Annotated in this window: 47 protein-coding genes and 1 CRISPR repeat array (2 of these 48 running past the window's edge); of the genes, 22 read left to right on the forward strand and 25 right to left on the reverse strand. The window is 59.5% G+C overall.

The window, feature by feature from the left end; genetic code table 11:
- The 6 genes from ACXAH0_RS00260 to flaF form a co-directional block, all read left to right on the forward strand.
- Positions 1 to 872, forward strand: the 3' portion of a protein-coding gene (locus ACXAH0_RS00260; RefSeq protein ID WP_475172838.1) for a flagellin N-terminal helical domain-containing protein. 286 nt of this gene lie to the left of the window's left edge; only the last 872 of its 1,158 coding nucleotides appear in the window; its start codon lies off the left edge, out of view; its stop codon occupies positions 870 to 872.
- 201 nt (positions 873 to 1,073) lie between these two features.
- Positions 1,074 to 2,231 carry a flagellin N-terminal helical domain-containing protein gene (locus tag ACXAH0_RS00265; protein ID WP_475172836.1) on the forward strand — a complete coding sequence of 386 codons (1,158 nt, stop codon included), beginning with the start codon at positions 1,074 to 1,076 and terminating at the stop codon, positions 2,229 to 2,231.
- A 285-nt stretch (positions 2,232 to 2,516) separates the two neighbouring features.
- Positions 2,517 to 3,992 (forward strand): flagellin N-terminal helical domain-containing protein, encoded by a 1,476-nt coding sequence (locus tag ACXAH0_RS00270; protein ID WP_475188210.1) that lies wholly within the window; start codon positions 2,517 to 2,519, stop codon positions 3,990 to 3,992.
- Between the two features lie 290 nt (positions 3,993 to 4,282).
- Positions 4,283 to 5,776 (forward strand): flagellin N-terminal helical domain-containing protein, encoded by a 1,494-nt coding sequence (locus tag ACXAH0_RS00275; protein WP_475172833.1) that lies wholly within the window; start codon positions 4,283 to 4,285, stop codon positions 5,774 to 5,776.
- Between the two features lie 91 nt (positions 5,777 to 5,867).
- Complete coding sequence (gene flbT / locus ACXAH0_RS00280) at positions 5,868 to 6,362, forward strand: flagellar biosynthesis repressor FlbT (protein WP_475172831.1); 495 nt, start codon at positions 5,868 to 5,870, stop codon at positions 6,360 to 6,362.
- Entirely contained in the window at positions 6,244 to 6,627 is a 384-nt protein-coding gene (gene flaF, locus ACXAH0_RS00285) for a flagellar biosynthesis regulator FlaF (RefSeq protein ID WP_475172829.1), read from the forward strand. The genes flbT and flaF overlap by 119 nt, the downstream gene beginning before the upstream one ends.
- Before the next feature lie 215 nt (positions 6,628 to 6,842).
- On the opposite strand, the gene ACXAH0_RS00290 is transcribed toward flaF, so the two are convergent.
- The 3 genes from ACXAH0_RS00290 to ACXAH0_RS00300 all read right to left on the reverse strand — a co-directional run bounded on the left by ACXAH0_RS00290 (position 6,843) and on the right by ACXAH0_RS00300 (position 11,700).
- Positions 6,843 to 8,378 carry a flagellar protein gene (locus ACXAH0_RS00290; protein ID WP_475188215.1) on the reverse strand — a complete coding sequence of 512 codons (1,536 nt, stop codon included), beginning with the start codon at positions 8,376 to 8,378 and terminating at the stop codon, positions 6,843 to 6,845.
- A gap of 8 nt (positions 8,379 to 8,386) precedes the next feature.
- Positions 8,387 to 10,240, reverse strand: a complete 1,854-nt coding sequence (flgK, locus tag ACXAH0_RS00295; RefSeq protein ID WP_475188218.1) for a flagellar hook-associated protein FlgK — start codon at positions 10,238 to 10,240, stop codon at positions 8,387 to 8,389.
- Between the two features lie 74 nt (positions 10,241 to 10,314).
- The gene (locus ACXAH0_RS00300) at positions 10,315 to 11,700 is read right to left on the reverse strand and encodes a flagellar hook protein FlgE (protein WP_475188222.1); all 1,386 of its coding nucleotides are present in this window, start codon (positions 11,698 to 11,700) and stop codon (positions 10,315 to 10,317) included.
- 309 nt (positions 11,701 to 12,009) lie between these two features.
- Here ACXAH0_RS00300 and ACXAH0_RS00305 point away from each other — a divergent pair, with 309 nt between their 5' ends.
- The 3 genes from ACXAH0_RS00305 to ACXAH0_RS00315 are packed head-to-tail and all read left to right on the forward strand — an operon-like array spanning position 12,010 to position 13,987.
- The gene (locus tag ACXAH0_RS00305; protein ID WP_475172821.1) at positions 12,010 to 12,855 is read left to right on the forward strand and encodes an AAA family ATPase; all 846 of its coding nucleotides are present in this window, start codon (positions 12,010 to 12,012) and stop codon (positions 12,853 to 12,855) included.
- Positions 12,856 to 12,870: 15 nt separating this feature from the next.
- Positions 12,871 to 13,425, forward strand: coding sequence for a hypothetical protein (locus tag ACXAH0_RS00310; RefSeq protein WP_475172820.1), 555 nt, complete (start codon positions 12,871 to 12,873; stop codon positions 13,423 to 13,425).
- Positions 13,426 to 13,477: 52 nt separating this feature from the next.
- Complete coding sequence (locus tag ACXAH0_RS00315; protein WP_475172817.1) at positions 13,478 to 13,987, forward strand: SixA phosphatase family protein; 510 nt, start codon at positions 13,478 to 13,480, stop codon at positions 13,985 to 13,987.
- Positions 13,988 to 14,033: 46 nt separating this feature from the next.
- A CRISPR array of direct repeats spans positions 14,034 to 14,465; the repeat unit is 36 nt; unit sequence GTTGCGGTTGGCCTGCGTATTCTGAACTGCTACCGT.
- 72 nt (positions 14,466 to 14,537) lie between these two features.
- On the opposite strand, the gene cas2 is transcribed toward ACXAH0_RS00315, so the two are convergent.
- Together cas2 and cas9 are read right to left on the reverse strand one after the other, a co-directional pair.
- Positions 14,538 to 14,837: a CRISPR-associated endonuclease Cas2 gene (gene cas2 / locus ACXAH0_RS00320; protein ID WP_475188225.1), complete on the reverse strand. Its 300-nt coding sequence runs from the start codon at positions 14,835 to 14,837 to the stop codon at positions 14,538 to 14,540.
- 107 nt (positions 14,838 to 14,944) lie between these two features.
- A complete protein-coding gene (cas9, locus tag ACXAH0_RS00325; protein ID WP_475188227.1) occupies positions 14,945 to 18,295 on the reverse strand; it encodes a type II CRISPR RNA-guided endonuclease Cas9 in 3,351 nt (1,116 codons plus the stop codon).
- A 210-nt stretch (positions 18,296 to 18,505) separates the two neighbouring features.
- On the opposite strand from cas9, the gene ACXAH0_RS00330 reads away from it, so the two are divergent.
- From ACXAH0_RS00330 to ACXAH0_RS00340, 3 genes are all read left to right on the forward strand, one after another.
- Positions 18,506 to 20,023, forward strand: coding sequence for a YcjX family GTP-binding protein (locus ACXAH0_RS00330; protein ID WP_475188229.1), 1,518 nt, complete (start codon positions 18,506 to 18,508; stop codon positions 20,021 to 20,023).
- A complete protein-coding gene (locus tag ACXAH0_RS00335) occupies positions 20,020 to 21,081 on the forward strand; it encodes a YcjF family protein (RefSeq protein ID WP_475172807.1) in 1,062 nt (353 codons plus the stop codon). Before ACXAH0_RS00330 ends, ACXAH0_RS00335 begins: the two co-directional genes overlap by 4 nt.
- A gap of 83 nt (positions 21,082 to 21,164) precedes the next feature.
- Positions 21,165 to 22,343 (forward strand): vWA domain-containing protein, encoded by a 1,179-nt coding sequence (locus ACXAH0_RS00340; protein ID WP_475188232.1) that lies wholly within the window; start codon positions 21,165 to 21,167, stop codon positions 22,341 to 22,343.
- A 59-nt stretch (positions 22,344 to 22,402) separates the two neighbouring features.
- Here ACXAH0_RS00340 and ACXAH0_RS00345 read toward each other — a convergent pair whose 3' ends face one another.
- Positions 22,403 to 22,684, reverse strand: coding sequence for a hypothetical protein (locus tag ACXAH0_RS00345; RefSeq protein ID WP_475188234.1), 282 nt, complete (start codon positions 22,682 to 22,684; stop codon positions 22,403 to 22,405).
- 230 nt (positions 22,685 to 22,914) lie between these two features.
- Here ACXAH0_RS00345 and ACXAH0_RS00350 point away from each other — a divergent pair, with 230 nt between their 5' ends.
- Complete coding sequence (locus ACXAH0_RS00350; protein WP_475172799.1) at positions 22,915 to 24,027, forward strand: class I SAM-dependent methyltransferase; 1,113 nt, start codon at positions 22,915 to 22,917, stop codon at positions 24,025 to 24,027.
- 23 nt (positions 24,028 to 24,050) lie between these two features.
- Here the strand turns inward: ACXAH0_RS00350 and ACXAH0_RS00355 are convergent, their stop codons facing one another.
- Positions 24,051 to 24,476 (reverse strand): universal stress protein, encoded by a 426-nt coding sequence (locus ACXAH0_RS00355; RefSeq protein ID WP_475172797.1) that lies wholly within the window; start codon positions 24,474 to 24,476, stop codon positions 24,051 to 24,053.
- A gap of 119 nt (positions 24,477 to 24,595) precedes the next feature.
- A complete protein-coding gene (locus ACXAH0_RS00360) occupies positions 24,596 to 25,390 on the reverse strand; it encodes an AraC family transcriptional regulator (protein ID WP_475172796.1) in 795 nt (264 codons plus the stop codon).
- A 160-nt stretch (positions 25,391 to 25,550) separates the two neighbouring features.
- Between ACXAH0_RS00360 and ACXAH0_RS00365 the strand changes: the two genes are divergently transcribed.
- Positions 25,551 to 26,777: an MFS transporter gene (locus ACXAH0_RS00365; RefSeq protein WP_475188236.1), complete on the forward strand. Its 1,227-nt coding sequence runs from the start codon at positions 25,551 to 25,553 to the stop codon at positions 26,775 to 26,777.
- A 111-nt stretch (positions 26,778 to 26,888) separates the two neighbouring features.
- On the opposite strand, the gene ACXAH0_RS00370 is transcribed toward ACXAH0_RS00365, so the two are convergent.
- The 3 genes from ACXAH0_RS00370 to ACXAH0_RS00380 all read right to left on the reverse strand — a co-directional run bounded on the left by ACXAH0_RS00370 (position 26,889) and on the right by ACXAH0_RS00380 (position 28,273).
- Positions 26,889 to 27,209: a 2Fe-2S iron-sulfur cluster-binding protein gene (locus tag ACXAH0_RS00370; RefSeq protein WP_475188240.1), complete on the reverse strand. Its 321-nt coding sequence runs from the start codon at positions 27,207 to 27,209 to the stop codon at positions 26,889 to 26,891.
- Between the two features lie 137 nt (positions 27,210 to 27,346).
- The gene (locus ACXAH0_RS00375) at positions 27,347 to 27,709 is read right to left on the reverse strand and encodes an Hpt domain-containing protein (protein WP_475172791.1); all 363 of its coding nucleotides are present in this window, start codon (positions 27,707 to 27,709) and stop codon (positions 27,347 to 27,349) included.
- A gap of 249 nt (positions 27,710 to 27,958) precedes the next feature.
- Positions 27,959 to 28,273: a hypothetical protein gene (locus ACXAH0_RS00380; protein ID WP_475188243.1), complete on the reverse strand. Its 315-nt coding sequence runs from the start codon at positions 28,271 to 28,273 to the stop codon at positions 27,959 to 27,961.
- Positions 28,274 to 28,553: 280 nt separating this feature from the next.
- Between ACXAH0_RS00380 and ACXAH0_RS00385 the strand changes: the two genes are divergently transcribed.
- Positions 28,554 to 34,262, forward strand: coding sequence for an apolipoprotein A-IV repeat region-like domain-containing protein (locus ACXAH0_RS00385; RefSeq protein WP_475188246.1), 5,709 nt, complete (start codon positions 28,554 to 28,556; stop codon positions 34,260 to 34,262).
- A gap of 113 nt (positions 34,263 to 34,375) precedes the next feature.
- Here the strand turns inward: ACXAH0_RS00385 and ACXAH0_RS00390 are convergent, their stop codons facing one another.
- Complete coding sequence (locus ACXAH0_RS00390) at positions 34,376 to 34,969, reverse strand: MarR family winged helix-turn-helix transcriptional regulator (RefSeq protein ID WP_475188249.1); 594 nt, start codon at positions 34,967 to 34,969, stop codon at positions 34,376 to 34,378.
- Between the two features lie 278 nt (positions 34,970 to 35,247).
- Between ACXAH0_RS00390 and ACXAH0_RS00395 the strand changes: the two genes are divergently transcribed.
- From ACXAH0_RS00395 to ACXAH0_RS00405, 3 genes are read left to right on the forward strand one after another with little or no spacing between them, the layout of a single operon-like run.
- The gene (locus tag ACXAH0_RS00395) at positions 35,248 to 36,276 is read left to right on the forward strand and encodes a TRAP transporter substrate-binding protein (RefSeq protein WP_475188252.1); all 1,029 of its coding nucleotides are present in this window, start codon (positions 35,248 to 35,250) and stop codon (positions 36,274 to 36,276) included.
- Entirely contained in the window at positions 36,276 to 36,788 is a 513-nt protein-coding gene (locus tag ACXAH0_RS00400) for a TRAP transporter small permease (protein WP_475172783.1), read from the forward strand. The genes ACXAH0_RS00395 and ACXAH0_RS00400 overlap by 1 nt, the downstream gene beginning before the upstream one ends.
- Positions 36,789 to 36,791: 3 nt before the next feature.
- The gene (locus ACXAH0_RS00405) at positions 36,792 to 38,099 is read left to right on the forward strand and encodes a TRAP transporter large permease (RefSeq protein WP_475188254.1); all 1,308 of its coding nucleotides are present in this window, start codon (positions 36,792 to 36,794) and stop codon (positions 38,097 to 38,099) included.
- Between the two features lie 11 nt (positions 38,100 to 38,110).
- Here ACXAH0_RS00405 and ACXAH0_RS00410 read toward each other — a convergent pair whose 3' ends face one another.
- The 4 genes from ACXAH0_RS00410 to ACXAH0_RS00425 are packed head-to-tail and all read right to left on the reverse strand — an operon-like array spanning position 38,111 to position 42,713.
- Positions 38,111 to 38,713 carry an ABC-type transport auxiliary lipoprotein family protein gene (locus tag ACXAH0_RS00410; RefSeq protein ID WP_475188257.1) on the reverse strand — a complete coding sequence of 201 codons (603 nt, stop codon included), beginning with the start codon at positions 38,711 to 38,713 and terminating at the stop codon, positions 38,111 to 38,113.
- Between the two features lie 28 nt (positions 38,714 to 38,741).
- Positions 38,742 to 40,736, reverse strand: coding sequence for an MlaD family protein (locus tag ACXAH0_RS00415; RefSeq protein ID WP_475172775.1), 1,995 nt, complete (start codon positions 40,734 to 40,736; stop codon positions 38,742 to 38,744).
- Between the two features lie 10 nt (positions 40,737 to 40,746).
- The gene (locus ACXAH0_RS00420; protein WP_475172774.1) at positions 40,747 to 41,556 is read right to left on the reverse strand and encodes an ABC transporter ATP-binding protein; all 810 of its coding nucleotides are present in this window, start codon (positions 41,554 to 41,556) and stop codon (positions 40,747 to 40,749) included.
- Positions 41,557 to 41,564: 8 nt separating this feature from the next.
- Positions 41,565 to 42,713, reverse strand: a complete 1,149-nt coding sequence (locus ACXAH0_RS00425; RefSeq protein ID WP_475172771.1) for an ABC transporter permease — start codon at positions 42,711 to 42,713, stop codon at positions 41,565 to 41,567.
- Positions 42,714 to 42,805: 92 nt separating this feature from the next.
- On the opposite strand from ACXAH0_RS00425, the gene dgcN reads away from it, so the two are divergent.
- Positions 42,806 to 43,819: an N-acetyltransferase DgcN gene (gene dgcN, locus ACXAH0_RS00430; protein ID WP_475188259.1), complete on the forward strand. Its 1,014-nt coding sequence runs from the start codon at positions 42,806 to 42,808 to the stop codon at positions 43,817 to 43,819.
- Entirely contained in the window at positions 43,816 to 44,799 is a 984-nt protein-coding gene (gene dgcA / locus ACXAH0_RS00435; protein WP_475188261.1) for an N-acetyl-D-Glu racemase DgcA, read from the forward strand. The genes dgcN and dgcA overlap by 4 nt, the downstream gene beginning before the upstream one ends.
- 67 nt (positions 44,800 to 44,866) lie before the next feature.
- Here the strand turns inward: dgcA and ACXAH0_RS00440 are convergent, their stop codons facing one another.
- Positions 44,867 to 46,057, reverse strand: a complete 1,191-nt coding sequence (locus tag ACXAH0_RS00440) for an MFS transporter (RefSeq protein ID WP_475188263.1) — start codon at positions 46,055 to 46,057, stop codon at positions 44,867 to 44,869.
- A 130-nt stretch (positions 46,058 to 46,187) separates the two neighbouring features.
- Here ACXAH0_RS00440 and ACXAH0_RS00445 point away from each other — a divergent pair, with 130 nt between their 5' ends.
- Positions 46,188 to 47,378 (forward strand): protein phosphatase CheZ, encoded by a 1,191-nt coding sequence (locus ACXAH0_RS00445; protein WP_475188265.1) that lies wholly within the window; start codon positions 46,188 to 46,190, stop codon positions 47,376 to 47,378.
- Between the two features lie 325 nt (positions 47,379 to 47,703).
- Here ACXAH0_RS00445 and ACXAH0_RS00450 read toward each other — a convergent pair whose 3' ends face one another.
- The 4 genes from ACXAH0_RS00450 to ACXAH0_RS00465 all read right to left on the reverse strand — a co-directional run bounded on the left by ACXAH0_RS00450 (position 47,704) and on the right by ACXAH0_RS00465 (position 52,676).
- Positions 47,704 to 49,044, reverse strand: coding sequence for a protoglobin domain-containing protein (locus tag ACXAH0_RS00450; protein WP_475188267.1), 1,341 nt, complete (start codon positions 49,042 to 49,044; stop codon positions 47,704 to 47,706).
- Between the two features lie 372 nt (positions 49,045 to 49,416).
- Positions 49,417 to 50,439 carry a threonine ammonia-lyase gene (locus ACXAH0_RS00455; protein ID WP_475188270.1) on the reverse strand — a complete coding sequence of 341 codons (1,023 nt, stop codon included), beginning with the start codon at positions 50,437 to 50,439 and terminating at the stop codon, positions 49,417 to 49,419.
- Positions 50,440 to 50,826: 387 nt separating this feature from the next.
- Complete coding sequence (locus tag ACXAH0_RS00460; RefSeq protein WP_475188273.1) at positions 50,827 to 51,876, reverse strand: glycosyltransferase family 4 protein; 1,050 nt, start codon at positions 51,874 to 51,876, stop codon at positions 50,827 to 50,829.
- A complete protein-coding gene (locus tag ACXAH0_RS00465; protein ID WP_475172755.1) occupies positions 51,873 to 52,676 on the reverse strand; it encodes a UDP-2,3-diacylglucosamine diphosphatase in 804 nt (267 codons plus the stop codon). The genes ACXAH0_RS00460 and ACXAH0_RS00465 overlap by 4 nt, the downstream gene beginning before the upstream one ends.
- Positions 52,677 to 52,913: 237 nt before the next feature.
- Here ACXAH0_RS00465 and ACXAH0_RS00470 point away from each other — a divergent pair, with 237 nt between their 5' ends.
- The gene (locus tag ACXAH0_RS00470; protein ID WP_475188274.1) at positions 52,914 to 53,693 is read left to right on the forward strand and encodes an SDR family oxidoreductase; all 780 of its coding nucleotides are present in this window, start codon (positions 52,914 to 52,916) and stop codon (positions 53,691 to 53,693) included.
- Between the two features lie 127 nt (positions 53,694 to 53,820).
- Here ACXAH0_RS00470 and ACXAH0_RS00475 read toward each other — a convergent pair whose 3' ends face one another.
- The 4 genes from ACXAH0_RS00475 to thiM all read right to left on the reverse strand — a co-directional run.
- Entirely contained in the window at positions 53,821 to 55,083 is a 1,263-nt protein-coding gene (locus ACXAH0_RS00475; RefSeq protein WP_475172751.1) for an OmpP1/FadL family transporter, read from the reverse strand.
- 579 nt (positions 55,084 to 55,662) lie between these two features.
- Positions 55,663 to 56,793 carry a TRAP transporter substrate-binding protein gene (locus ACXAH0_RS00480; protein ID WP_475188277.1) on the reverse strand — a complete coding sequence of 377 codons (1,131 nt, stop codon included), beginning with the start codon at positions 56,791 to 56,793 and terminating at the stop codon, positions 55,663 to 55,665.
- 1 nt (position 56,794) lies between these two features.
- A complete protein-coding gene (gene thiD / locus ACXAH0_RS00485; protein WP_475188278.1) occupies positions 56,795 to 57,601 on the reverse strand; it encodes a bifunctional hydroxymethylpyrimidine kinase/phosphomethylpyrimidine kinase in 807 nt (268 codons plus the stop codon).
- Positions 57,602 to 57,636: 35 nt separating this feature from the next.
- On the reverse strand, positions 57,637 to 57,671 hold the 3' portion of the coding sequence (gene thiM / locus ACXAH0_RS00490; protein WP_475188281.1) for a hydroxyethylthiazole kinase. It continues 739 nt past the right edge of the window; only the last 35 of its 774 coding nucleotides appear in the window; its start codon lies beyond the right edge, outside the window; it ends in the stop codon at positions 57,637 to 57,639.

Genomic DNA, 57,671 nt, shown 5'->3' on the forward strand with positions numbered 1-57,671 from the left:
ACCAGGCCCAGCAAACCTCCAGCCAGTCCGAGCGCAACCAGTATGCCAAGGAATATAACGAGCTGCTGACGCAGATCGAGGATCTGGCCAAGGACGCCGGCTATAAGGGCAAGAACCTGCTCGGCGGAACGGGCAACGACCTGTCGGTGACCTTCAACGAAGATGGCACGTCCTCTCTGTCCATCTCTTCGGTTGACTATACCGACACGACCCTGTCCACCGGTCTGAACCTGTCCGATCTTACGGAAGCCACTTCCGGCACCTCCGCGATCACACTCACCAACGGCACAGCGACAACCTCGCTGACCGCTGGCAGCCTGCTGACGGCTGATTCTGAGTTCACTGCAGGCGATACCCTGACCTTCACCGATGCCAATGGCACGGAGCTGGCCACGCTTGAGGTGACGGCAACCACCACGGTTTCCGATCTGGAATCGGCCATTGATGGCATTGACGGTGCCAGCGCTGCACTGTCCAGCGGCACGCTGACCACCACGTCGGATTTCAAGCTGTCGATCAGTTCCGACAACACGGCATTCAACTCAAATGCCGCGTTGACCACAAACGGCACGGATTCCAGCTTTGCAACCGACTCGTCAATCGACAGCACGATCAGCTCATTGAAGTCAGCCCAGGACACCTTGCGTTCGCAGGCGTCCACATTCGGGACCAACCTGTCCATCGTGGAAAACCGTCAGGACTTCACCAATGCCCTGATCAACACGCTGGAAGAAGGCGCCGGAAAGCTGACCCTGGCGGACACCAACGAGGAAGGCGCGAACCTTCTGGCTCTGCAGACCCAGCAGACCCTCGCCTCCACCTCCCTGTCCCTGGCAGCCCAGGCGGACCAGAACGTGCTGCGGCTCTTCTAAGAGCTCAAGTGCGGATCGCAAGGTCCGAACAAAATCTGAAAAGCGGCAGCTTAGTCTGCCGCTTTTCCTTTCGTTACAAAGCATTAAGGTTAAATGACGCTAACCATCTTTCTTTAGGGCCTGTTATCAGATTCAGCCGTTTCATCATCCCCGGATCCAGGAAGGGTCCTTGTAAATCGTATTCCTAGAAGGGAAACTCAAATGGGTGATGTAACTCTGTCGAGCGCAGTGCGCTCGAACCTTAATGCTCTCCAGTCCACATCTCAGTTGATGAGCTCCGTGCAGGAAAAACTTGCTACGGGCAAGAAGGTCAATTCGGCTCTCGACAATCCGAATTCTTTCTTCACAGCAAAGGGCCTGGAAAACCGGTCAAGTGACCTGTCCAACCTGCTTGATGACATGGGCCAGTCGGTCCAGACCCTGAAAGCAGCGGACAAGGGGATTGAGGCCATCTCCGATCTCGTTGACGCCGCCAAGGCAAAGGCCAACCAGGCCCAGCAGAGCTCCAGCCAGTCCGAGCGTAACAAATACGCAAAGGAATATAACGAGCTCCTGACGCAGATCGAAGATATCGCCAAGGATTCCGGCTATAAGGGCAAGAACCTGCTCGGCGGCACGGGCAACGACCTGTCGGTGACCTTCAACGAAGATGGCAGCTCATCCCTGTCCATCTCTTCGGTTGACTATACCGACACGACCCTGTCCACCGGTCTGAACCTGTCCGATCTGACGGAAGCTACCTCCGGCACCTCCGCGATCACGCTCACCAACGGCACAGCGACAACCTCGCTGACCGCTGGCAGCCTGCTGACGGCTGATTCTGAATTCACTGCAGGCGATACCCTGACCTTCACCGATGCCAATGGCACGGAGCTGGCCACGCTTGAGGTGACGGCAACCACCACGGTTTCCGATCTGGAATCGGCCATTGACGGCATTGACGGTGCCAGCGCTGCACTGTCCAGCGGCACGCTGACCACCACGTCGGATTTCAAGCTGTCGATCAGTTCCGACAACACGGCATTCAACTCAAATGCTGCGTTGACCACAAACGGCACGGATTCCAGCTTTGCAACCGACTCGTCAATCGAAAGCACGCTGACCAACCTGAAGTCAGCCCAGGACACCTTGCGTTCGCAGGCGTCTACATTCGGTACCAACCTGTCCATCGTGGAAAACCGTCAGGACTTCACAACGTCCCTGATCAACACGCTGGAAGAAGGCGCCGGAAAGCTGACCCTTGCGGACACCAACGAGGAAGGCGCGAACCTTCTGGCTCTGCAGACCCAGCAGTCCCTCGCCTCCACCTCCCTGTCCCTGGCAGCCCAGGCGGACCAGAACGTGCTGCGGCTCTTCTAAAGAGCGCACCACACACTCCAAAGCATCGAAGAAGGCGGGCTCAGGCCCGCCTTTTTTGTAACCTTACGTCAAAAAAACTCCCCTCCCCGTTTCCAGCACACTCCCGCACTGCTCAGTGCAATCGCACAGATTTTCGCTGTTTCTCGCGAAAAATCAACACGTTAACACCTCGTTAACCCTAAAATGCGATGCAATTAACCAATGATTAGGGTTAACAGGAGATGATCCTAATCAACCTGCTCAGGACGAGCAGCAGTACATGTGACCCAGGAAAGGGATATTACGATGCAGGACATTACCCTGTCAGCTGCCGTGCGGCAGAACCTCCTCACGCTTCAGTCTACAGCCGACATGATGTCCGGTGTCCAGAACAAACTGGCGACCGGCCTGAAAGTGAATTCGGCCCTAGACAATCCGAATTCCTTCTTCACGGCTTCCGGCCTGAACTCCCGCGCAGGTGACCTCAGCAACCTGCTGGACGACATGGGCCAGTCCCTGCAGACCATCAAGGCAGCCGACAAAGGGATCCAGACAGTCACCGATTTGGTGGAAGCGGCCAAAGCTAAAGCCAACCAGGCCCTGCAGACCCAGAGTCAGTACGAGCGCAAGACCTTCGCCAAGCAATATAACGATCTTCTGGAACAGATTGAAGATGTTGCCAAGGACAGCTCCTACAAGGGCAAGAACCTTCTGGCCGGTGATGGCAACGACCTCACGACAATCTTCAACGAAGATGCCACTTCCAAACTGACCATCGAAGCCGTCGACTATACGGACACCACCCTGTCCAACGGCCTCAACCTGTCGGATCTCGCCGAAGGGCAAGGCGGTGCAACCGCATTCGACCTTCAGGGCGGCAAAACGGTCATCACCCTCGGTGCAGGCCTTAACACCAGCTCCCTGCTGTCGGATTCCAGCCTGTTCACGGCGGGCAACACCATTTTGTCCGTCAACAACGAGGCAACCGCTGCTGCGATTACTGGTGGCACACTGAGTGTCGGCACCAACACGGTGCAAAGCCTCGTCGACAATCTGAATGGCATTTCAGGCGTCCGCGCCGAATTCGACAACACCACCGGAGAGCTGACGGTCTACAGTGATGAAGACCTCAAACTGACCACCGGGACAGCAGGCGCCGCCGGTTTCGGTACTGTTGCCGCGACAGCCTTTACGCAAGCAACCCAGGTTCTGGTCGACTCCGGTTCCTTTGCAGTCGGGGACACGCTGACCCTGACGGACGGAAACAACTTCGAACTCGGCTCGCTTGAAATTGAGGACGACACGACAGTTGACGATCTGAAAGACTTCGTGAACGACTTCAACGGTGTCACCGCGTCCTTTTCCAGTGGTCAGCTGTCGATCCTCAGTGAAACCGACCTGTCGCTCACCAGTGACAATGCTGACTTTGCGTCAAGCAGCTTCACAGCCAACACGGCCGGTGTCACCCTCTCCGCCCTGTCGGACAGCGGATTTGCAACGGACTCCGACATTAACAAGGTGGTTGACCGGCTGAATAACGCTCTGGGGAACCTGCGCTCCCAGGCCTCTGAATTCGGTACCAACCTGTCCACCGTTGAAATCCGTCAAGACTACACCAAGACGATGATCAACACTCTGCAGGAAGGTGCGGGCCTGTTGACCTTGGCCGATACGAACGAAGAAGGGGCTAACCTTCTGGCGCTTCAGACACGCCAGCAGTTGGCGTCCACATCACTGTCCTTCGCGTCGCAGGCGGACCAGACGGTGCTATCCCTCTTCTAAGCCTAGAAGAATCAGTCAGACGCACGACTCACAAGCTGACAACCAGAAACGGCGGGCCACTGGCTCGCCGTTTTCGTTTTCCGGGAGAAATACAGTCGATTTGCTCGAAATTTTTTTAAATAATTTCAATGACTTAACAGAAACCTTTTGGTAACCTTTATTTACATCGCGTTAATTCTCGCAGGACCGATTAACTTTCCATTTAGATTTACGTCAAAGGTGCGCCCACATCTTGAAACCATTTGCGGCGCTCCGATGGCGGGTACTGAATAGGAAAGCGGTGAAGCCTGATGTCTGATATTGTTCTCTCCAGCGCCGTCCGGGACAATCTCCTGTCGCTCAAGCAAACGGCAGATCTTCAGTCGGTGACCCAGACCCGGCTGGCCACAGGGCTCAAGGTCAATACAGCACTCGACAACCCGAACTCGTTCTTTACGGCCCAGTCCCTGAATGACCGGGCCAGCGATCTGTCAAACCTTCTGGACAATATGGGACAGGCGGTTCAGACCATCAAAGCGGCGGACAAGGGGATTACCTCGATCACCAAACTGGTTGAATCCGCCAAGGCGATTGCGAACCAGGCGCTGCAAACCTCCAGCGAATATGAGCGTAAGCAATACGCAACCCAATATAATGATATTCTTGAACAAATTGAGGATATGGCCCGCGATTCCAGCTATAAGGGCAAGAACCTTCTGGCCGGGGCTGGCAATGAGCTGGAAGTGATTTTCAACGAAGACAGCACCTCCAATCTCACAGTAAATCCGGTTGACTTTACGGACACGACGCTGGATGACGGCCTCAATCTCGATGATCTGAACACCGGCGGCACCGGTACCGCATCCTTTAACCTGAATGGCGGCTCCACGTCACTCACCCTGACCGGCCTTCAGGCCTCCTCCAACCTGGCGGATCTGGGCGCCTGGTCAAACGGCGACCAGGTCACCATTACCGACAGTTCCGGGACCACCACCTTGACCGTCGGCACGGATATCACCACGGTTCAGGACTATGTGGATGCCCTCGACAATCTGGCCGGTGTCCACGCAAGCTTCGATGAGGCAACCGATTCCATCTCGATCACATCGGGCGGTGACAACACGATCTCGATCGCCAAGGACAACGCAGGGGGCGGCACGGCGACCAATGGCGGCGCGTCGGGCACCGGGACAACCAGCCTTACGGTGACCGCCCTCACCGCATCGGCCACGCTGATCTCCTCGGGCGGCTTCCAGGCTGGCGACACGATCACCATCACTGATGGCAACGGTTTTGAACCGGCCTCGATCGAAATCGACGCTGAAACAACAGTGAGCGATCTGGTCACCTTCATTGACAATGTGAAAGGCCTTGATGCGACCGTTTCCGGCGGCAGCATCAGCTTGATCGGGGAAGTGTCCTTCAACATTTCCAGCAGCAATTCCGACTTCAACCGGACGACGCTCGGCAGCACCTCCGGAACGGTGGGCCTGACGGCCACCGCCTCCGAGTTCAAGTCGGACACGGATATCGACCGGACGCTTCAGGCCATCAACGCGGCGCTGGATGAGCTCCGCTCGGCAGCCCGCTCCATGGGCACATCGCTGTCCACGGTGGAAGTGCGCACGGATTTTACCCAAAACATGATCAACACCCTGGAAGTGGGGGCCGGAGAGCTGACGATTGCGGACATGAACGAGGAAGGCGCCAACATGCTTGCCCTGCAGACACGGCAGCAGCTTTCCTCAACCGCATTGTCGCTGGCAAACCAGGCGGATCAGAGCGTCTTGAGCCTGTTTGGATAACAGCCAGGATGAATTTCAGTAGGGTATCGGCTAAGATCATGGTTAAAATCATGATCGGTCACTGCCGGTTCCTAAACGTGGAGGTCACAGAATGGCGCTCAAGGTCGAGCTGAAACCCGGTGAGAGAATTATCATCGGCGACAGTGTCATCACCAATGACAATCAGCGAACACGTCTTTTTATCGAAGGCCAGGCACCCATTCTGCGAGAAAAGGACATTCTCACACCGGCGACCGCAGATTCCCCTGCCAAGAAGGTCTATCTGGCGGTGCAGCTGATGTACCTGTCCACGGACGTAGAGAGAATTCAGGAAAACTACTTCACTCTCGTTAATGATATCGTGAAGGCCGCGCCGAGTACGATCCCGTATGTTACCAGGATTAGTAACGCCATAATAACCGGCGCGTTCTATAAAGCACTGAAAGAAGCACGCAAGCTCATCGAGTATGAAGGGACGCTGATCGGTCATGTACAAGCAGGCAGCGCAAGCTTACCAGAAAACGAGCCAGGTGGCGGTATCGCCGAGAGAGCTGGAAGCGAATCTGCTGATGAAAGCCGCAGCCCGGCTGCAGCTAATCAAGGATGAGTGGGACGAGTCGAACCTCGCGGAAAAAGATGAGGCGCTCGTTTATAACCGCAAGCTCTGGAGTATCCTGGTCACTTCGGCGACCAGCGAAGAAAGCCAGTTGCCGCAGGACATCAAGAACAACATCGCATCACTTGCGGTCTTCGTGTTCAAGCAGACGATCACCATCATCACAACCGATGACAGCACCAAGCTCGGTACTCTGATCAATATAAACCGGGCAATTGCAGAAGGCCTCAGAGCCCGCGCGGAAGGCAGCGAATAGATCACCTCGTCGCCGACAAGGATTCCAAAAGAGCCGGCCTGCGGACTGCAGCCGGCTCTTTTTGGTTCCGGACAGGTCAGACGAACAGACCAACCGCGTTATACCAAGCGCCATTGATGTAAAGGGTGTTGCGTTAAGCTTGAGCCTGTCAGGTTTCGTGTTCAGGGCGCAGCCGAGAGGCTGCGAAACCTGAATCCGTTGAAACCAGATTTGCTCTAGAGATAGTCGGAGAGCTTCAGATTGAAGAGGATGGAAGAGGCATTATACGCCACTTCAATATTGTTTTTCAGACTCAGGATCTCGGCCGCGACCAGCTCCTTGTCCACCCCCTCGATCTCCGCAATCGTGCCCTCATAGGTGCTTTTCATCTGCACATGCCGCTCACTCGTGAGCTTGACGGTCCGCTGCGTAATGGCCACATCCGTTGCAATATCGACAATTCCGGACTGGTCCACGCCTTCAGGCTGCAGAATGCTGCGCAGGTTGGCGGAAAGCTGGTTGTAATATTGCTCATCCGTCTGGGTGCCAGCGGAAAAGTCGGCCGCGACGAATGTTGCGAGCGATTGCACCAGCTCCTTGAGCGGCGTTTCATTCGCCCGGACGCCGTAATTCACGGTCAGATTGGAATCGACAACCGCATTCTTGTCGCTGCGCGGATCCGTCGTTGTGGTGTTACGGCCGGTATACCACTCCAAGGTGGAGGTAGAATCGGCCACCTGGGTGGTTGCCGTAGTATAGGGAGGACCAGAGACACGCATCGGAACTTCCCCGGAGAAGGTTGAGAAAAATTCGTCGCTGGCCCATTCGTCCGACACCGCCTTCAAGGTTGTCTTGGCTTCCTCTTCAATCGCGGATGTCAGCTCTGTGAGGAGGTTTTGCGCCGTCGCCTCAAGATCCGCGCCGATTTCAAACGTGCCTTCCACCTCGTTGGAGGTTGCCGCCGTCAATTCAATGGTAACCGTTTCCGTATGGTCCGGCGGCAGGGTCAGGTCCACCGAAATCGTTTCCCCGAGCGCAGGTTGCCCGGTGAATTGCACATCAAAACTGTCCGGATCCGTTGCGGAAGGGCCCGTCAGTGTCACGTTGCTCAGGCCTGAGGTGACACTTGAAATGTCGAAGCCGAAATCATGGGCCCCGTCTTCGGCAATGGTGAAGGTGCTGTCTGTCGGTACACCGGCAGCATAATTGGTGGTCAGGGTTGAGATCGACATCCGGCCATTGTTGGAGGTCCCGAGATTGGCCTGGGAATATTCGCTGAGATAGGTCTTCAACCCGTCCTGGCTGCCCGACCCGTTCATGATCGCATCCAGCGCGGCCACCGGATCGGAAACCGCATCCGTGCCGCCAAAGACATAGTAGCCCGCCACTTCCGTGTTGAGGATGCTGAGCGCTTCAGTCAGCAGCAGTTCTGCCCGGGACTGGGTCTGGGTCTGGCCATCGCTCTGCAACACGAAATCGTTGGTATCCAGAGCGGATTTGGAATCCCGCCGGATTGTTTCCAGCCGTTCCAGAGACAGGGACAAAGTATTGAGATGCAGATTGGAGGTCGAAATCGTTTCCTGATAGCTGTCGATCAGGCTGACTTTTTGCGTCAGCTGGATGTCCAGAAGCCGGTTGTCACCAACCTCTCCATAGGTTGTTCCGACCTTGCCGGTGGCCAGCTGGTTGGTCTTTTTCGCCAGAAGGTCATTCATCTCCCCCAGCTGCTGGGTGAGATAGGACCGGGAAGTTGTGATCGAAGACAGGGTCATAACGCACCTTAAACGATGTTCAGGAGCTCTTCGAAAAGCTCGTTGACGGTCTGCATCACACGGGCATTGGCCGCATAAGCGTTTTGCAGCTGCACCATGAAGGCCAGCTCGGTATCCAGATCCACGGAATAATTTTCCTCATGGCGGATCGCCAGGTTCTTGGTCAGGGTTTCCTTGGCGGTCGCATAGGTTTTTGTGTCCTCCGCCTGGTTTCCCTGAAAGGCAATCGTGTTGTTGATGTAATCAATCACGCTGCCTTCAAAGGGCGAGGATGTGCTGCCAATGCCCGTCTCGGGATCAAAATGGGTCTCGCCTGATTTCAGCGCGTCCAGAAGATACTGCGGCCGGGATGAATCATTTTTTGTATTTGCTGTAGGCGTCGTCTGATAGTTCACCAGCAGCGCATTATCGGCCACAAGATCCGGGTTCACTCTGATCCCGTTGGCAAAGCCCACCCGCTGGCCACCATTTTCCAGCGCGTCGGTAAAGATCTCGGTTCCGCCCCGCTGGTCGACGAATATCGGCAGGCCCAGCCCCTGGTCGGCGTTGCCGGTCACAGTGACATTGGCCGAAAGGCTCTCCACACTGGTCGGCGCGGTCCCATCCCCCAGGACCCGCAGCTCGTTGGAGCCGTTGTTACTCACCTGCAGGCCCGTGCTGCCGAGCGCGGCGGTGATGTTGGTGATATAGGTTGCCGGAGAACCGCTCGAGATATCGATGCCAAACACCGTGTCTCCCGGATCTGCCGTGGCCGAATTGTCCAGCGGCAGCAGGCTCGGATCGGAGACGGCCACCAGAGTGACCGTTTGCTCCGCGCCGGATGTATCCGTGTAGTTCAGCGTAATCTTGTTGCCCGCCTGCAGAGCCGACAGATCCAGATCAAACCCGGTGTCGGTGCCCACGGTGACAGCCGTGCTTTCCACGGGCACATTTGAAAAGGCCAGAGACATTTCCGCGGCAATGGTGTCGAGCTGCTTCTGGGCTTCCACCAGAATTTCGTCCCGGAGCTCGGCTGTTGCAACCATTTTGCCGGATTTGGAGGCATCGATCAGGTCATAGGACGACCCGCCCGGCGTGGTCACGGTAACCGTCTGCCCGGAGACACCCGGCTGCAGCTGGTTGGTCCGTGTGAAACTCAAGGTCGAGGCTTTGTTGTCCGCATAAAGCTGTTCGCCATTCGCGGCCTGGATGGAGAGCGTGTTGTTGTTGTTCTTGGTCACCTCGACATCGATATAGCCGGACAGCTGCTCGACCAGCCGGTCCCGCTCATCTTCCATGTCCGCCGTTGAGATCCCGGATTGGGCCGCATCGCGGATGGCAGAATCGACGTCCTGAATGCCACTCAGCAGATTGTTGACGGTCTGCGTCTGGAGGGCCAGGGATTCATCGGCCTCCTGGCGCAGGTCCGCAATGCGCTCATAGCTGCTGTTCAGTTCGCGGGCCATTGCCTCGGCCGCAGCCACCACCTCTTTCTGTGCGGTATAATTGCCCGGGTCATTCACAAGCGTCGACAGGGCCGAGGACATGTTCCCAACCAGAGAGGACAGGCTGCTGCTGTCTCCGATCGTACCGAAGATGGAATCCAGCCGCTCCGTATACCCGGCAATCTGATTGGCATAATTCGTGTCGGCCAAAGAATTGAAATAGTCCGCCTGGACCTGCTCATCGACAACCCGGGTCAGTTCGGTTGCGGTCAGGCCGGCAACATTGCCTTCGCCGTCGAAATAGGCTTTGGCGGAAATGGTTTTCTTCGAATACCCGGCCGTATCCGCATTCGCGATATTGTTCGCCGTAACATCAAGCTGGCGCTGATTGTAGGTGATCCCGAAGACCGCAGTGTTGAGGGCACTTGTGAGACCCATAGCGGTTTGTCCTTTACGAAAGAGCGGCTGACCGGAAAGGCCGGCGGGTCAGCCCCCGCCGGCCCAAATTGGCATTAACGGACCATGTTCAACGCGGAATCCAGCATCTCATCTGCAGATGTGACGATCTTGGAGTTGGCCGAATAGGCCTGCTGCGTGATGATCAGTTTGGAAAACTCATCCGCGATATCCGCGTTGGAAAGTTCCACATTGTTGGCCAGGATCTGCCCCCCGCCGGTCAGATCCGCCTCCCCGGAAGAGGTGGTGGCCCGGAAGGCTGCCCCATCAACCCGCTGCAGGTTCTGCTCGGCCTCGAAGGTCGCGAGCGGGATCTCGTATACGGCCCGTTGCTGACTGTTGGAGTAGCTTGCAATCACCCGGCCCGATTCATCAATCGCCACACCGGTCAGCTCGCCAGCCGCATACCCGTCCTGGTCAAGCGAGACGGAGCTAGCCTTGCCATCCGCATCCGAATACTGGGTCAGGGAATTGTTGGCGAAGGAAACACCTATTCCGGTTGCCGTAGTACCGTTGATCGTCAGGGTTGCGATATCAAAGCCATCAGACGTTGAGTTCACCGTACCGATCGTGCCCGCCGTCATGCTTGTGAGGGCACCCGTGCTGTCGAACTGAACATCTCCGACATCATAATAGGCGTTCGTTGCATCGCCACCGGAGCTGACATACATGGTCCAGGTGTCGTTGACTACGGGGGGGCCGGAAGCCGCATTCGCGGTCTTGGCATAGCGGACCTGAACGTTCATCGCCGTGCCATTTTGATTGTAGACTGTGATGGAGCCACCCGAGATAGAGCTGTCCAGAAAGTCCTGCTCGTTGGCAACCGCGACGTTGCCCGTGCCCACCGATGCAGCAAGGAGTGCCGACGCGGCCGTGGACCCGTCATAGTCGGTGGTGTCAGGAATACGCGGCAGGTTGGCCTGATAATCGACCTGAGTCGTGGCGGAGGCTGCGAGCGGCTGATTTTCGATCTGGATCACGTCCGGGTTGTCACCAACCGGATTGCCCGTATCCGGATCCAGCGGAAATCCCTGCAGGTAATAGCCGGCCTTGTTGACAAGATAGCCATCCTGATCCCGTTCGAAATCACCGCCGCGCGTATAGAAGGTTTCGTCGGCAAAGGTGGTGGACCCGTCGACAACGTCGGAGGCCTTGGTCACCACGAAATAGCCGTCCCCCTTGATCGCCATATAGGTGTCGACTTCCGACCGGGTGATGTCGCCCTGGATGGAGTTTGTCGCCCGGGAGGTCGCATAGGTGGTGCCGGACACCTGGCTGGCCTGCGTCGCCCCGCCACCGGACACAAGATCGGAAAAGGTCGTGTCCAGCCGTTTGAATCCGGTTGTCTGAGAGTTGGCCACGTTCCCGGAAATGTTTTCCAGCGCAGTCGCCTGCGCTGTCAGTCCCGAGACCGCTGCATTGATAGCCCCATAAATACCCATGTTTGGTCCTCTTGATAGATCGGGCATTGCTCACACGGGCTTGCGCCCATCGTCAGCCTTCTTCCGCAAGGGACGTGCCAGTTTGAAAGATTCAAAATTTTTTCCATATATTTCAAATATTTATAATTTACATCCATTTATTTCTGAGGATTCCTGAATACGTCAGAACCAGTCCAAACAGGCAATTTCTTCCCCTTGCCTGGGCAAGACTCTCCTCCTGCCGGGCCTTTTCCGTGACCCTTTTGCGGACTTGCGTCCGCGCCCCGGGCCTGCCACTTTCCGCCGGAGATTTTTAAGATGGACGGTCCCATGCGCTTTGAAGGAACTGACGATTACATTGCCACGGAAGATCTGCGCGTTGCGGTCAACGCGGCGGTCGCCCTGGAGCGGCCGCTGCTGGTCAAGGGTGAGCCGGGGACGGGCAAGACCGTGCTTGCGGAACAGGTGGCTGCAGCCCTGAACGCGCGCCTGATCGAATGGCATGTGAAATCGACCACCAAGGCCCAGCAGGGGCTCTACGAATATGATGCCGTGTCCCGTCTCCGGGACAGCCAGCTCGGGGATGAGCGGGTCCAGGACATCAACAACTACATTCGCAAGGGAAAACTCTGGGAAGCCTTTGAAGCCGAGCAAAGACCCGTGCTTCTGATCGACGAGATCGACAAGGCAGATATCGAGTTCCCCAACGACCTGCTTCTGGAACTCGACCGGATGGAGTTTCACGTCTACGAGACCGGCCAGTCGGTGAAGGCCCGCCAGCGCCCGGTGGTGATCATCACCTCCAACAACGAAAAAGACCTGCCGGATGCCTTTTTAAGGCGCTGCTTCTTCCACTTCATCAAATTTCCCGACGCAGATACAATGGCTGATATTGTGGAAGTGCATTTCCCGGGCATCAAACAAAGGCTGCTGTCGGAGGCTCTGCGGCTGTTTTTCGATGTGCGCGAGGTCCCGGGCTTGAAAAAGAAGCCGTCGACCTCGGAACTGATCGACTGGATCAAACTGCTGCTGAACGAAGACATCGACCCGGAAACGCTTCGTCAACAAGATGGCAGCAAACTGATCCCGCCCCTGCATGGCGCCTTGTTGAAGAACGAGCAGGACGTGCATCTGTTTGAGCGCCTTGCCTTCATGAACCGCCGCGACCGGGGTTGAGCCAGGGAGGTCCATTTGGGACGGCATAACGCCTTTTTATCGCTTCTTGTCCTGATGTGTCTGGGACTGCCCTTGCTGTTGCAGGCTGCGTCCCTGCCCGTCCGGGCACAGGTTCCGCCCGAAAAAGAGGCCGGCTGGCAGAGCGATGTTGCCGGGCTGCGCCACTTCACCGGGCTGCGCTGCCCGGACATGGTCGGCCCGTTCTACAGGGTCAAGGCCCTGGAGGGTGACGCCTCCAGTCTGGCGGCTTGCGTCTATACAGGCGAAGATGGCTTGACGGCGGTGGTGCGCAAACATCTGCAGGCCACCGGCCGCAAGGAAGCGGTGAAGTTCTCCCGCAATTACAAGGCCGCCGGTTTTGAGCCGGTCAAGCTGAGCGGCGCGGCCGCAACCGGCATTTCCTTCAGGACCCGGAACTGGACACCAATCAGCCTGTGCGAGACCTTGTGGTATTTTTCGGGCGCAACGGCAGACTATACCTTGTGGCTGTCCTACAAGCTGCCGACCCAGGAAGGCGAGGTCGGCCCCGCTGTTGCAGCGTTCACGCAGATGCTGGCGCAGCAGGACTGACCCAAACCGGCCCGGACCCAAAAGCTCTTGAGCCCTATCGGATAGAGAAGATATGCGGTTACTTCTTTTCAGACATGCCAAATCGGACTGGGACGATCCGGATCTTGCCGATATCGACCGGCCGCTGAATGCCCGGGGCAAGACAGCGGCCGTGGCCATGTCAGACTATTTGAGCGCGCAGAAGCTCTGGCCAAGCCTGATCCTGTGCTCAACCTCGCAGCGAACCCGGGAGACCCTGGCCCGCCTGCTCCCCTTTTTGCCGCAGGAAGCGCATATTCAGCTCCTGTCCGATCTCTATTGGCAGAGCGAAGACAGCTACGCCGCCCTGATCCGCAAACATGGCGGCCGGGCGCAGACCCTGATGGTGATCGGGCACAATCCGGCAACGGAAGACACCGCCCATACGCTGGCCGGAACCGGGGACAAGGATGCGCTGGCCGATATGCGCGAAAAATATCCGACCGCAGCGCTGGCCGTTATCGATTTCGATATCGCCGATTGGGAAGAACTCGCAACCGGAACCGGCCATCTGGACCGGTTCGTAAAGCCGCGGGATCTTTAGGCAGTACTGCGACCGTCCCCGGCTGGTTTTGGGCGGCGCCAGCCGGGTTGCGGTTGGCCTGCGTATTCTGAACTGCTACCGTGTGTCCCCTCGCCCACTGTGCGACATTGCAGTTGCGGTTGGCCTGCGTATTCTGAACTGCTACCGTCCGGGGCCTGATCTTTTGTTGGTTTTATTGGTTGCGGTTGGCCTGCGTATTCTGAACTGCTACCGTGGTCCGCACCAGCATTTCAGTCACGCCGGAGTTGCGGTTGGCCTGCGTATTCTGAACTGCTACCGTAGTCCAGAAGGGTTTCCGCTTGTTAAAAGAGTTGCGGTTGGCCTGCGTATTCTGAACTGCTACCGTCGTATCATACGTATGTTGGACCCCATGAAGGTTGCGGTTGGCCTGCGTATTCTGAACTGCTACCGTTCGTTTTTCCTCGTCCGTCAATTCATCCGGGTTGCGGTTGGCCTGCGTATTCTGAACTGCTACCGTAGATCCCGGCGGAAAGGGTTGTTTTTGCAGCCTTTTTCCGCCGCTCTACGGAGCAAAAAAGCGCTAAAATGGTCAAAACAAGGCAATCTGGTCCGGGTTTTTCTGGCGCTTGCGCCGGGATTGATCGCTGAAACGCACAATATTCTCATATTGCTTGTCCGTGAACTGAAAGATGAACACATCGCCGCGCTCGGGCAGGTTCCGCTCTACCCGCCGAACATAAGTATCATAGTGTTCCCGGCCGTTAACAAGCCGCATATAGTTGGAAAACTGGCTCATCTCGAACCCCTGATCGAGCAGGAATTCACGGAATTTCGAGGCAGCCTTGCGCTGTTTCTTGGTTTCCACCGGAAGGTCAAAGGTCACAAGCATCCACATCAGCCGGTAAGCGGACAGATAGGACGGGTCCCGCCGCTCTCCTCACGCAACATGAAAGCAACACAAGAGAAATATTGAAAATACTCCCCTTAAAGTAGCATTCATTTCCTGTCCCACCAAGCCCCGGGGTCGAAGACCTGCCCGATTTCATCAATCCGGACTTGCCGCACCTTCGCTTTCTTCATACTGCCAGGGGCAAGACTGAGATAGCGGAACGGATCTTCCTTGTTGTCATTCCGCGCTTTCAGCGGCCCCGCCTCATGGAGGTCACACACCATCATCTGGCCCCGCTCCGCGAACTTGACCACCCGGCAAATCCTGCGGGTTCCATCCTGCTCCACCGCAATGCAATCCCCCTGCTGCAAGCTTAAAAGCTTGCGGGCGGCAGGAAACTCGGCCCGGACAGAAGACACCCAGCCCGGATCATGCGCCTGAAAGGTCGAGACGACCTCCGCCTTCCATTTTCCATCAGGCAGGCGCCAGACGTCATAGCGGTGGTTGCTGTCGCCCTTGTAGCCTTTATAGGCCTTGCCCGCCTTGTCGCGGATCGGGATCGTGCGCAGCGGTTCACTCACCCGCACATGCCGGATGCCCTGACGAACCTTTGTCTGGCCGGTCTGCGGATCAGTCCATTCCTTGAAGCCGAATTTTTCATCGGTCTCCACAAACCGCTGCAAGGCCTCCTCAAAAGCCTTCCCGCTCAGGCCCCGTGTGGCCGCCTTCAAACGCTCCCGCAGCTCCGAATGGCCTTGATCATTGCTGCGGATGGTATTGATATCCTTTGGCGACAGGGACGTGATGGCCTTGCGCACCACCACGATGTCATTGCCCTTCGCATCCTGTTCCCCCGTATAGCCATAGGCAGTGTCATTATGCAGGCGTCCGGCGGTCTGGCTGCGGCCGGAAGCCCCCCCGGCCTGCGATAGGGTGCCGTGATCCGGTTTGTGGCTGACAACAACCTCCGCAACCTTTTTGCGCAAGTCGTCCCGGAACCCCGGCCAGGGCAGCGGCACCTCCCGCGCCACCCGCTCCGCGCCGTCTTCTTCCACCCGCGCGGACACCGTCGCCAGCTTTTGGATCAGGGACCGCGACGTGCAGGCCACGACCGCCGCATCAATGGTGTGATGCCGGTGGTCCAGCCGGTTCTTTGCCTTGGTGACATCGGCCACGTTATGATCGTGCAGAATATCATTCAACGCCCAGTTCCGGCGCAGCATTTCCGTCATCCGGCCCGGCAAGGCGCGCACATGGCTGTTGCGGCTGACCACCCCGTCCAGATCCACCTCTTCCGCGTCATAAAGAAAAGACAGATAGGTCAGGGCCAGGCGGGAGATATATTGCATGTCGGTGACCTGCCGCGCCAGAAAGCCCTCCTCATCGCCGAAGCGCGCCATGGCATCTTCCGCAAAGCGCCATTGCTTGTTTTTCGGCAGCACCGACGCCCGCGCCTGAATATCTGCCAGCTGCCCCCGCCATTGCGGCACCTCGGCTGGGGCCCGGTTTTTCTTTTCCCGGTTGCTGGCCGCAAGGCACAAAATCTTGTTCGCAACGCTGTCATCCAGCGTTTTGGAATAGGGCAGGATATGGTCCACATCGGTCTCGCCGGAAAACACCATCGCAGCGGAAATCGGCTTGCCGGAATAGATGCAGACTGGGTTGGTCACATCCGGGTCCAGCTCTTTCCAAAGCCGCAGGCGCAGGCGGTTATAGCCGGTGTCCCGCTGCTGATAGGTTTCTGTCAGCTCCTTTGAAAGCCCCTCAGCAATACGGGTGTTCATGGAAATGCGGCGTTCAGCGTCCTGCCGCTGCCGGTCGCTCAGTTTCAGGTCCCGGCCAACCTCAATGGCAATCCGGTCCGGTCTGCCATGTTTGCGGATGACCGCATTGACCACCCGGCGCAGCTGATTAAGGGCAATATGAACGGTCGGATTGGTGATCCGGCCCTTGACCTCATCCCATTCCGGCGCCTTTGGATCCGCCTCTCCGCCGGTTCCAGGTGGAATATGCCGTTCAAGAACCTCCTGATATTTCGGCAGAAAATCAAAAGCCTCCCGGTCCGGAGCAGATTCAGAATTGGTTTTTCCGTAGATATTGATCGAGGCCTGCGCTTCGGAAATGACACAGCCATTTTCGTCAACCGCAGTCATCATCTCGTCGGTCAAGGCGCTGAGCGCGGACAGGCCGAGACGGCCAAAACCTTCCGGAAGGGCCGTATCGGCAATAACCCTGGCCTTGTCTTCGGCAAATCCAAACTCGGCCTGAAGCCACCGGGTCAACGCATCAAAATCCGGCTCGGTGCGCAATTGTTCCGTGACCTCCGCCTGCCGCTCCAGATCAAGGCTGCCCCACAGATTGCCGAAACACTCCGGCTGGGACAGCCGGAACGTGACAACATCGCCCTCCAGGTCCCGTCGCGTTTCGCTTTCCTTGTTGAAGCGCATTTCCGGCGGCAGTTTCAAAGCCTTGCGCAATCTGGAAAATGGCGCCTTGCCCTGTTTGGTCAGCTTGGTGCGCAAGAGAAGCAGCAGCGCGTCGCGCTGGTCCGGCGACAATTTGCGGGCAATCTTGTCGTCCCCGATCAGGGCCAGTTCGTTGACTTCCTTCACCAGCCGGAAGGCCTGAAACAGGGGATGGGCTTTCGGCAAACGCTGTTCCAGCGGATTATAGGAACATTTTCCGGGCGTCACCGGCCTTAAGGGCCGCTGAAAGAAAATCGTCTCCTTCAAATCGGCAATCAGGCCCTCCGTCAGCAAACCGGGGTGAAACACCTTCTGTTTCTGCACGATCCGGTCAAACTCAAGTTCCAGCGCAGCCCGGGAAGGATAAAAGTCATAGGCCTTGCCGTCCGATGTCATCCGGGCCCGCACGGACAGCCCGGCAAGGCGCCGCTGATAAAGCCATTCCCCATAGGTCCGGCTGCCCGCCTCCGCCATTTGCTGGTCAAGCCGGGTGATGGCCGTGGCGATCTTGCCCTGTTCAGCGTCATTGCTGTCCGTCTTGCGGTTGGATTTAAAACCCCGGCGCTGGTTGAGCTGGAACAGAACCCGGCCAAGGTCAAAAGGCTCCAGCGCCTTGTCGAGAGCCTTTGCCCGCAGCGCATAAACGGACACGGACACATCCCCGCCCCTGGCATCGGCAGTCTCTTTCAACAGCTTTTTCCGGCCGTCTTCATCCTTCGGCATCAACCCAGCGGCGATCAACTGGTCCAGCAGGCGCTGGCGCCGTTTTAAATATCTGTCCCGCCGCCGCCGGGCACCGCGCGCCTCCCGCCGGGCCACCGCAAGCGAGGCTTTTGATTTCGGGTCCCGGCCCGCCATGTCGGCTTGCGAAAAAATCCGGCCCCCGAGATCGACGATCCGCCCCTTCTCCTTTGCCCCCGGCTCTCCCTCCGTTTCAATCAGGCACCAGCCCAATGAATTTGTTCCCAGATCCAGACCAAGTGTTTTTAGCAACTCTATCCCCCGTAAGTTGAATCAGAGGATTGACGACCCGGAAAGCATTTGCAATAGTTCGAATGTTCAGAATACGCAGTCCAGCCGTTAACAAGCTGAGATATGCACCAGATAAGGCCAGCGCTCCGGCGCTGGCTTTTTTGTTGGGCCGGCCCCTGGCTCTCCGGCAAACGCGCCCTCCCGTTTGCACTCTGCCCTTCGCTCGCCTACATGAACGCATCGGAGGCCGTTTTCTTGAATTCATTGACCACCTTGACCGATGAAGCCCGGCTGACGCTGGCAAACCTTGCCGATGCGGCGGGCGGGCTGGCGGTGCCGAGCCTGAGGCTGGGCGTGACCGGGCTGGCGCGGGCGGGCAAGACCGTGTTCCTGACCGCGCTGGTCCACAATCTTGTCCATGGCGGGCGCCTGCCGCTGTTCAGCGCCTCCGCCGGACGGCGCATGACGGGTGCACAGTTGCAGCCCCAGCCCGATGATGCAGTGCCGCGCTTCGACTATGAAGCCCATGTGGCCGCCCTGGTGAAGGACCGGATCTGGCCGGATTCCACCCGCCAGGTGTCCGAACTGCGGCTCACCATCGATTATGAAAGCGCGTCCTTCTTCCACCGCAAGCTTGGCCCCGGGCGGCTCCATGTGGACCTGATCGACTATCCGGGCGAATGGCTGCTGGATCTGCCGCTTCTGGCCAAGGATTTTGCCGCCTTTTCCGCCGATGCCCTCACCCGTGCCCGGGACAGCAGCCGGGAGAAGGTCGCCGCGCCATTTCTGGCCGCCCTGGACGCTGCAGATCCGCACGGGGCGGACAGCGAGGCCACCGCCCAGGCCCTGGCCGCCAGCTTCAAAACCTATCTGACCGCCTGCCGGGCCGACGCCCATGCGCTGTCCATGCTGCCGCCGGGCCGGTTTTTAATGCCCGGCGATCTGGACGGCTCCCCCGCCCTCACCTTTGCCCCGCTGGAGATTGCCGCGGACGCGGGCCCGGCCCGCTCCGGCACGTTGCGGGCCATGATGGAGCGGCGCTTTGAAGCCTATAAAACCCATGTGGTGCGGCCTTTCTTCCGCAATCACTTTGCCCGGCTCGACCGGCAGATCGTGCTGGTGGATGTGCTCCATGCCCTTAATGCGGGCCCCGACGCGGTGGCGGATCTGGAAACCGCCCTCAGCGAGGTTCTGTCCGCTTTCCGGCCCGGACGGCGCAGCTGGCTCGGCTCCATTGTGTCCCGCCGGATCGACAGGATCCTGTTTGCCGCCACCAAGGCGGATCATCTGCACAGTTCCGATCACGACCGGCTGGAAGCCGTGCTCAAACGCCTCGTGGCCCGGGCGGGGGAGCGGGCCCGCTTCAAGGGCGCGGAGGTGGAGGCGCTGGCGCTGGCCGCCGTGCGCGCCACCCGGGAGGCCACCGTCAAACACCGGGCCGACGAGCTGCCCGCCATTTTGGGAACGCCCTTGCCCGGCGAACGGCTGAACGGCGACACCTATGATGGCAAAACGGAAATTGCCATGTTTCCCGGAGACTTACCGAAAGATCCTGAATCAGTTTTCCGGCAAGTTGAATCTGTTTCTGAAGCCACGGGGCCGAAGATCGGGCGGCGCCCGCGCCAGCTGCATTTCCTGCGCTTCCGCCCGCCCGAGCTGGACAGGACCGCCGAAGGCCTGCCCCTGTCACTGCCCCATATCCGCCTGGACCGAGCCCTTGAATTTCTGATTGGAGACCGCCTGGCATGAGCACGCAGCCTGCAGATGAGGGCCGCAGCCCGGCGGCCTTCCGCCTGGATGACCGCAAGGTGCATCTGAGCGCAGACGACGACCACCGCCAGCCGGTGGCCGATGAGGCGGTCATCACCCAGGCGGTGGAAGACGAAGACGATCTGCGCCTGCCCAGAACCGCCAGCACCCCGAAGACGGGCGCCGGCTTCGGCAAATGGCTGATGGTCGGTCTTGGCGGCCTGGTCTCGCTTGCCATCGGCCTTGCGGTCGACAGCCTGATCCGGGATCTGTTTGCCCGCACCGACTGGCTGGGCTGGCTCGGGGTCGCTTTGGCGGCGCTGGCGGCCCTCGGCCTTTGCGGCCTCGTCCTGCGCGAACTGGCCGGGCTCTGGCGCCTGGGCCGGATCGACGGCTTGCGCCAGAGGCTCAACACGGCAGCCGAAGCCGATGAGACAAAAGCCGCCCGCACGGGGCTTCAGGATCTGCTGGACCTTTACCGGGACCGGCCGGAAACCGCCCAGGGGCGCGCCGCACTGAAAGCCCATATGCGCGAGGTGATTGACGGACGTGACCTGGTGCTGCTGGCCGAGCGGGACCTGCTGGCGCCGCTGGATCAGGAAGCGCGCAAGATTGTGCTCAACAGCGCCAAGCGGGTGTCTCTCATCACCGCTGTCAGTCCGCGGGCGCTGGTCGACCTTCTGGTGGTGCTGTTTGAAAATTTGCGCACCATCCGCCGCCTCTCCGCTCTTTATGGAGGCCGCCCGGGCACGCTGGGCTTCCTGCGCCTGGCCCGTCAGGTCCTGACCCATCTGGCGGTGACCGGCGGCATGGCAGCCGGAGACAGTCTGGCCTCTGAAATTCTCGGCCAGGGCCTTGCTGCCCGCCTCTCCGCCCGGCTGGGCGAAGGAGTGATCAACGGGCTTCTGACCGCGCGCATCGGCATTGCCGCCATTTCGGTCTGCCGCCCGGCACCGTTTCTGGCCACCAGCGGCCCCAATGTGAAGGACTTCATGGGCGAACTGGTCGCCTCGTCTGAAAGTGGCGATAAACCTACTGCAAACGGTGGCAAACCTTGAGCCGGGGCCGCCGCCCTGCCTGCCCGTTTCCCGACCATCCGTGCCGGCTCGACAGGCCCTTGCGCTCCCGTTAGGCTCAGCCCATGTTCATCTCTTTCTTCAGCGAACTGAAAGCGGCCGGCCTGCCGGTCTCCTTGCGCGAATATCTGACCCTCATGGAGGCGTTAGACAAGGATCTGGCCGGCCGGCGGGTGGAGGATTTTTACTATCTGGCGCGCCTCACCCTGGTGAAGGACGAAAGCAATCTGGACAAGTTCGACCGGGTGTTCGGCCACGTTTTCAAGGGGCTCGACCTGATGAGCGATGTCCCGGTCACGGACATTCCCGAAGACTGGCTGCGAAAGCTTGCGGAAAAGCACTTGAGTGAGGAGGAAAAAGAGCAGATCGAGGCCCTTGGCGGCTTTGAAAAGCTGATGGAGACCTTGCGCGAACGGCTGAAGGAACAGGAAAAGCGCCATCAGGGCGGCAACAAGTGGATCGGCACGGCCGGAACCTCGCCCTTCGGAGCCTATGGCTACAATCCGGAAGGCGTGCGGATCGGCCAGAAGGAGAGCCGCCACCGGCGCGCCGTCAAGGTGTGGGACCAGCGCGACTTCAAGGATCTGGACGCCACCCAGTTGCTGGGCACCCGCAACATTCAGGTGGCGCTCAAGCGGCTGCGCAGCTTCGCCCGCACGGGCGCGGCGGACGAGCTGGATCTGGACGGCACCATCCGCGCCACCGCCCATAAGGGTCTTCTGGACATCAAGATGCGCCCGGAGCGTCACAATGCGGTCAAGGTGCTGCTGTTTTTCGACATTGGCGGGTCCATGGACGACCATATCCGCGTCTGTGAGGAGCTGTTTTCAGCGGCCAAATCCGAATTCAAGGTGATGGAACATTTCTACTTCCACAATTGCCTTTATGAATATGTGTGGAAGGAAAACCGGCGCCGGCATACCGAGCGCATCGCCACAATGGATCTGCTGCACAAATACCCGGCCGACTACAAGATCGTCTTTGTCGGCGATGCCTCCATGAGCCCTTATGAGATCGCCTATGCGGGCGGCTCGGTGGAACACTGGAACGAGGAGCCGGGGGCGGCCTGGATGGGCCGGGTGACAAGCCTTTACAAGAGCGCGGTCTGGCTGAACCCGGTGCGCCAGGAGCACTGGGCCTATACCCACTCCATTCAAATGCTGAGCGAGCTCATGGAAGGGCGCATGTACCCGATGACAGTGGAAGGCCTGACCGAGGCCATGAAGGTGCTGGCAAGGACCTGATACCTATCTCATACCGAGCGCAATTGATCATGGCCTGCTTCTGGAAGGCAGAACACCAATCAGGCGACTCGCAATCGGTCAGGAAAATCTATTGAGGTTCCACAGAGGGACCGTTGCTGCGCCTTGTCCCGGCTCAAGGCACCGGACTGTTCCAGATTGTGAAAACGAACTGCATTGGCCCATGCGGTTTGGGTGATGTCCTTGATCTTGGCAAGCCGCTCCTCATGCATGGCAGAACTGAGGGAACTCAGGGACACGATGGCCAGAATGGCAGCAAAGGCTGCAATGACAACAACCGGCGCACAGATTTTCAGTGCGATCGGCCAACCACTAAAAGACATGTTGATTCCCACCCAGATTTTTTCCTAAAAATACTCTAAAAAACAAACCCAACGAAACCACTAACAATAATAACAAGCTAAAATCGGACCCTAAAAGGAATAAATACATCAAAAAGAATAAAAATAAGCATTTTTATCAATAGTAAAACTGGGATTCACTCAAGTGGACTCTTGGACATAATCGCGAAAGACTCGAAATCGCAGACTTTTTCAATGGAAGGCAAATCCTGATGCAGCGTGATGTGCTCCCCCCGGCCGATGCCCATGCGACCACGACCGGCATGACAGGGCATGGGTTTTACAATGCCAATTCCCAGCCCCAGTGGGCCGCCATTGAAGCCATCCTGCCCCTGGCGCACCGGGCCGCCGAAGAGCTCCCCTTGGATGGCGGGAAGCCGGTGACACTTGCCGATTATGGCTGCTCTGAAGGCCGCAATTCCATTGCCTTCATGAAAGAGGTGCTGGCGCGCCTGCTGCCGCGCACGTCCCGGCCGGTGGAGACGGTGCATTCCGATCTGCCGACCAATGATTTTTCGACCCTGTTGCGCACTTTGCGCCCCGATGGCCGCTCCGTCTTCGGGCAGGAGCGGATCTATTCCTCCATTGCCGGAGGCTCAATGTATGACCAGCTGCGGCCAGACCAAAGCGTGCACTTTGCCACGACGTTCAACGCCATCGGCTTTCTGTCCCGGCGCCCGGTTGACACCTTGCCCGGATATATTCTGCCCAACGGCCCCAGCCGGACCCGTGCCAACGGGTTCGTCTCCCAGGAGGACCAGGACGCCTTCGCCGCTCAGGCCCGGCAGGATGTCGCCGCCTTTCTGTCCGCCCGCGCCCGCGAACTCGTGCCCGGCGGCAAGCTTCTGGTTCAGGTGTTCGGCGCGGCCGGAGAGGTGCGCACCTGCGACGGGCTCTACGATCTGTTAAATGATGCCGTGCTGGAGGCCCTGGAGGCCGGGGACATCTCCAGGCAGCTCTATGACCGCTACTATCAGCCGGTCTATATGCGCACGCTTGAGGAGCTGACCGGCCCGGTCAGGGACAGCCGCTCTGCCAATGCCGGCCTGTTCCGGATCGAGGACGCGCTTGACTATGAAATCCCGGTCCCCTTTGTCGAACGCTTCAAGCAGGACGGGGATCTTGACCTTTACGCCCGGGACTATGTCAATTTCTTCCGCACCTTTACCGAAGCGGTCCTGACCGGCGCCCTGCCGGAAACACCCGGCAGGACAGATCTGGTCAACCGGATCTATGAGCGTGCAGAAAACATTCTGAAACAAGCCCCGGATCTCTACCCGTTCCGCTATGCCGCCGTAGCCATGCTGCTGACCCGCACGCCTTAAGGTTCTGCCTCCGCCAGATACCCCTATCCGCGCAGCACCAGCACCGAGCACGGTGCGTGGCGGACAATATGGGCTGCGTTCGAGCCGATGAAATAAGTGGACAGGCCCGGCTTGTGGGAAGTCATCAGGATCAGGTCGCAGTCTGATGCCTGCGCTTCCTCAATCACCTCGTGATAGACGCTGCCCATGCGCACCTGGCAATCCACGGTTCCGGGCGCCACATCCAGCTTTGCGCCGATCTTGTCCAGCACCGTTGTCGTTTCGTCGATCTCGCGCTGCTGCCAGCCTTCCGGCAGCTGGCTGGCCACAAAACTCTGCACTTCCGGGCAGACCGCCAGAAGGTGGATCTTGGCTCCGTAGTCTCGGGCGAGCTGCGCCGCTTTGGCAAGAGCCTCTTCGGCAAATCCGGGTTCGGCCGGATCGACGGGAACAAGCACTTTTTTAAACATGGCGTTTCCTCCAGGATGTTCTGGACACCAGTCTTGGACATGCCAGCCCCCCTTTGCCATGAGCCAGATCAAACCGGGCGGAAGGCACGCGCGGGGGGAACAGATCTGCTCCGGTCTGATCAGCCGGAAGAGTGCGGATCCGTTTCAAAATACCGCCCCGGCGTAACCCCGAAGGCTTTTTTGAACGTGGCCACAAAGGCGCTCGGCCCCTCATAGCCCAGCTTGTGGGAGACATCGGATACGGAACGCCCGGCCGCCAGCAGTTCCAGGGCCCGGAACAGTTTCACCTGCCGCACCCAGGTCCGGTAACTCAGGCCGGTTTCCGCCTTCATGCGCCGCTCAAACGAACGCGGCGAGGTTGCGCAGCGCGCCGCAGCTTCCCCGAGCGCCGGAATATGGGCCGGACAGCGCACCATTGCCTCACACAGGCTGCGCAGCCGCTCTTCCTGGGGCATAGGCAACTGCAGCGGCGCTGCCGGCAGCGTCTTGAGCTGATCCAGAATGACCGCCGCAATCCGGGCGGCGGGCCCGGAGGCCGTTTCCGCACGGGGAAAGGACATGAATTCCAGAATGAGCGCCCGCAGCAGCTGGGTCACCTGGATCACCTGCGGGGTTTCAGGCAGCCCCTCTATGTGACCGTTCTGGACATAGACATATCTGAGATCCGTATCGGTCAGATAACGGGTCTGATGGGCCACCTTCGGCGGCAGCCAGACCGCCCGTTCCGGCGGGGCGAAAAAGGTGCCATGATCCGTGTCGACCGCAATCGAGCCCCTCACCACATGAAAGAGCTGGGCCGCATCATGGGAGTGCCATTCATTGAGTGCCCCCCGGGGCTGCGTGCGGGCATAGCCGATAATCGGTGCCGCAATGGCCCCTCTCGGGAATTCTGACAATTCCGGATGGATGAACATGGGGTCCCGCCGTGCGCTTTCGCATCAACAAACATAAAGACGCATCAAAAATGGCGCCTCAAAGATATATCATGACAAAACAGCGCTAACACGCAAGCGGCAACTGGGATTAGAAGCAAGTCTCTGCCCAACATATGACGCATTTTTCAATGGCAACGGAATGACCTATTTTTCTAAAAGCGCGCACACGACGGACACAACGGGCTGGCGGTCGCCTGCGGTTCTGCTGATGATCATGGCCGGTGCCATGCAGCTTTCCTTCGCGGCGTGGTGGAACCTGATGAACAATTTCGCCGTTCATGAGCTGGATTTCACCGGCCGGGAAATCGGTATTCAGCAATCGATCCGCGAGATCCCCGGGTTCCTGAGCTTTCTTGCCGTTTACCTGCTTCTTATGATGCGCGAGCAGACACTGGCCTATGCCTCCCTGCTGCTTCTGGGCATCGGCGTTGCAGTGACCGGCTATTTTCCGACCGCGATGGGCTTTTATGTGACCACGCTGATCATGTCGATCGGTTTTCACTATTATGAGACCATGGCCCAGTCCCTGTCCCTGCAGTGGCTGCCCAAGGCAACGGCGGCCGCCAGCATGGGCAAGATCATTGCCGTCGGCGCCTTCGCCCAGCTGATCGCCTATGGACTGATCTTCTTTGCCTGGAAGACCTTCGACCTGTCCTTCACCCTGGTTTTTGCCATTGCGGGCTGCCTGACCCTGTTGGTCCTGGCCTTTCTCATTCTGGCCTATCCCCAGTTCCGCGAAGGCGTGCCTCAGCGCAAGAAACTCGTGCTGCGCAGACGCTACTGGCTCTATTATGCGCTCACCTTCATGGGCGGTGCCCGCCGTCAGATCTTCACGGTCTTTGCGGGGTTCCTGATGGTGGAGCGGTTCGGCTATGACGTGCACGAGATTGCCGGACTGTTCCTGCTCAATGGCGTCTTCAGCATGCTGCTGGCCCCAAAAATCGGCCAGCTGATCGTCCGCTTTGGCGAGCGCAGGGCTCTGATGCTGGAATATGTCGGCCTAATCGGCGTCTTCGTCAGCTACGCCTTTGTCAGCAACGCTGTTGTGGCCGCGAGCCTTTACGTGATCGACCACGCGTTTTTTGCCGTGGCCATTGCCATGAAGACCTATTTTCAGAAGATTGCCGATCCCAGGGACATCGCGCCGACCGCAGGGGTCGCCTTCACGATCAACCACATCGCCGCCGTGTTCATTCCGGTGCTGTTCGGCTTTATCTGGCTCATCTCACCCACCGCCGTCTTCCTGGCAGGCGCCTTCATGGCGGTTATCAGCCTGGCCCTGGCCTCCCTGATCCCCTCCCGGCCGGAGGATGGACGGGAAGTCGATGTCTGGTTTCGCAGAGCAGCTCCCCAGGCAGCTGAATAAGAGCGAAGGCGGTCTGCGGCGAGGCCCCATGTAAAAACCCGCAGGCGCTGCCTGCGGGTTTTGTTTCAAATTCCAGCCGGTCTGTCCGGTTGGAACATCTGACGTCTCTCCTTACGCCTGACGCTCCGGCACATGGACAACCAGGCCGTCGAGCTCGGCCGTCACCTTGATCTGGCAGGACAGCCGGGACGCCGGTTTCACATCATAGGCAAAATCCAGCATGTCTTCTTCCATGGGCTCGGCCGCGCCGGTCTTGTCCGTCCAGGCATCATCAACATAGACATGGCAGGTGGCACAGGCACAGGCACCGCCGCATTCGGCCTCGATGCCCTGCACCATGTTCTTGATGGCGGCTTCCATAACCGTCGTGCCTTCGGCAGCATCGACTTCGGTCTGGTTTCCGTCGGCGGTAACAAACGTAATTTTCGGCATAAGTCGCGTCCAAGCCTTGAATTTGCAGGTTCCAGCAGATCCGACATAAACCTTCCGTCAAAAAGGTCAAGGATGATGACATAGTCCCGCATGTGCCACCCGCCCCTTGCGGCGGGAGAAGCCTGCCGGGTGCGGGTTCAGCCTTCCAGAAGATCCTTGATGTAACGGTTGGCTTCGTCCACGGCAGCCACAAGGCCCTCTGTGGCCGCATCGGGGGCTGCCCGCATATGGCCTTCCAGACTCTCGCAAACATCGGCCACCCGTTCCGCACCGATCGCTCGGGCCGACCCCTTCAGCGTGTGCACCAGATCCAGCCGGGTTTTTTCATCGGTCTCATAGGCGAGCCGCTCGATGGTGGTGCAGGACTGGGACTTGAAAAGATGAAGAACCTGAACTTCCAGATCCCTGTTGCCTAACGTGTTTGTGGCCAGCTGCACCAGATCAATCGGGGCTGCAGGACCGGCACGGCCGCTGACGCGGGCCATTGAAGAGGGGGCCATGGGGCGCTCCACGCTGCATGAACCGCCTGCAGCCACCTCGCCGCAGGCTTGAACTGCCCTGAAGTGTGCGCCCAACCCCCAAATGCCCGGTTAAACCTGCCCGGTAAACGCTCCACTTCGGCCAATGTCCCCAAAAAATTGAATTTTTGGTTAACGCGCCTCTCCCGGCCACCGAAATGATGCTTCGAAAAAACCTTGACTTTCTGCCGTTTCCGATTGTCTGCCCATTTCTGACACGCCGGATCGGCGTTAACTTTTTTTCCGGTTTAGACTTGAAGTCAACGCTGCGATTGCGGCAGGCGTGAGCTTGCAGACGAGCCAGTCAGGCTTGATTGGGTTGGAAAACCAAGGCTCTGCCCAGCCTGCCGAAATACAGGCGCGGATCGTACGCGCCGGAATTTCACGTCCGTTGTCATCAAAAAGCGGCAATTTTCCGCCCGGCTGACCGAGCCCTTTTTGCAACCAGCGCTTTTGCGGCGCTGTCAGTGATCCTGGTTTGAGTGCCTCGGCCCTCGCCCCGGACCGGACATCTTCCGTTACGTTCTTTTTCACCGATTCAGGCATCGAAACCGCCCCCTAAGTGATACACGCCATTACCGTTTCTTGTTCGTTAGGAGAGATTGTGCCATTACAGTTACTGATGCGGCAAGATGGGGAGCTTACCGTCGGGGTAATTCCGGCAGGTAGGTCAGCGGCGGCCCTTCCCAGTCAGAGATTTTGCGGTACTGTGCAGTCCAGCAGTACAGGCAAGACGGCGCATCCGGTAACTTTGGTCGGTTGCAAGGGTAGCGCACCGATCAGTTGAACCGGTTTGTAGAGAGTACGGACGTGAGGCGATCCTAGAATGGCAAATCCGACAAAGGCTAAAGATCCGGCGGAAGCAGCACTGTCAGCAGTTGAAGAAGCGCTGAAACTCGATTTTGGCGGACCTGAAGGGTCCGACCTGCTTGAGGACATCGCGCCGGAAGCAAGTGCTGCCCCTGAAAAGGAAGCGCCCCCCAAGTCAAAACAGTCTAAGCAGAGCGCCCCGGCGCGCGAAGAGCAAAGATCTTCGCGACGGCGCGGCCGTGGCGGCCGCCCGCCTGCAGCCAATGACGACCGCCGCAATATCGGTAACCTGATTTTCGCCTTGCAGCGCCGTCCTTCTTCGGCCCCCTTCTGGGGCGCCCTGACCCTCAGCGTTGTCTGGGCGGTCCTCGGCAGCTTCATGTTCTTGTCGGCCTTTGAAGGCAAAGTTGACGTTCTGACCGACCCCCAGGCCCTGTTCGCCTCGCCTGAAGTGGTTCTGGCAGCCGTCGGCATCGTTGTCCCGATCATCTTCTTCTTCGTCATGGCCATGATGATCTGGCGCGCCCAGGAAATGCGGATCGTCGCACGCGGCATGACCGAAGTCGCCCTGCGCCTTGCCGAGCCGGAAGACATGGCCAAGGAATCCATTCTCAGCGTTGGTCAGGCCATCCGCCGGGAAGTCGCCGCCATGGGAGATGGTATCGAGCGGGCGATTGCCAGAGCCAGCGAGCTGGAAGTGCTGGTGCACAACGAAGTGTCCTCCCTTGAGCGCTCCTACAATGACAACGAGTTGAAGATCCGCGCGCTGATCGAGGAACTGGTCAGCCAGCGGGAATCCATCGTGATGAACGCCGAGCGCGTGCGTGAAACCATCGCCGGTGCTCACGAGAAATTCTCCTCCCAGCTCTCCGACACGTCCGGCGAGCTCGGGGAAACGGTCGATCAGGCGACCCAGCGCATGGTCGATGCGGTCAACAGCCGCGTGGAGGAACTGACCTCAACCGTCGACACCCGGATCGAAACGCTGGGCGCCACCTTGAACGCCTCCGGCAATGAACTGGTCGACAGCCTGACGAGCCGCGCGGAAGACTATGTGTCCCGCCTGTCGCTCACCGGTCACGAACTGGTCGACAATCTGTCCGAAACCGGCACGACCATGTGGGAGACCCTGTCGGAGCGCGGCAACCAGGTGAACGAGCAATTTGCGGAAACCGCGACGACCTTCGTGGAAGGCCTGTCCGCGAAAGGCACGGAAATCAACGAAACGCTGGCCTCTTCGAGCTCGTCTGTTGTTGCGACCTTGAGCAGCAAGGCCGATGAATTCCGCACCACCCTGGAAAACACCGGGACCAATGTGGGCGACCTCATCACCCAGCGCGGCGAGGAGATCAACGCCAACCTGTCCCTCACCTCGGGCCGCCTGATCGATACGATCACCTCACGCACCGAAGAGCTTGTCTCCACCGTGGACAGCCGCGTGTCCAATCTGGACGAATCCCTGGCCGCCACGGGCGCCAAGGTCGTGGACAGCATTTCCGAACGCGGACAGACTGTGACCGATACGATTTCCATGCGTGGCGCGGAAATCGTGGACACACTGTCCAGCCGGTCGACGGAAGTTGCCGAAATCCTGCGGGGCACGGGCGAAAGCATCGTTGTCGACCTGTCCCTGCGCGGCGGCGAAATTGCAGCGAAGCTCGACGAGACCGCCGGATCCCTCACCAACACCATTTCGGTGCGCGGTGGCGAGCTTGCCGAGAAGCTGGACAGCATTTCGGAGCGCATCTACACGGCGATTTCCATTAACGGTACCGAGCTGGACGAGCGCCTGACCGCCCGCAGCAACGAAATGGCCACCATGCTGGAACAGCAGACGGTCGGCTTCCGCAACACCCTGGAAGGCGTGTCCAGCGAATTTGCCACCGGGCTCAGCGACCAGACCGGCGCCCTCACCCACAAGCTGGCCGAAACCGGGACGCAGCTGGCCGAGCTGATCGGCACCCGGGGCGAGCGTGTGGCTGCAGACATCACCCAGGTCAGCAACCAGATCACCGAAACTCTGGAAGTCTCCGGAGGTGCGCTGCAGGAAGGCCTGTCGGCCCGCCTTGGTGAACTGGACACCATTGTTACGGAGAAGGGTGGCCAGCTGGTCGACGCGTTCGACACCAAGACACTGCTGCTGTCCGAAGCCATGGATGCAAGCCTGTCGACGCTGGATACGACCTTCTCCACCCGTATCGAGGCAATGAATGCCTCGCTCGGCGACCGGATCGCGTTCATCGAAACCACTCTTGGCGGCCATACCGCCTCTCTGGATGCTTCCCTCAGCAGCCAGACAGCAGCCATGGAAGCGACCCTAGGCGACCGGCTGACGGCGTTCGACACATCGCTCGACAGCCGCATTGCCACCATCGAAGCGTCGCTCGACCACCGCCACAATACGTTCGACGCAACGCTTGCGGACCGGATCAGCACGCTGGACGGCTCCCTTGACCAGCGCTTCACCTCCATGGACGGGTCCTTGAGCGAAAAGATCGCCTTCATGGACAGCGCCCTGAGTGAGCGCATCAGCACGATGGATGCTTCGCTTGGCAGCCACATCAACACGCTGGACCTGACCCTCGATCAGCGCACGGCCTCGTTTGAGGCCACACTGGAAGCCCGGACCCAGATCCTGGCCGAGGCCATCGAGAACCGGACCACCGGCATCAGCGACGCGCTGGAAGAAAAGACCCGCAACATCACCGATGTGCTGGCGGACCGCTCCGACGCGATCACCCTTCAGCTGGGCCAGCGCATCGAAAGCGCCGGAAACAACCTGGCCGACCGGGCTGCCGAAATCAGTGACAGCCTGTCCGAGCGGGTCGACGGCGCCGCAGCAGCCATGGCCGAAAAGGCAGAGCTTCTGTCCGCGTCCATGACCAGCGGCACGGACCGCATTGACGAGACCCTGGACGCCCGCGCGCGCCAGATCTCCGAAACTCTGATTTCCAGAACCAAGGAAATCGCGCAGGCCTTTGTGGATGGTCAGGACGAAATGACCAGCGCCCTCGACAACCGCCTATCGGAGGCCGGCAACGTGCTTGGCCGCCAGAGCGAACAGCTCACCGAGTCCCTGTCCGAGCGCATTGCCGAAATCAATGTGTCCCTCGGGGCCAAGGTGTTCGAGGTTGCCGAAACCCTCGACAGCCGCGCCACCCAGCTGGAAACCCTGCTCAACGAGCGCCTGGAAAGCATTTCCGGCACCTTGACCGGGGAAAGCGAACGGGCCCGCGATATCCTGACCGCCGTCATTTCCGAGGCTGGTGCAACCCTGTCCACGGAAAGCACGCGCCTGCGTGACGTGATCCAGGAAGCTGTTGCAGCGGCCGGGCAGTCGCTCTCAGATGAGCGTGCCAAGACCGTTGAGATGGTCGACACCACCCTCACCCAGGCCACGGAGAAACTGGCCGGGGAAGGCGACCGCATGCGCCAGATCGTGCTTGGCTCGGTTGGTGAGGCCCGCGGTGTTCTGAACAATGAGAGTCAGAAGGCCGCCGACACGGTCAGCTCCGCGATGCACCAGGCCACTGGCGCCCTGTCCGGCGAAAGCACCAAGATCCGCGATCTGGTCCTGACCGCCGTCAGCGACGCCGCCCGCGCCATGACGGCCGAAAGCGAAAAGGCCCGCACGCTCTATGCAGGCACCCTGGCCGAGTTCTCCGGCTCCCTGACCGGCGAGAGCGAAAAGGTCCGCAACCAGTTGGCCGGCCTCATTGCCGAAATCTCCGGCAACCTGTCGGCGGAAAGCGAACAGGCGCGCATGACGCTTGCCAAGACTCTGGAAGAGATCCGCGGCCAGATGTCCAGCGAAGCCGGCATAGTCCGGGCCCGGGTCAACAGCGCAGTTGCGGAAGCGGCCGATCTTCTGGTGGGCCGCGGCAATGATGTGGCCAATGAACTGCTGGAAAAGGCAACCAGTCTCAACGAGGCGTTCGGGGCCCGCTCCAGCGAGCTGGCCCGCCTGGTCGGAACCGATGGCAACGAGCTGATTGGCGCCATCGAAGCCCGGGCGAACGACCTGACCAGCCGCCTGTCCGAAGTGCATGGCGCCATTCTCGACGCCATCACGGTCAAGGGCCGCGATGTCACCGACACCTTCGCCCATACCGGCCTGGATGCGACCCGGTCGCTGGTCGAGGCCGGCGAGCGGATCGTTGCCAATATCAACGAGCGCAGTGATCAGGCCGCCCTGCTCCTCAGGGACACCAAACACCGGCTTGAGGCCGACGTTACCGACATTCTCCAGAAAGTCGAAGCGTCGAATACCAACCTGCAAACCATCGTCACCACCGCCGGGGACAATCTCAGCGAAGTGGAAGGCAACCTGGCCCGCCGGGCTGGTGAATTCCGCTCCGCCGTTGACCGTGCGGTTCAGGAGACCACCCAGACCACCGGCCTGATCGACGAGCAGGTTTCGAACCTGCGCGATGTCACCCAGACCACCCTGGCCGATATCCAGAACCTGACCAGCCGCTTCGGCGGCCAGTCCGAGGAACTGACCAGGGCCGCCCGGCATCTGGAAGACACCAACCGGTCTGTGGAAGGACGCGTGGCAGACCGCCGCACGGCTATCGAGGAAGTGGCCGACACGCTTCTGGCCAAGACAGAAGCCGTCGATACGCTCATGCGCTCCTTCACCCAGACCCTGTCGGAAACGCTGGAATCTGCAGACGACCGCGCGCGCGACGCCGCCAACATGCTCTCGGCTGCGGCAGAAGCCGCCTCCAAGCAGGTGGCTGAGCAGTTCGAATCCATGCGCCTGACGGCCGGCATGGAAGGCCAGAAGGCCCGCGATGCGATCCGCTCCGCCCAGGACGACATCATTTCCGAAATGACCCGCACGGTCAGCGACGCTTCGGACCGCTTCAACGATGCGGCCACCCGGATGCGCGATGTGGCCCGAGAGGTTCACAAGGAGCTGGAAGCCACCCGGAACGAGCTGAAACAGGGCGTGCTCAACCTGCCGGACGAAGCCGAAGAATCGTCTGCCGCGCTGCGCAAGGTTGTCAACGAGCAGATCCACGCCTTGACCGAGCTGTCGGAAATCGTGGCCAAACAGTCCAACACCCTGGACGTGTCCTATCCGCAGGCCCAGGCAAGCGCCACCAGCATGGCCCCTGCCCCGCAACCGGCCAGCCAGCCGGGCGCCGCAATGGCACCTCCGGCCGCCTTCAATCCGGGAGTGCCGGCGCAGCAGCCGACCGCCCCGGCCCGTGAGCCGCGCAAGGCCAAGGAACGGCCTTCCGGAAACCGGCGTCAGCCGGCTCCGCAGCCGGACGCGGATGCAGGCGGCAAAGGCTGGGTTGCAGATCTTCTGCGGCGCGCCTCGCGTGATGACGACGCCAACATGGACACGAGCATTGCCCGCACCCCGCTGCACACGGTGGAGAGCCTCAACTCCCTGTCCGTCGACATTGCACGGGCCATCGACCACGAGACCTTCATTGACTTGTGGAACCGGTACCGGAATGGCGAGCGCAACGTGTTCACCCGGCGTCTCTACACTCTTCAGGGCCAGCAGACCTTTGACGACATCCGTCAGAAATATTCCCGCGACCCTGAATTCCGCACCGCAGTGGAGAGGTATGTGAGCGACTTCGAACAACTGCTCGCTCAGGTCTCCCGCAATGACCGGGACAACATGCTCGGCCAGACCTATCTGACCTCCGACACCGGCAAGGTCTATACCATGCTGGCCCATGCCAGCGGGCGTCTGGACTGACACCGGGCATCGGTCAAATGACAAAAGAAAAGGCGGCCCCGGAGGCCGCCTTTTTTGTCGTAGACAAAACGCTCTTTCAGACCAACCGGCACGGCCGGTTGATGCACGATGCTCTAGCCCGCCAGATTGTCCCGGATCCGCTGCGCGACCGCGAGGAAGCCCTTGATCTCGTCCTCGGAGAGCCCCTCCAGCATGCGCTGTTCGACCGCCAGGAGTTTCGGCGCCAGATCCTCATAAACCGCCCGCCCTTCCTTGGAGAGCTGCAGCAGAAAGCTGCGGCCATCGGACGTATTGGTTTCCCGGGTCAAAAACCCGCGCTCGGCCATGCGCTTCACCGCCCGGCTGACCACCACCTTGTCCATACTGGACCGGGCCACGATGTCCGTTGCCTGAAGCCCCCCGGCAGACGCTCCTAAAATGGCCATGGTCCGCCATTCCGCCGGCATCATGCCATAGTCCCGCTGATAGACCGCAGACAGAGCATGGGTCACATCAGCATAGAAGACGCGCACCAGATAGGGAAAGAAACTCTCGAGTTGAAACGCAGCTCCTTGGTCCGCGTTCTTCCCCTGATTATGGCCCAGTCTGTCCCCCTGTCCGGCCGCCAGCTCTGTCCGAGAGCCAGCGCGTGCCGCACCGTCCCTGTCCTTTGTGTCCGCTTCGCTCATCTTGCCCCAGTGCTTTTCAGTGCCGCGAGCCTCCCGCATTCAAGTGGCGCAGCTCGCGTTTCGTTGGATTTGCCTTTCGCAGCCTGACATCAAAGATGTCAGCACAAAAGACAAACGGTTTGGACCTGCACGCTCCCCAACCAAGGATGCGCTCCTCCTTAGCCGGCGGTCAACATTTCAAGGCGCCCTTGTGTCCGCTTGCGCTCCTCTTAATCAAGAGACTTGATTTTAGGATTGACTTAGTTTCAATTGCAACTATTTTCGAGCCACGGTTTGACCTTGTTCAAAGAAGAGCCGGTATTCGGGAGGAGATATCCGTGAAACAAATCAAATGTCTTTCAATGCTGGCCGTGATGGCCGCAACTGGCCTCGGCAGCGCCCTGTCGAGCGCCTCGGCCGAGGAGCTGGTGCTGTCGTCCTGGCTGCCCCCGAAACATCCGATTGTCACGGGTGTGATGGAGCCCTGGGCCAAACAGGTGGCCGAGGTGACCGAAGGCCGCGTGACCGTGCGCATCCTGCCCAAGCCGCTCGGACCGCCCCCGGCCCATTATGACCTGGCCGCTGACGGGATTGCCGACATCACCTATGGCCTGCATTCCTTCACCCGGGACGACCGGTTCCTGCGCTCGCGTATCGGCCAGTTCTCCTTCATTGCCGACACAGCCACCGAAGGCTCCAAGGCCTATTGGGATGTCTATGCCGGCACACTGGACGCCCAGGCCGAGCACAAGGGCACCAAGCTGCTGGGCCTTTGGATCCATGGGCCCGGCATGTTCCACAACAACAAGCGCAAGATCGAAACCCCTGAAGATTTTGCAGGCCTGAAGATCCGCACCCCTGGTGGCTATATTGCCGATCTGTCCCAGGATCTTGGGGTCACCACCCAGTTCATGGGCCCCGGTGAAGTCTATGAAAAGCTCTCCAGAGGCGTGATTGACGGCGTCACCTTCCCGATGGAAGCCCTAAAGGCCTTCAAGCTGACGGACTATATCAAATACTCCATGAAGGTTCCCGGGGGCATCTACAACACCTCCTGGTTCATGGTCATGAATGAGGACGTGTGGGACGGCCTTTCACCTGAAGATCAGACTGCGATTGAAAAGATCTCCGGCCCGGCCCTGGCAGAGCTTGCCGGAAGCGTGTGGGACAAGGCAGATGCGGCCGGTGCCGCCTATGTCGCTGACACGGATATCGAGGTTTATGACGTACCGGCCCCGGTTCTTGCAAAGGTCAAGGACCTTGCTGCCAAGTATGAAGCGGACTGGGACGATGCGGTCAAGAAGACCGGGTTTGACGGTGCCGCGGCCCTGAAGCAACTGCGCACTGAAACAGGCGTCGCAAACTGATGTCCACTTCCGGATCAGACAAGGCCGCACCGCGCTGGACATCTCCTGTCCGGCGCGGCGCCGCCCGCCTGCTCGGCTTTGCCTGTCTGTGCGTGCTGATGGCCATGATCGGCCTGACCTGTGTCGATGTTGTCGCCCGTTATCTGTTCAACAGCCCGGTGAACGGGGCCTATGAGCTGACCCAACTTCTTCTGGCCACGCTCATCTTTCTCGCCCTGCCCCTGACAACGGCTGCGGGCGAGCATATCGAAGTGGAATTGCTCGACGGCTTCAAGAGCCGCATCCTGAAAGCGCTCGGCGCTCTTTGTGCCGGTGTCTCGACTGTCATTGTCTTTGCCGTGATTGCCCTGGAGCTGGTTGAACATGCCGAAAAGCTGCAGCGCCGGGAGCAAGTGACGGACTCCCTTCAAATTCCCCTCTACCTGATCGGCTGGCTTGGCGCTGCCTCTTTCGCCATTGCCGCCATCACTGCCATTTTCTGGTCTCTCAAACGTCTGCGTGAAAAGGCCTGACCCGTGCTTGAAGCTCTGATTGGTTTTGTGGCCCTGTTCGGCCTCGTTCTCCTGCGCGTGCCCATTGCTATTGCGATGATCATTGTCGGTACGGCCGGATTTGCCGCGCTGCGCAACTGGAATGCAGCCCTCAATCTGCTTGGCAATGCGGCCTTCGACACCGGGCTGTCCTATACGCTGTCGGTGATCCCCCTGTTCATTCTGATGGGCAATCTCCTGACTATCTCGGGCGTCAGCCAGTCCCTCTTCAGCACCGCCCACAGGCTGCTCTACCGCATGCGCGGCGGGCTGGCCATGGCTTCCATTGTCGCCTGCGGCGGCTTTTCAGCCGTGTGCGGCTCGTCTCTGGCCACGGCAGCCACCATGTCAAAAGTCGCCATGCCATCCATGCGCAAGGCCGGATATGCGGACAGTCTTGCCACCGGGTCAATCGCTGCAGGCGGCACACTCGGCATTCTGATCCCGCCAAGCGTGATTCTGATCATCTACGGCCTGCTGACGGAAGCCGATATCGGCAAGCTTTTCGTGGCCGGAATCATTCCCGGCCTTCTGGGCGTCCTGTTTTATCTGGCCGCCATCTATGTGACGGTTTTGATCAAGCCGGACCTCGCCCCCACCTCCAGGGACGGCATCGCCCTCACCCGCAAGGATGTCTGGGGCGTGCTCGGCGTTCTGGGCCTGTTCGCCGTGATCATGATCGGCATTTATGGCGGCTTTTTCACGCCGACCGAAGCCGCGGCCATCGGTGCGGCCTCCTCCCTGGTCATTGCGTTCCTGTCCGGCGGCCTGACCTTCGAAAAGATCTATTCCGCCGGTCTCAACTGCGCCCGCACGACTGCGATGATCTTTGCAATCATCATCGGCGCGGAAGTGTTTTCCAATTTCATCAGCTATGCGGGCGTGCCCGATGCACTGCTGACCTTTGTGCAGTCGCTGAATGTCAATGCTTATGTGGTGATGCTGGTGCTGGTGCTGATCTACATCGTGCTGGGCGCTGTTCTGGAAAGCCTGTCGATGATCCTGCTCACCGTTCCGGTTTTCTTTCCGCTGGTCACATCGCTGGATTTCGGCACCGGCCTCTTGAGCGATCCGGACATGGTGCTGATCTGGTTCGGCATTGTGGTGGTCGTGGTGACGGAAATCAGCCTGATCTCACCACCCATCGGCCTCAATGTCTTCGTGCTGCGCTCCGTGCTGACCGAAGTGCCGCTCAGAACCATTTTTGCCGGCGTCCTGCCCTTCTGGGCCGCCGACATCTTCCGGCTGGCGCTGCTGATCGCCGTGCCCTGGCTGTCCTTGATGCTGGTTTGACCCGGCGAGGGTCAGACGCTCTTCAGCGTCCAGGCGGCGATCTCCGCAAAGACCCGGTCGGCGGAGGCGTTCATCGCTTCCACGGCCTTGTCGACAGAGGTGCTGCCTGCCCGGGTGTCGGACCGGAACACTTTTGAAGCGACAGTCCGTCCGTTGCGGTCATTGACCAGACGGGCGGAAATTTCCACCACGCCCCGTGTGCCGTTAACCTGCAGCTCGAACGCGCGGATCACCGTCTGCAATTGATAGTCGATCAAAAGCCCGTCACCGGGAAGTCCAACACCGCGCAGGCGTCCGGTGTTGCGCAAGGTTTCCATCAGCTTGAGCTGGACGACATTGGGAAGCGTGTCCGCCCAGGCCGATTTCGGAAAATAGGTATAGACCGGGCCCTTGTCGACCACGGCAATATAGCTTGTGTCGAGCGCCTTCAAGGCCCGTGGCGCGGCCACCAGCACCTGGGCCCGCCGCGAGCGGCCCGGCACCGCGCCCACATCGCTCGACGTGATGCTGTAATAGGCGGACGGCGCGGTGCTGGCACAGCCGGTTGTGACAAGGCCGAGGCCAAGCGCCCCCAGGACACCCCTGCGGGTCATGTTGGTCTTTGCCTGTGTCATGAGCCGTTGCCCTTGTTGCCTGTCATTCTCATCGCCGGCGCCCGCCATTATACGTCGGCACGTCTTCTCCACCGAAAATCACCCGGTTGGGGCTGCGCTCGAAGCTTTCCGCCGCCCGCTGGATCGCCACCAGTGTGCGGTTCACCTGGGCAAGCGCTGCTGTGAAGTCCGCCGAGCCCTGGGTTGCGAATTTCGACAGACCGCCTGCAATCGAGTCAGCCCGGCTTTCAAAGGCAACCGCCACCTTGCGGATCGCTTCGGCCGCGAGAGTGGCTTCCTTGATCAGACCTTCGCCATCCCCATCGACCATGGTCGAAACCTTCTCCACAAGGCCTTCGACCCGGACTGACGTGGCATTCAGCGTGGAGGCCATCTGCTTGGCATCGGTGATGATCTGGTCCACATCCGGCGTGCGCTTCGACAGATCTTCCGTCAACTGCCGGACATTGTCGGCCGCATCCCTTGCGCTGCTCAAGATGGCAGGTATGCCGTTATCGTCACTGGCAAGGTCCGCAGCGGCGGTCTCGACCGAACCAACAATATTGGCAACTTTGTCTGGATCCACCGCCTTCATGAGCCGGTCGGCGGTCTGGAGCGTCTCGGCAAAGCGTTCAGCGGCCGCCTGCACATCCGTGATCAGGGCGGCTATGCGGTCATCCTGGCCGCGCACGGTGGCTGACACAGCTTCGAAGTTCTGAACCGTCGACTTGGTGGAGGCGATGATTTCGTTGATCTGGCTCTGCTGATTGTTGAAGTTGTCAATGACGCTGGCAACCCCGTCGACCGCGCTCTCCACCTTCTGTGGATCAACGCTGGCCAGAAGCGCATCAACGCTGCCGAGCGACGTGTTCAGTCCGGCCGTGAACGTGCTTACGGACTGGACCACCTCCTCAACCTTGAGCGGATCGATTGCGGCGGCGATTTCCACGCCGCGCGACACGATCCCGTCGACCTTCAACACCACATCCCTGCTGCCGTCCAGAATGTCACCTATAGCCCCTTCGCGCTCCTGGACAGCAGAAACGATCTCATTGACATTGCCCATGGTCTGACTGGTGGAGACGATCAGCGTATCAATCTCGCCGGAGCGCTGTTCCAGAACCCCGCCCAGCGCCGCCGCGCCTTGCATGACCTTCTCAACATCTTCCGGTTTGACCGCCTGAACGATGGTCTGCACCTGATCAAGCCCATCATTGAGCTTGCCGGTAAAGGTCTTCAGATCCTGGGCCGCGCCCTGGGCATCCGCCATCAGGCTGTCGATGTCCTGACTGGCCTCGCCCAGGCTGTTGGAAAAGGTGCTCAGGTCCTCCACAATCGCGGTGACCTTGTCGGACGGTACAGCCGCCAGAAGCCGTTCGCCCTGGTCTGCCAGCTTTTCCAGACGGCCGGACAAGCTGGCAAACGCCTTGGAGGCTTCGCCGAGATTGGCCATGAAATCCTTGACCCCATCCGAATTGGCCGCAAGAGCCGCAGAGAACGTGTCCACGTTCCTGATGGTGTCGTTGATATAGGGTTTGTTCTCAACCAGCACTTCTTCAATCGTCTGCATGGTCGTGTCGGCACGCTTCAACACATCCCGCGCGCCATCAACAATGTCATCAAAGAAGGACCGCTCCGCGTAAATGGTCGGCGTCTTGCCGTCTTCCGTCTCCAGCAGCAGCGGAGAAGAGGACGTCCCGCCCGACAGATCCACATAGGCAACGCCGGTCAGGCCGGTGAAATTCAATGTGGCCTTGGTGTCCTTGCGCAGCGGTGTGCTCGGCTTGATGCCAACCGTCGCCACCACCTTGGTCGGATCATTGGGCAGAAAATCCAGGGATTTCACGTCGCCCACCTTAATGCCGTTGAACAGAACCGACCCGCCCAGCGGCAAGCCTGTCACCGGTCCCGGATACACCACCTTCAGCGGCACATTTTGCCGGGACTCCGCAGTGGCCGCCAGCCAGAAAACGAACCCGAACGCCCCGAACAGGATGGCGACCATAAAGGCCCCAATCAGAATATAACTTGCCCGGGTTTCCATTCAGTCCAACCTATACTCGGCGCAACGCCCGTTCACCCCTGAAGTAATCTTTAATCCAGGGATCGTCATTTTTCATCATGTCGTCCAGCGTTCCAATGGCCAGAACGCGCTTTTTCCCAAGAACAGCAATGCGATCACAGATAGAATGCAGGCTATCGAGATCATGCGTGACCATATAAACGGTCAGCCCCAAGGTGGAGCTCAGGTTTTCGATCAGCGAATCGAATGCGGCCGCCCCAATCGGGTCGAGCCCGGATGTCGGCTCATCCAGAAACACCAGATCCGGATCCAGCGCAAGCGCGCGCGCCAGACTGGCCCGTTTGATCATGCCGCCCGACAGCTCTGACGGCAGCTTGTCCGCCGCGTCCTGGGGCAGGCCCACAAGCTCGAGTTTCAGGGTTGCCAGTTCATCCATCAATTGCGGTGACAGGCTCAGATGCTCGCGCATCGGCACCTGGATGTTCTGCTTCACGGTGAGCGAGGAGAACAGCGCGCCCTGCTGAAACAGAACGCCCCAGCGGCGCTCAATGCTGGTGCGTTCCTTTTCCGTGGCCGTGGACAGGTCATACCCGAACACCGAAATCACACCAGCCCGCCGCCGTGTCAGACCGAGAATCGTGCGCATGAGCACGGATTTCCCAGTGCCCGAACCGCCGACAAATCCGAGCACTTCCCCGCGCCGGACATCCAGATCAAGATTTTGCAGGATGATCTTGTCGCCAAATCCGACAGTTACCCCGCGCACGGACAAAACATGATTGGACCCCTCATGGGTCGCGGCGCTCTGTCCGTCGGGAAATACAGGGGCGGTCTGCTGCATATAGGCGGTTAGACTCCGATGGCGGCAAAGAAAACGGCGAAGAAGCCGTCCACCACAATAACAAGGAAAATGGCCTTCACCACCGACATGGTGGTATGGCGGCCGAGCGATTCGGAGGAGCCTTCCACTTTCAGCCCTTCCACACAGGCAATCAGCCCGACAATCAGGGCCATGAAGGGCGCTTTCATGATCCCCACAGCCAGTGTGCTTGGGGTGATGGCCGCCTGAAGCTGGGCCAGAAAGGCCGCCGGAGGAATGTCCAGATAGATCCAGGTGATCAGCCCGGCGCCGAACAGCGCCGACATGTCGGAAATGAAGGTGAGCACGGGCAGCGCAATCATGAGCGCCAGGATGCGGGGCAGAACCAGCACTTCGGTGACACTGAGGCCAATCACATTGAGGGCGTCCACTTCCTCCTGCATGCGCATGGAACCAAGTTCAGCCGTAAAGGCCGAACCGGAGCGGCCCGCCACCATGATGGCTGTCAGAATGACGCCGATTTCCCGCAGAACCAGGATGCCCGCCAGATCGACCACGAAAATATCGGCGCCAAACTGTTTGAGGTAGAACCCACCCTGCTGGGAGATGATTGCGCCGATCAGGAAGCTCATCAGGGCAACAATCGGTACGGCGCCGATGCAGCTGCGGTCGAACTGGACGGCAATGGAGGCGCTTCGCAGACGGCGCGGCCGCAACAGAACCGTTGCCAGAACCAGGCCGAGCGAGCCCAGAATATGCAGCATCGCCTGAGCGTCTTTGTAGGCTTCGACCACCTGGCGGCCGGCAATTTCCAGGAAGGCAGCAATCGTGAACCCGCCCCGCTCCGGCCGGAAGTTGGGCGGATGGTGGTGCTCGATTTCGTCAAACAGCTTCTGCCGTACCGGTGTGACGCCGGTCAGCCCAACCTTACGGCCCTCGAATTCCAGGTGCCCGCGCGTGCGGTGGATCAACCAGGCCCCGCTTGTGTCGAGATGCTCGACTTCGGAAACGTCGATACAAGTCAGCCTGTCCCGTGCGACATCCAGCCGGTCGAGGCCGGTTTCCGCTTCGCCAACCGTGTTCACGGTCCAGTCGCCGGACAGGGCCAGAAACTGCCGGCCCGCGTCATCGGGCTGCAGTTTCATTTCAGGCGCAATGTTTTTTTCCAAGAATGCCATTCCGGCTGGCTGCCCTCTTGCCGCTGGTTCTATATCCCCCGTATACCTGATGGAGAAGTTTATCGTCCAGCAGCCACTTGAAAGCTCTCTCCATGGAAATTGCCCACCCTTACCTTCTGTTCCTCGGTGACGTTCCCGATGCCCTTGCGGCCAAGACCGCCACGGGTATCGTCGATTGGCGCAAGGACTGGTGTATTGGCCAGGTCCGTTTGCCCGGATGCGCCGCCGATACCGGCCTTGCCGACATGTCCATCGCGGAAGGGGTGGCCGCAGGCGCCAAGACCATGATCATCGGCGCCGTGAATGCGGGCGGGCGCCTGCCCGACCATTGGATTGCCTCCGTCGTGGACGCCCTTGATTCGGGTCTGGATGTGGCCTCGGGGCTGCATGTGCGCCTTGGTGATGTGCCGCAAATCCGCGAAGCGGCGGAGCGCAATAGCAGGCAACTCTTTGATGTGCGCCAGAACGACATGACCTTTGCCACCGGCAAGGGCACCAAACGTTCCGGCAAACGCATTCTGGCGGTCGGGACCGACTGTTCCGTCGGCAAGAAATACACCGCACTGGCCATGGACAAGGCCATGACCGAGCGGGGCTACAAAAGCTCCTTCTGCGCCACCGGCCAGACAGGTGTCTTCATTTCCGGGCGCGGGGTTGCCCTTGATGCCGTGATCGCAGATTTCATTTCCGGGGCGGCCGAGTGGATCTCCCCGGCCACTGATGACGACCATTGGCAGATCGTCGAAGGCCAGGGCTCCCTGTTCCACCCCTCCTTTGCCGGTGTGACGCTTGGCCTCTTGCACGGGTCCCAGCCGGACGGCTTCATAGTGTGTCACGAGCCGACCCGCACCAAGATGCGCGGCGTTGACACCCCGCTGCCGAGCATTCAGCAGGTGATCGACCTGACCCTGCAATGCGGCCGCCTGACAAATCCGGATATCCGCTGCATCGGCATTGCCGTAAACACATCCTCCCTGGACGATGCCGAAGCCCGGGCGTTTCTGGCCAAGGTGGGCGAGGAACATGGGCTTCCAGCCACCGATCCGGTCCGTTACGGCATGGAAGCGATTGTCGACAAGGTTGCCGCCGACTTCGGTGCGCCATGAACCGGACCGTCAGCATCGAGGCTCAGAGATTTGAAATCGCGGGCGGTTTCAGCATCTCCCGGGGAACCAGAACCCATGCGCAGGTCGTGATGGCCACCGTCTCGCAAGATGGTCTGAGCGGCCGCGGGGAATGTGTACCCTATCCGCGTTATGGCGAATCCCTTGAAAGCGTTCAGACCCAGATCGAGGAGATCGCACCGCTTTTGAAAGAAGGCCTGTCCCGCGCAGACCTGCAGGGCGCCATGCCTGCAGGGGCGGCCCGAAACGCGGTCGATTGTGCGCTCTGGGACCTGGAAGCCAAACGCGCCGGCACGTCCGCAGCCAGTCTTGCCGGACTGGCAGCGCTGCAGCCTGTGACCACCGCCTTCACCATCAGCGTCGGCACACCGGAGACGATGGCCGCCAAGGCGGCCGAAGCTGTTCACCGCCCCCTTTTGAAGGTCAAACTGGCCGGGGCCGGAGACGATGCCCGCATCCGGGCTGTACGCAAAGCCGCCCCGGACAGCACCCTGATCGTGGATGCCAACGAGGCATGGGATACCAGCTGTTTTGACATCAATATGACTGCCTGTCTGGAGACCGGTGTCCAGTTGGTCGAGCAGCCCCTGCCCGCCGGGCAAGATGGGTTGCTGGCCACAACGGCACGGCCGGTCACGGTCTGCGCCGATGAGAGCCTGTCCCCCGGCAAGGGGCTGGACGGGCTGAAGGACAAATATGACGCGGTCAATATCAAGCTCGACAAGGCAGGCGGGCTGACAGAAGCGCTTGCGCTCATGACCGCCGCCCAGGCTGCCGGTTTCAAGGTGATGACCGGCTGCATGCTCGGCACGTCTCTGGCCATGGCCCCGGCTGTACTGCTGGCGCAAAAGGCGGAGTTTGTCGATCTCGACGGCCCGTTGCTCCTGTCAGAAGACCGCTCGCCCGGCCTGACCTTTGAGGGAAGCACGCTTTATCCGCCTGAGGCGGCCCTGTGGGGCTGAGACTTGAGATTTCAGCGTCACATGCTTCGCCCCGCCTTCAAACGCCCGGTCCTGTACCGGGCGTTTTTCAGTGCCCCGCGGTGACTTCAGCCTCTCTGTGCCGCATTTCACGGCGAATCAGGGGCGTCAGAAAGAGCACGCCCGCCGTTCCAACGGCCGCCGCTGCGGCCATGACGTAAAAAGCCGACTGGGGATCCCGTTCGAACAGAACTCCGGACACAGCAAGACCGGCAGACATTTGAAGACCGATGGAGGTAGAAAAAAGCCCCTGCCCTGTTCCGGCCCATCGGGCAGGGACAACCCGGGCCAGAATCGCAACAGCCCCCAGATGGGCCGCGCCAAAGGTAAAGCCGTGCAGAAGCTGCAAGGCACCGATGTAAACAAGATTATCCGCAAAGGGCATCAACCCCCAGCGCACTACAGACGCAAGACCGGCGGCCATCAGGAAAACCGGCGGGTCAAAACGTCTGGACAGGTATCCGGCGACCGCAAACAGGGCAATTTCGGCCCCAACCCCAACCGCCCACAACACGCCGACGGCCACATCGGGCACCCCGATTGACTGCCAATAGATGCTCCCGAACCCGTAGAGCGCGGCGTGGCTGGCCTGAAACAGACCCAGAACCGCCAGCACCGGCCAAAACCACAGACGCCTGAACGGCGCCTCCCCGCCAGGTCCTGATGGCGCCGTTTCCGCCTTGCCGCGCGGTTGCCGGGGCAGGCTCATGACCACACCTCCGGTTGCAAGGGAGGCCAGAACGGTTAATGCCAGCAGGACCCAACTCGTGCTTTCCGTTGCGAGACTCCCCCCCGCAAAATTGGCCAGCACAAAGCCCACAGATCCCCAAAGCCGCATTCGCGCGTAGTCCGCGCCGGTGTTGCGGGCCGCGTCCAGCGCGTAGGCATCACTTAGCGGAAGAACGGGACCCTTAAGCACCATGTAGCCAATCACCGCCGTCCCGGCGAGCCAAATGCCTCCGGGCAAAAACAACAAGGCAACAAAGACGCCCCCAAGGACTGAATACACCAGGACGGACAGACGCCTTTGGCCCGTTCTATCTGAAATATTTGCGAAAACCGGACTGGCCGCCGTACGGAGCATTGTGCCCAACCCAAGAATAAAACCAATTTCCGCTGCGCTCACTCCTCGAAATTCCAGAAGAAGAGGAAAGAACGGAAGAAACAGACCGAACCCGAAAAAGTGGCAGGCAAACAGCGCAGCCACTTTTGCGCTAAGACTGCTTGGCAGTTTTGTCATATGTGCATTGTCCGGGCCTCAGGCCTGGCCGCTATAAAGGGATGTTAACGTTTTTCATCCTAAGATAGAGGCGATGGTGGCCTTGTTACGGCACCACACGTCCCTTAGGCAAGTTGAGAAACGCGTCCATATGAAAGCGGAAGCACGACAGGCAGAACCGGAGGTGATCGGCGAGGCCGAATATCACACTCTAGAACAGACCCTGATGGAATCCGATCGCGGGCGGCGATTCCTGAAAGAGTTTCTGAATCGCAACAAGACTCCGGAAACGACCGAGATTCTGGGTGCGATTCACCGGCTTGAAAAGGTCGTCACCCGCCAGCGTGAGGTGCCAGATCTCGACAAGATCCGCCTCGACATTGCCGATATGCATGAAGCCATTGAGCGGACGAAGGCTGAAATCGCCAATATCAAGGCCGATGAAGGTGACGACAGCAACCGGTTCGTCGATGCCTCCCACGAGCTTGATGCCATTGTGACCCAGACCGAAGGCGCTACACAGTCCATTCTGGAAGCCGCTGAACAGATCCAGGAACAGGCCTGGGTACTGCGCGAAAACGGCGCGGACGAAGGTGCCTGCGACAACATTGATGCCAAGGCCACAGAAATCTTCATGTCCTGCTCGTTCCAGGATCTCACCGGCCAGCGCACCAACAAGGTTGTGCAGGTGCTCCGCTATCTGGAAAGCCGGATCAACCTGATGATCGGCATCTGGGGCATTGACGGGTTGGAGGCCGAGGAGACCGCCGGTCCCGTCGACAGCCGCCCGGATGCTCATCTGCTCAACGGCCCCCAGAAGGATGGGCTTGCAGTCTCTCAGAACAGTGTCGATGAACTGATGTCCGTCAGTGACGACGTCTTCAACGCTGCTCTGGACGAGACCGGTGCAACCGACGGCACCGAAGCGTCTGCCAGCGAGGCCGATGTGGACGCCATTGTGGCGGACGGCAACGAGCCGATGGATGCATCTGCCATTGACGACATGTTCGCCTCCACCCCGGAAGAAGCGATCGCTCCGCAGCCATCTGACGACAACACGGATGCGGACAGCGATGTCTTTGACAGCCCTGAGACCGACGAAACGCTGGACGAAGCCGCCATTGAAAAACTGTTCGACAGCGAAGTGGAAGCGGGCGCAGCAGAGGCCAGCAGTGACTCAGACGCAGAAATCGAGACTGCTGAAGCAGAGGATGCTGCAGACGCGGAAGCCGATGCGGATGCGGCCTGGGAAATGACCGAAGAGACCGCCACTGAAGACGCGTCGGAAACCGATCCGCTGGAGCAACTCTCCGAAGCCGAGCGTCAGGCCCTCTTCAACTGACGTTTCCAGATTGGTTCTTAAAATAAGGCGCAGCTGTCACCGGCTGCGCCTTTTTCGTATCCGGTTTTCCCGCCCTCCGGCCTGTCCAGAGGGGCAGCGGGCTCGCCCTGCCACCCGTCCTGCAGCGGGAACTGAAAGCAATGTCCGCAGGCTGATCAGGCTCCCTTTTGCGGGATCGCCCTGGAGCACGTTGCACCCCAGAGCAAACCGTTTTTCACCGGCTGTGTCTTCCCCTGTCTGACATCAGAGATTTCACCGCCAAAGACAAAACGGTTTGGAACCATCTGAACGCGACACGCAGGAGTTTGGCACGACCGCAGCAGCTTCACCCAGCAGAGACCGTGTTGATTTTGCGGAAGAACTCTTCCGCCTGCTGGCCAAGCCCGTCGGCCTGGTTTTTCAAGGTTGCCGACATGGTTTCGATCGCTCCAGCGGTTCCCTCCACATTGCCCACAGACCCGCGCACGGCTGAAATCTCGTCCGTGAAAGCCTGTGTACCTGCGGCGGCAAGCTGGACGTTGGCCGTGATTTCTTCGGTCGCAGCGCGCTGCTGCTCCACGGCTGAGGCAATGCCGGTAGCAATGTCGGACAGATCGGAGATCAGCGCAGTGATACCTTCAATATCGCTCACCGACTGCTGGGTTGCCTGCTGAATGCTGGCAACCTGTTCCGTGATATCTTCCGTGGCCCTTGTCGTCTGGCTGGCCAATTCCTTGACCTCCGCAGCCACAACGGCAAAGCCCTTGCCCATCTCCCCGGCACGAGCCGCCTCAATGGTGGCATTCAGCGCCAGCAGATTGGTCTGTCCCGCAATATCGGAAATCAGACCGATCACAGATCCGACCTGATCGGCAAAGCCTGCCAGTTTGGTCACTGACTGGTTGGTGCTGCGCGCGCCTTCCACGGCCTTCAGGGCCATTTCACGCGATTGACCGGCCTGACGGCCGATTTCGGCAATGGAGGCGGACATTTCTTCTGTGGCCGTTGCGCTGGACTGGACGCCGCTGGCCGTTTCCGCGGATGATGCATCCATGACGGACATGCGCTCGCCGATAGCCCCCGTCTCCTGGCTGAGCGCTCCGGAAGAGGCCTGCAGCTCCTGCGACGCCTCGCCCAGAGCCCCGACGGCCCCACCGAGCGCCTGCTCGAAGCTGGCAACCGCGCTTTTCATCTGTTCTTCACGCGCCACCGCCTCGGCCACCATCTGATTGTGATAGGTCGAGATCGCCATATCCATGTCCAGCATGATCAGCCTGTTGACCAGATTGACTACACGCACCTTTTTGCCCGAGGACTGAAAGCGCTTGCCAATCAAGAGCGTGTTCAATTGTGTAAGTGCAAAGGAATAGCCGCCGATATACCAGGTCGGCTCCAGGCCGATCCGTACATGGGCCAGACCAATCCGCTCCGCCCGCTCCACGTAGATCTCCGTTGGCCCTTCGGTGAACAAGGCCTCCCAGTGGGCCACCTGCGCAGCAATCAACCGGTCCTGCTGGGTCCCGATCAGCTCCGCCAGATGCGGCTCCCTTTTCAGATGTTTGTAAAAGCTCTCCAAAATCTGCGGCAGCTCTGCCTTGAGCACCGGCCAAATTGATTTTGAAAGCGATCCGTCGTCTTCGGAAAAATTGAAAAACCGAAGGCGGTCCTTCAAACCGCTGCTTTGCATTTCAGCCCTCTCTTCAATGAAATGCCATCAGTCCGCACGCCCCGAATGCAGAAGATGCCGGGGAAAACAACCCATGACTAAAGGAGTACTTTGCGTCTCCGGCGTGTTCCGCCGAACCTGACTTTGAGCATCTGGCGCTCAACCGTCTCAAGAAAACAGAACCGGCTGGTCTCAAACCGGTCAGCTTCCGGATGCTTGCCCATTGATCTCTTGCCTAAGGGAAATTTCTTGGCAAAAGGGATCTAAGGCCGCCTGCACACCTTTAACGCAAAAGCACTAAGACATGCCGGACGCCGCTTACAATGACTTCCAAGCATTGCAACCAAGCACATCTTATGGTTTGTAATTACCCGGCAGAAGGCTAACGATAGGTTAACTTTGAAGAGCCTTGTTCAGCATATGCGGATCGATGTTCCCACCGGTCAGAACAAGAGCGATGGTTTTCCCTGCAACGGGCAGTTTTCCCGACAAAACCGCAGCAAGTGCAGCGGCCCCGCCAGGCTCCACCACCAATTTCAGCTCGGTAAAAGCAAAAGCCACGGCCTCCAGAACCTCCTGGTCCGTGACAACAAATCCCTCTGCTGCAAGTTTCCTAAGGATCGAAAAACCAACCTCTCCCGGCGCCAGAGAAAGCAGGGCATCACAGACAGATCCGGATTTCCTGGAATTGGACAGAAGGGTGCCCGCTTCCAGCGAGCGTTTGTAGTCATCGAACCCGGCTGGCTCCACCGTATGAAACAAGGCCTTCGGAGTGCGGTGCGCGAGAGCCAGCGCAACACCACTGGACAGACCGCCCCCGCCGGTACAGGCCAGAACATCGTCCAGCCGGTGCCCTAGCTCCTCCGCCTGCCGGGCGATTTCCAGCCCAATAGTCCCCTGTCCGGCAATCACCGCCGGATCATTATAAGGATGAACGAAAGTCGCTCCTGTCTGAGCACAGATCTGAGCGGCAATCACATCCCGGTCTTCGCGCTCCCGGTCATAGGTCACGACGCTTGCCCCAAAGTCCCGTGTGCGGTCCAGCTTGATCTGCGGAGCGTCGGCCGGCATGACGATGGTCGCCGACAGACCAAGGATCCTGGCGCTTGCGGCAACGCCCTGGGCGTGGTTTCCGGACGAACAGGCAACCACCCCCTTGTTCCTGTCCTCTTCCGGGATCTGGCTCAGGCAATTGAAAGCCCCGCGGAATTTGAAGGACCCGCTGCGCTGCAGGTTTTCCGGCTTGATCAGGACTGTCGCCCCCACCCGCTCATCCAGCGCGGGATGGTTCAGAAGCGGTGTGTACACGGCCTGGCCTTTAATCCGGCGGGCCGCCTGCTCCACATCTTCAATGGTCACAGCCTTTCCTGAGGCAACAGCTCTGCTTTCGGGAGATGGAACGGACGCGTCGGTCATGGGAACACCTTCTGGGCTGGCAGGAACACCCGAAGGAGTAGTGGGCTTTCCACCCTACATCAATATGGAAATAGACCGCCGGGACAGAGGCTGGAGCGTATCGTGTTCATCCGGATACAAACTGCAGTGTCTTGTGCGTTGAAATCTCTGATGTCAGGCAGTGACAGACAAAACCAATCAAACGCGATTTGCTCGAAAGGGTAGACTTATACATAGCGTCATTCCGGCGGCCACTCTCCTGAGCCTATGATGCGGGGTCGTAGCACACGCCCCAAGAGGCATAAAAGGAGAGTGGCCGCCGGAATGACGCTATGTATTACCCCGGTGCTGGCCCCGGCCTTTCACAACGGAACGGCCTCTTCGAGCGGACGGGGCTGCCTGATTGGCCTATTCCGCCGCCCGCGCATCCAGTTCCTGGCGGTTGTGAATATCCCGGGCTGCGATGCAATTGTCCAGAAACTGCTGGGCACTGGCCGCCCAGGTGTAATTCATAGCGATCTTGCGGCAATGCTCCCGCGGGATATCGAGAGCGGCCTCCGAGGCCACGCGCAGATCCTCCGACAAAATCCCCGCCCCCGTATCGCCAATCACATCCACCGGGCCCATGACCGGAAAAGCCGCCACCGGAACGCCGCAGGCGAGCGCCTCAAGCATGACATTGCCGAACGTATCTGTGAGCGAGGGGAAAACAAACACATCCGCGTCTGAATAGTGGCGCGCCAGATCTTCGCCGACCTTGGCGCCGGTGAAATAGGTGTCGGGATATTCCCGCCGCAGACTGTCCAGCTGCGGCCCACCGCCGACGACCACCTTGGAGCCGCTCAGTTTCAGATCCAAAAAAGCCCTGATGTTTTTCTCAATCGCGACCCGGCCCACATACATGAATACCGGACGCGGCAAATCCGCTGGCAGCACCGAGCCTTCATAAGGTTTGAACAGGTCCTCATCCACGCCACGGGACCAGCGCATCAGGTTGGTGAAGCCCCGGGCTCTCAGATCGTTTTCCAGCGATTTGGTCGCTACCATGCAGCCGCAGCCCCCATTGTGGAACCGGCGGAGCCAGGCATAGGACCAGGATTGCGGCACCGGCAGCCGCGCAGACACATATTCGGGAAAGCGGGTGTGATAACTGGTGGTGAAAGGCTCTCCGGCCTTTTTGGCCACACTGGCTGCCAGAATGCCAAGCGGGCCTTCCGTTGCGACATGCAGATGTTCGCAATCAAATTCAAGGATCTTCCTGCGCACGATCCCGCGATGGGTCAGCGACAGGCGGATTTCCGGATAGGTCGGGCATGGCAGGGTTTTGAACGCCTGGGGCGTCAGGAATTCCACGCGCACGCCAATGGCTTCCAGCGCTTCTGCCGTCCTCTCCAGGGACCTGACCACACCATTGATTTGGGGATGCCATGCATCCGTTACGATCAGGATGGAACTCATGCGGCGACCGGTGCTTCCTTGGACTTGGCCGGCACGGTTCCCACCTGGGTCTTGTCCACCCATCGGATCACCTCAAACGTCCCGTCATGGTGTTCGGCGACAGCCGTGCAGCTCTCCACCCAGTCACCGGTGTTGATATAGTGAATGCCGTTCATATCCTGATCAGCCGCATGGTGAATATGGCCGCAAATGACCCCATCCACCCCCTGGCGGCGCGCTTCATCCGACAGGGTTTCCTCAAACCTGCCGATGAAACTGACCGCATTCTTGACCTTCAGCTTCGCCCAGGCTGACAGGGACCAGTAGGTCAGGCCGAGACGGCGGCGCACAACATTGAGCCATGTGTTGACCCCGAGCGCGGTGACATAGGCCTTGTCCCCGAAAAAGGCCAGCCACTTGGCATGGCGGATGACCACATCGAACTGGTCCCCGTGAATGACAAGATAGCGTTTTCCGGAAGCGGATTCATGCACAATGCTGTCGGTCACTTCCACACCGCCGAAATGGGTGCCGAGGAAGTTACGCAGGAACTCGTCGTGATTTCCCGGGATATAGAAAATCCGGGCGCCCTTGCGGCCCTTGCGCAGGATCTTCTGAACCACGTCATTGTGCAATTGCGGCCAGTACCACGAGCGTTTCAGGCGCCAACCGTCCACAATGTCACCGACAAGATAGATGGTTTCAGCGTCATTTTCCTTCAGGAAGTCCAGAACCAGATCGGCCTGACATCCCCGCGTGCCCAGATGAATATCTGAGATGAACAAGGCTCGGTAGTGACGCGATGCCTCTGCACTAGACATGGCATTTCTCCATATTCCTATTAGGGGCGCTATAGACGCGATTCAAGTTGCATTATTATGACAAAGTGGAAAGCGTCCTGCTTGGTGCCCTGCCCCTGTGGCCAATTTGCGTCATCCGGACTAAGTCTAGAGTACCGGCCACGTTCCAGTTGAACAGGATCATAAGATGGACCGCGGAGCTGCTTGCGGCTTTGCACTTTTGACCGGAACGGGCCTGCCCATCTGAGGAGAATATGCATGGATCTGGGCCTAGAAGGAAAAAAGGCAATCATCTGCGCGTCCAGCCGCGGCCTTGGCCGAGGCTGCGCTGAAGCGCTTGCGGAAGCTGGCTGCGGCATCGTTCTGAACGGGCGCAACGAACCCCTGCTGGAGGAGCTGCGCAGCGCGCTTCAATCAAAATATGGCGTTTCGGTTACAAGCGTTGCAGCGGACGTATCCTCCCCTGAGGGCCAGAAAGCCCTGCTGGCCGCATGCCCGGAGCCGGATATCCTGGTCAATAACAATGGCGGCCCGCCCCGGCGCGACTATACGGAACTGGACCGGGCCGCCATGCTGGAAGGGGCAGTACAGAATTTCGTGACACCGGTTGAACTGCTGCAGGCCGTAGCTCCCGGCATGAAGGCGCGCGGCTTTGGACGGATCGTCAACATCACCTCCTTGTCGGTGAAGATGCCGATTGAAGGGCTTGACCTTTCCAGCGGCGCCCGCGCAGGACTGACCGCCTTCCTGGCAGGTGTGTGCCGCCAGCTCGCCCCTTATGGGGTGACCGTCAACAATCTGCTGCCGGGCAAAATGGACACCGACCGGCTCAAGGGCGGATTTGAACGCGCGGCCGAACAAGCCGGCAAGAGCGTGGCGGAGATCCGCGCGGAACAGGCGGCGGAAATTCCGGCACAGCGCTTCGGCACCGCCGCTGAATTCGGCCACACCTGTGCCTTCCTGTGCTCCCGCCACGCCGGGTATATCACCGGGCAGAACATCCTCATGGATGGCGGTCTTTATCCAGCGGCCTTCTGACACCGCCCCGCAACAGCGGCAATGCCCTGCCCAGGCCATCCAAAGGCCGGGATATGCTCCCGGCCTTTTTCGTTGATGTCACCGATGCCAGGCAGAGCAAGGCAAACAAGATGAAATGCGGTTTGCCCTAGAACTTGTAGCGCAGCGCGGCGGACAGAATATTCACGTTGCTGTCCACGTCGGCCACAAAGGTGCCAAAGGTCGCGTTGAAGTCCTGATGGCTGGAATCAATGTTGATGGAGGTTGATTCCGGGATGATATGCGTGTAGCCGACATCAAAGGCCAGATGCTTGTTGAAGTCGTAACTCGCCCCCGCCGACAGCCACCAGCGGTTGTTGTCAGGCAAGCGCGTGGAGCGGATCTCCTCGTCGATCGGCGAGATTTCATACCCAACCCCGGCCCGGAATGTCAGCTTGTCATTGTAGTCATATTCGCCGCCGAGCGAGAAGAACCAGCCATCATCGTAGTTAAAATGCAGCGTGGTCAGCGCATTGCCCGTCACGGTCGAGGTCGCGACCGGTGACTTCAAGCGGCTCCAGTTGGTCCATTCCACAGTGCCGAGCAAGCGGAACTTATCGGTGATTTTCTGCTTGGCGGAAATGTTCACCATGTCCGGCGTCACAACATCAAGATTGATATTCGCTCTCGATCCTCCGGAAAACAGCTGACCGCTCAGCTCATGCCCGACGCCGGACCGGTAGCCAATGCCGATTTCCGTGCCCTTGACCGGCTTGATCGTCACACCCGCCGTGACGCCGACGCCAAAGCCGTCGCCGTAAATCTCATTGCTTCTCGGAAACCCGGCCCCGGAGGTCGCATCTGCGGATTTCAGGCTAACATCGAGATATTGCACCTGAAAGCCAACGGCCACAGCGATCATGTCATTGATCTCATAGGCCACATTTGGGTTCACATTGACCGAAAACACCTTTGAGGAGCGGGAATAGAATTGCGCCGCCCAATTCTGCTCAGGCTTCGTCGTCAACCCGAAGGGGGCATTGATGCCGATCCCGAACACCCACTTCTCATCCGCCCGGTAGGAAATATAGGTTGACGGCACAAACGCATCCGACGCGATGTCCCCGCTGCCGATGGACGAGGTCCCCAGGCCGCCCCCGCTCAAGGTGCCATCAATTTCCGAATAGGGAATGACAAGCGAGCCATGGCTTTCGAAGGTCCAACCCTGCTGTGCGCCAATCAAGGACGCTGGGTTCCAGTACATGGACGAGATCGTCCCGCCAGATGTGCCGTAGCCGGCAAAAGACGTTCCCTGATAATACGCGCTCTGTTCACGCAGCGCGAAGCCACCGGCATGCGCCGCAGTGGCAAGCAAGGACAGCCCCAGCGCCGTCGAAATAAATAGAGCGTGATTTTTATTGGCCCTGACCATGGTGTTTTCTCCCATCCCCCTCCCCTCGGAGGAAACGTGATTTCTAAAAACAGGATTTCCGAAATCAGGTCAGAGTTTCAAGCATAGATTTTCTGGGCAAAGAGCATGCATAGTTCTTTGTGCATTGCAAAATAGCCGCCGGATACCCGCAAAAACTCACTCAGTCACATCCAAAATTCTGAAAAACTCTACGGATAGGCTCACTTGTCACACGTCTGACATGGCCGCCACTCGATTGCATAAAAAATATGCAACAACTCACCACCTTCCGCAAACGTCACTAATTCTTCCAGCGTTGCCCCATTGTCACACCTTCCCAAAGGGAAATCGAAGATTTTGGAAGCAAGTCTGCGCTCTGAACAGTGGCGCTTTTGCCAAGCCTCTTTCAAACTCGGAACTGATGGCACGCGTTGCGAGAGCGTCGGACGATAAGTCTGCGCCCTTTGATGTTGGAAAACAGCTTATTCGGCAAGGCGCATTGCGCAGAGCGATGCGGTGAAACGGCCAAGCAGCGCAACGCTGCCGATGGGCTGCTGTCCATCACCCGAAGGGGCGGCTCTCCTGCACAGATCACCGGCCTCAGGCGCCCCCCTCCCGAGCGGACAAGAAGCTGCGCATGGCCACATCGCTCCAGGGCGCCAGCCGCTCTTTCGCGGCCCGGTGGCTGTCATAGATGCGCTGGCTGAGCGGGTCCCTTTCGGCAAAGTCTGCCAGGACCTCAGCCGCCATTGTCCGCAAGGCCGCCATCACCACGTCCGGATAGGGCCGGACCTTCACACCGTCTTCCTCCACCAGCAGCTTGAGGCTGCCCGCGTTCTGCCAGTCGCTTTCCGCCAACGCCCGCCCGTTTTCCGCACGGCAGGCTTCCAGAAGAATCGCCTGCAGGTCCTCCGGCAGCGCCTCAAGGGCGGCCTGATTGAAAAGCGCCTCGCTGGTGCCGTTCGGCTCGTGGAAGCCCGGGGTATAATAGGATTTGGCGGCCTTTTGAAATCCCATGGCCCGGTCGGACCAGGGCCCGAGAAATTCGGTCGCATCCAGGACCCCGGACTGAAGGGCCTGAAACAATTCTCCGGGCGGCAGGCTCACTGGTGCCGCACCCAGACGGCGCATTACTTCGCCGCCAAGCCCGGGCATGCGGATTTTCAGTCCCGACAGGTCGTCAAGGGAGGTGATCTCTTTCTTGAACCATCCGCCCATCTGAACACCGGTATTGCCAGCCATGACCGGCTTGACCCCGAAAGGCGCATAGAGTTCGTCCCACAACGCCTGGCCGCCTCCCTGCTCGATCCAGCTTATGTGCTCAAAGGGCAGCAGGCCAAACGGCACGGCCGTAAAGAACACCGAGGCCGGGATCTTGCCTTGCCAGAAAAAGGAGGCCGAGTGGCCCATTTCGGCGGTACCGGCCGAAACCGCATCAAAGACACCAAGGGCAGGCACCAGCTCTCCGGCCGCATAAAGATGGATCTGGAAACGCCCTTTGGACAGGCGGGCCACCTGATCGGCAATCCGCTGTGCAGTCACGCCCGGTCCCGGCAGGTTCTTCGGCCAGGAGGTCACCATCTTCCAGGTCACTGCGTCTGCTGCCCCTTGTGCCAGCGCTGGTGCCGGCAGCAAGCTTGCCCCGGCCGCTGCGGCGCCCCCAGTCGCAGCGCCGACAAAGGCCCGGCGGCTCAAAGAGGACTTCGAGGATAAACGGGTGTCTTCTGGCATGTCACTGGCTCCAAAGGGCGTGAAAATGATGCACCGGTCCATGCCCGGCCCCGATCTTCAGATCGTCGGCAGCGGCAATCGCCGCATGCACATAGCGTTTGGCCTCTGCAAGAGCCTGCTCCAGCGGTTCGCCCTTGGCCAGTCCTGCGGCAATGGCCGATGACAGGGTGCAGCCGGTGCCATGGGTGTTTAGCGTTTCAAGCCGCGTCTCCCGCAGCCAGATCTCCCGGCCCGTGCCGTCGGCAAACAGGTCTGCACTCTCAGCGCCCCCCCCGTGGCCACCCTTCAGCAGAACGGAGCAAGCGCCCAGCCGCAAAAGCTGCTCCGCCTGAGCGCGCATCTCCTCTTCATCAGCCGCAACTTCTGTCTCCAGCATGCGGGCTGCTTCGTGGAGATTGGGCGTGATGATGTCGGCGCGCGGCAAAAGACACTCGATCAGGCTCGCAACCGCACCGTCAGACAGCAGCGGATCGCCGGAGGCCGCCACCATGACCGGGTCCAGAACGACGGCACCCGTTTCAGCCGCGTCCAGACCAGCCGCCACAGCTTCGATGATGGCCGTGCCCGACAGCATGCCGATTTTGGTCGCACTCACCTTGAGGTCAGAATAGACCGCCGTCATCTGCGCCCGCACAAACTCCACAGGGACCTCATGAATGGCGCTAACCCCGAGCGTATTCTGGGCGGTCAGCGCGGCCAGAACACTGGCCCCATAGACACCATTGGCAGAAAAGGTCTTCAAGTCCGCCTGAATTCCCGCGCCACCGCCTGAATCCGATCCTGCAATGGTTACCGCAATCGCGGTCATGACACCCTCCTGACAGTTTGTGAATGGAACGCCGCTCACGCGGTTCTCAGCAATCTCTCGATATCGCGCA

The sequence above is a fragment of the Roseibium sp. AWQ4_290 genome (assembly GCF_056160985.1).

Excerpts from the sequence above, each read along its gene's own strand:
- ACXAH0_RS00265 (WP_475172836.1), top strand. The coding sequence starts at position 1,074 with ATGGGTGATGTAACTCTGTCGAGCGCAGTGCGCTCGAACCTTAATGCT.
- ACXAH0_RS00270 (WP_475188210.1), top strand. The coding sequence starts at position 2,517 with ATGCAGGACATTACCCTGTCAGCTGCCGTGCGGCAGAACCTCCTCACG.
- ACXAH0_RS00275 (WP_475172833.1), top strand. The coding sequence starts at position 4,283 with ATGTCTGATATTGTTCTCTCCAGCGCCGTCCGGGACAATCTCCTGTCG.
- flbT (WP_475172831.1), top strand. The coding sequence starts at position 5,868 with ATGGCGCTCAAGGTCGAGCTGAAACCCGGTGAGAGAATTATCATCGGC.
- flaF (WP_475172829.1), top strand. The coding sequence starts at position 6,244 with ATGTACAAGCAGGCAGCGCAAGCTTACCAGAAAACGAGCCAGGTGGCG.
- ACXAH0_RS00290 (WP_475188215.1), bottom strand. The coding sequence starts at position 8,378 with ATGACCCTGTCTTCGATCACAACTTCCCGGTCCTATCTCACCCAGCAG.
- flgK (WP_475188218.1), bottom strand. The coding sequence starts at position 10,240 with ATGGGTCTCACAAGTGCCCTCAACACTGCGGTCTTCGGGATCACCTAC.
- ACXAH0_RS00300 (WP_475188222.1), bottom strand. The coding sequence starts at position 11,700 with ATGGGTATTTATGGGGCTATCAATGCAGCGGTCTCGGGACTGACAGCG.
- ACXAH0_RS00305 (WP_475172821.1), top strand. The coding sequence starts at position 12,010 with ATGCGCTTTGAAGGAACTGACGATTACATTGCCACGGAAGATCTGCGC.
- ACXAH0_RS00315 (WP_475172817.1), top strand. The coding sequence starts at position 13,478 with ATGCGGTTACTTCTTTTCAGACATGCCAAATCGGACTGGGACGATCCG.
- cas2 (WP_475188225.1), bottom strand. The coding sequence starts at position 14,837 with ATGCTTGTGACCTTTGACCTTCCGGTGGAAACCAAGAAACAGCGCAAG.
- ACXAH0_RS00330 (WP_475188229.1), top strand. The coding sequence starts at position 18,506 with ATGAACGCATCGGAGGCCGTTTTCTTGAATTCATTGACCACCTTGACC.
- ACXAH0_RS00335 (WP_475172807.1), top strand. The coding sequence starts at position 20,020 with ATGAGCACGCAGCCTGCAGATGAGGGCCGCAGCCCGGCGGCCTTCCGC.
- ACXAH0_RS00340 (WP_475188232.1), top strand. The coding sequence starts at position 21,165 with ATGTTCATCTCTTTCTTCAGCGAACTGAAAGCGGCCGGCCTGCCGGTC.
- ACXAH0_RS00345 (WP_475188234.1), bottom strand. The coding sequence starts at position 22,684 with ATGTCTTTTAGTGGTTGGCCGATCGCACTGAAAATCTGTGCGCCGGTT.
- ACXAH0_RS00350 (WP_475172799.1), top strand. The coding sequence starts at position 22,915 with ATGCAGCGTGATGTGCTCCCCCCGGCCGATGCCCATGCGACCACGACC.
- ACXAH0_RS00355 (WP_475172797.1), bottom strand. The coding sequence starts at position 24,476 with ATGTTTAAAAAAGTGCTTGTTCCCGTCGATCCGGCCGAACCCGGATTT.
- ACXAH0_RS00360 (WP_475172796.1), bottom strand. The coding sequence starts at position 25,390 with ATGTTCATCCATCCGGAATTGTCAGAATTCCCGAGAGGGGCCATTGCG.
- ACXAH0_RS00365 (WP_475188236.1), top strand. The coding sequence starts at position 25,551 with ATGACCTATTTTTCTAAAAGCGCGCACACGACGGACACAACGGGCTGG.
- ACXAH0_RS00370 (WP_475188240.1), bottom strand. The coding sequence starts at position 27,209 with ATGCCGAAAATTACGTTTGTTACCGCCGACGGAAACCAGACCGAAGTC.
- ACXAH0_RS00375 (WP_475172791.1), bottom strand. The coding sequence starts at position 27,709 with ATGGCCCCCTCTTCAATGGCCCGCGTCAGCGGCCGTGCCGGTCCTGCA.
- ACXAH0_RS00380 (WP_475188243.1), bottom strand. The coding sequence starts at position 28,273 with ATGCCTGAATCGGTGAAAAAGAACGTAACGGAAGATGTCCGGTCCGGG.
- ACXAH0_RS00385 (WP_475188246.1), top strand. The coding sequence starts at position 28,554 with ATGGCAAATCCGACAAAGGCTAAAGATCCGGCGGAAGCAGCACTGTCA.
- ACXAH0_RS00390 (WP_475188249.1), bottom strand. The coding sequence starts at position 34,969 with ATGCGGGAGGCTCGCGGCACTGAAAAGCACTGGGGCAAGATGAGCGAA.
- ACXAH0_RS00400 (WP_475172783.1), top strand. The coding sequence starts at position 36,276 with ATGTCCACTTCCGGATCAGACAAGGCCGCACCGCGCTGGACATCTCCT.
- ACXAH0_RS00410 (WP_475188257.1), bottom strand. The coding sequence starts at position 38,713 with ATGACACAGGCAAAGACCAACATGACCCGCAGGGGTGTCCTGGGGGCG.
- ACXAH0_RS00415 (WP_475172775.1), bottom strand. The coding sequence starts at position 40,736 with ATGGAAACCCGGGCAAGTTATATTCTGATTGGGGCCTTTATGGTCGCC.
- ACXAH0_RS00420 (WP_475172774.1), bottom strand. The coding sequence starts at position 41,556 with ATGCAGCAGACCGCCCCTGTATTTCCCGACGGACAGAGCGCCGCGACC.
- ACXAH0_RS00425 (WP_475172771.1), bottom strand. The coding sequence starts at position 42,713 with ATGGCATTCTTGGAAAAAAACATTGCGCCTGAAATGAAACTGCAGCCC.
- dgcN (WP_475188259.1), top strand. The coding sequence starts at position 42,806 with ATGGAAATTGCCCACCCTTACCTTCTGTTCCTCGGTGACGTTCCCGAT.
- dgcA (WP_475188261.1), top strand. The coding sequence starts at position 43,816 with ATGAACCGGACCGTCAGCATCGAGGCTCAGAGATTTGAAATCGCGGGC.
- ACXAH0_RS00440 (WP_475188263.1), bottom strand. The coding sequence starts at position 46,057 with ATGACAAAACTGCCAAGCAGTCTTAGCGCAAAAGTGGCTGCGCTGTTT.
- ACXAH0_RS00445 (WP_475188265.1), top strand. The coding sequence starts at position 46,188 with ATGAAAGCGGAAGCACGACAGGCAGAACCGGAGGTGATCGGCGAGGCC.
- ACXAH0_RS00450 (WP_475188267.1), bottom strand. The coding sequence starts at position 49,044 with ATGCAAAGCAGCGGTTTGAAGGACCGCCTTCGGTTTTTCAATTTTTCC.
- ACXAH0_RS00455 (WP_475188270.1), bottom strand. The coding sequence starts at position 50,439 with ATGACCGACGCGTCCGTTCCATCTCCCGAAAGCAGAGCTGTTGCCTCA.
- ACXAH0_RS00460 (WP_475188273.1), bottom strand. The coding sequence starts at position 51,876 with ATGAGTTCCATCCTGATCGTAACGGATGCATGGCATCCCCAAATCAAT.
- ACXAH0_RS00465 (WP_475172755.1), bottom strand. The coding sequence starts at position 52,676 with ATGTCTAGTGCAGAGGCATCGCGTCACTACCGAGCCTTGTTCATCTCA.
- ACXAH0_RS00470 (WP_475188274.1), top strand. The coding sequence starts at position 52,914 with ATGGATCTGGGCCTAGAAGGAAAAAAGGCAATCATCTGCGCGTCCAGC.
- ACXAH0_RS00475 (WP_475172751.1), bottom strand. The coding sequence starts at position 55,083 with ATGGTCAGGGCCAATAAAAATCACGCTCTATTTATTTCGACGGCGCTG.
- ACXAH0_RS00480 (WP_475188277.1), bottom strand. The coding sequence starts at position 56,793 with ATGCCAGAAGACACCCGTTTATCCTCGAAGTCCTCTTTGAGCCGCCGG.
- thiD (WP_475188278.1), bottom strand. The coding sequence starts at position 57,601 with ATGACCGCGATTGCGGTAACCATTGCAGGATCGGATTCAGGCGGTGGC.